We start from the raw sequence: 54,333 nt of genomic DNA, 5'->3' as shown, positions 1-54,333 counted from the left end.
TTCCGCACGAACGGCTCGAACACCTCCGCCGCGAACGCCTCCAACTCACCACGCACAGCAGCAATCTCGTCCGGAGTCACACCCCCATCAACGCACACCAAACCCGAAAGACACGCCACACCCCAACCAACCTGACCAAGCACTACTAGACGCGCAGCCAGCTGTGGCGGTCCCGCGCCGTCGCGTACAGGGACTCGATGTCCGCCGGTTTCAGTACGCCCCCGAGCGACGCCAGCGCCGGGATCTCGGTGTCGCGCAGGATCCGTACGCCCGAGGGCATCGGCAGGGCGTCCAGGCGCGCGGGCTCGACCACGGCGAGTACGGGGCGTACGTCGGCCGCCAGCGCGCGCGAGGCGCGTTCCGCGGCGCGGCGGGCCCAGCGGAGATGGGGTGCGGGTGCGGCGCGCCCCACGCGGACCTGCGGGTCGGCGACGCCGACCCGGCGCTTCCGGGCCGGGAGCGTCCGTACGGCCAGGACCCCGGCCGGGCCGATCGCCAGATGGTCGATACGGGCGGCGCCGGGGAGCGGTATCGAGTGCAGTACTCGCCAGCCCGCGCCCTCCAGCCGGTCGAGCCGGTCGCCGATGTTCTCCTGAGCGAGCAGTTCCGCCTGCCGGGGGTCCTGACGCCACCGCCGCCACAGGAGAGACCCGGGCGACGCGGAGGACGGGGCGGAGTCGGCGGCTCGCAGCGCGTCCAGTTCCGCGTGGAGCGCCTCGCCCGGACGGTTCGGGGCCAGATCGTCATCGGGGTGGAGCGAGAGCCGGTCGAGATCGGCGGGGGTCGGCACCCGGGGTGGCCCTACGGTCACCTCGCCGGTGAGATACGGCGCCAGCGCGGAGAGCACCTCGTCGCGCCCGGCCCCGGAAAGCACGCTCACCCGGCCGGTGTCCTTGTCGTACCAGGCGACGGTAGTACCGTCCCGCAGGCTGACGTACAGCCGGTCCCGGCCCTGCCCGCGCGCCGGTGTGACGCGTAATCGGCTCATACCCCACCACCCCCACGACCATGGGAACAGCACCCGGACCACGGGGGCAATAGTCCTCGGTCCCCGGACGGGCCGCCCTCCCTGACCATTCCGTCCCGTAACGCGGGCCAGTTGTCACCGCCGTGCGGCAGACTCTCCCTGAGCACGCGACACCTCAACAGCACTTCCTCAGCACCCGCCGGTCCCCCTAAGGAATCCCACCCATGATCATCTTCGGCACCAAGGGCTACCTCTACCAGCTGGCGATACTGACGCTGATCTGCGGCCAGTGCGGCAATCCGTCGGCGCACACGCTCCGCAAGCGCGTCACCAAATTCACGCTGTTCTTCGTGCCGCTGTTCCCGTTCTCGACCAAGTTCGCGACCCAGTGCACGTTCTGCGGCGCGGAGCGGCAGGTGACCAAGGAGCAGGCCGACCAGCTCATGGCCCAGGGCACCGGCCAGCCGAGCGGACAGGGGTACGGCCAGGGTTACGGCCCCGGAAACGCGCAGGGGTACGGGCAGGGCGGCGGTCAGCCGTACGGACAGCCGGGGCAGCCGGGGCAGCCGGGGCAGCCGGGGCAGCCGGGGCAGCCGCAGCAGGGGAACCCCTACCAGCAGTGAGCGACCGCGAGAGGCACGGCAGAGTCGACTGAAAGCGCTCATACGGAACGACCGGCCGATGACTCATCGAACCGAAAGCCCCGCCAGATGAGTCCGGCATGCCTGACGTCCCCACATAACCGGACATAAGCCATGCCGCCTTGCTACGTTGCGACGCATGACCGCAACGACGGCGGACGCTCCCCCACCCGGGATTCGCCACCCCAAGCGCCGGGGTGTCGAACTCTCGCTCCTCGTCTGCGCCGTCCTCATCTCCGTCTTCGGCTACATCGGCGTCGGTCTCGGCAGGAACCACGTCGTACCGCACGACGCCGGCGGATACGGCGCCGGTCTGGGCATGCTCGCCCTCCTCGCGCATATCGCCGTCCGGCTGCGCGCGCCGTACGCGGACCCCCTGCTGCTGCCCATCGCGGTGCTGCTCAACGGCCTCGGTCTGGTGCTGATCTACCGCCTCGACCTGGAGACTCCGGGCGACAAGGCCGCGCCCACCCAGCTGGTCTGGTCCACGTTCGGTGTCGCGCTGTTCATCGCCGTCGTCGTGTTCCTGCGCGACCACCGGCTGCTCCAGCGGTACGCCTATCTGTCGGTCGCCACCGCGCTGGCGCTGATGATCGTGCCGATCTTCTTTCCCGCCGTGAACGGGGCCAAGATCTGGATCCGGGTCGGCGGACTTTCCTTCCAGCCCGGTGAGTTCGCCAAGATCCTGCTCGCGGTCTTCTTCGCCGCGTACCTCGCCGCCAACCGCAACGCGCTCGCCTACACCGGCCGCAAGGTCTGGCGGCTCCAACTGCCCACCGGCCGCGTGCTCGGTCCGATCGTGGCGATCTGGCTGCTCAGTGTCTTCGTCCTCGTCATCGAACGGGACCTGGGCACCTCGCTGCTCTTCTTCGGGCTCTTCGTGATCCTGCTGTACGTCGCGACCGGACGCACCGGCTGGATCGCCGTCGGGCTGCTGCTCGCCGCGGTCGGCGCGTTCGCCGTCGGCTCGCTGGAACCGCATGTCCACAGCCGCGTACAGGACTGGCTCGACCCTTTCGCCTCCATCGCCGCAGGCCGCGGACCCGGCCAGCTCGCCCAGTCCCTCTTCGCGTTCGCCGCGGGCGGGATGCTCGGCACCGGGCTCGGGCTCGGCCGGTCGATCCTGATCGGTTTCGCCGCCAAGTCCGACTTCATCCTGGCCACGGCGGGCGAGGAACTGGGCCTGGTCGGCCTGACCGCCCTCTTCATGCTGTACGCCCTGCTGGTCGCCCGCGGTTACCGCGCCGCCCTCGCCCTGCTCGACCCCTTCGGCCGGCTGCTCGCCGTCGGCCTCTCCGCGATCCTCGCCCTCCAGGTCTTCGTCATCGCGGGCGGGGTGACGGGGCTGATCCCGCTGACCGGCATGGCGATGCCCTTCCTCGCCCAGGGCGGCTCGTCCGTCGTCACCAACTGGGTGATGGTCGCGCTGCTCATCCGGCTGAGCGACTCGGCCCGCAGCCCGCGCCCGGAGAGCGCGGAGCCGGGCGTCATCGCGCCGGCCGACGAGAACGGGAACGCCTGGAGGGACCAGCGATGACCCGCCACATCCGAGGCAGGGAGCAGCCGTGACCCGCTTCATCCCGTGGAGGGAGCAGCCGTGACCCGCTTCATCCCGTGGAGGGAGCAGCCGTGACCCGCTACATCCGGCGGACCGCCGTCTTCTCTCTCCTCCTGCTGGTCGCCCTGCTGGTCAACTCCGCCAGGATCCAGGTCATCGACGCGGAATCCCTCGATCACAACCCCGCCAACCGCCGTGACACCGTGGCCCGTTACTCGCAGCCGCGCGGCAACATCCTCGTCGGCGGCAGGGCGGTCACCGGCTCCAGGGACAGCGGACAGCAGCTGCGTTACGAACGCACCTACACCCAGGGCCCGCTGTACGCGCCCGTCACCGGCTACGCCTCCCAGACGTACGGCACGACCCTGCTGGAGAACGCCGAGGACGCCACCCTCTCCGGTACGGACCCGATGCTCGCCCCGTTCCCCTTCTGGAACGAGATCACCCGCGGCCGGCGCCCCGGCGGCCAGGTCGCCACCACGATCAAGGAGTCGATGCAGCGGGCCGCATACGAGGGACTGGCCGGCAGACGCGGCGCGGTGGCTGCCGTCGAGCCGTTCAGCGGGAGGATCCTGGCGCTGGTCAGCAGCCCGTCGTACGACCCCGGGCAGCTGTCGGGCACCGGCGGGGCCGTCAACGACGCATGGGCCCGGCTGACCGGCGTGGACGCGCAGCCCCTGCTCAACCGGGCCATCCGGCAGACCTACCCACCCGGTTCCGCCTTCAAGATCGTGACGGCGGCGGCAGCGCTGGACTCCCGGACGGTCACCGATGTCCACGCCCCGACCGGCATCGCCGAGCCGTATGTCCTGCCGGGCACACGGACCGCGCTGCCCAATGAGGCGGACGGCTGCGACAAGGCGTCACTGGACTACGCGATCAGATGGTCCTGCAATACGGTGATGGCCGGGCTCGGGGTGAAGACGGGGCTGTCCGCGATGGTGGAGACGGCGCGGAAGTTCGGCTTCAACGACACCGGGATCACGATCCCTTCGGGGGTCGCCGCGTCCCATTTCGACACCAGCATGAGCGACGATCAGCTGGCGCTGTCCTCGATCGGGCAGTTCGACACGCGGGCCACCCCGCTCCAGATGGCGATGGTCGCGTCGGCGGTCGCGAACGGCGGGGAGCTCAAGTACCCCTTCCTGGTGGACCGGACCATGGACGCGAACGGCGACATCGTCTCCCGTACCGGCGAGCGCTCCTACCGGCGGGCGGTGAACCCGGCCACGGCGCAGCGGTTGCGGCAGCTGATGATCGGGGTCGTCGAGGACGGTACGGGAGCGAACGCGGGGATCGACGGGGCGACGGTCGGCGGGAAGACGGGGACGGCGCAGCACGGGGTGGGCAACACCGGGGCGCCGTACGCCTGGTTCATCGCCTGGGCGCAGGCGGGCAATTCGAGCCGGCCGGCGGTCGCGGTGGCGGTGGTCGGAGGGTCTCCCCAGTACTGGACGTACTGGGGTGATCCCGACAACGCGGCGAGCGTGCGTGCCAGGCGTCGCGGGCCCGCGAAGATCGGCCGGACAGGGCCTAGAGCGGAGCAACGGAGGGGCGCGGTGCAGGAAGGGGGCGCGGTGGAGGACAGGGTCGCCGAGGCGTTGGCGCGGATCGAGCGGCTCGATCCCGCTCTGTGCGCCTTCATCGAGGTGTGGGACACGGAAGCCAGGGATCGGGCGCGGACGGTGGACCGCCGACTGCCGCTCGCCGGGCTGCCGTTCGCGGTGAAGGGACCGTCCGGCATCCGGTCGTACGCGGCGGGGCGGCTGATCGAGGCGGGCGCGGTGCCGGTCGGGTCGACGGCGGTGCCGGGGCCGGGCACGTACTGGCAGACCTGGGGGCGGGGCAGGCACGGCCGTACGGTCAACCCGTACCGCGCGGACCGTACACCCGGCGGGTCCTCCGCCGGGTCGGCGGTGGCGGTCGCGGCAGGGATGGTGCCGCTGGCGACCGGCAGCGACGGGGCCGGTTCGGTCCGGATCCCGGCGGCCTGGTGCGGGGTGTTCGGGCTGAAGACGACCAACGGGCTGCTGCCGTCCCCGGACCGTACCGGTCTGGCCTCGGCGGGTGTGCTGGCGCGATCGGCGGCGGAGGTGCGGGCGTATCTGCGGTGTGTGCTGGACGGATACGAGGCGCCGAAGCCGGCCTTCCCCGTGCCCGCCGTCTTCTCCCCCGATCTGGGGTACGCGCGGCCGGACCCGGAGGTGGCGGCGGTGGTGCGGGCGGCGGTGGACCGGCTGGTGGCGGCGGGGGTCGTACGACTCGCTCCGGCGCGGCGGCCGTTCACGCTGCTGGACCCGCGGGAGGCCTGGACGGCGATACGGAGCGGCGGCGGCTCGGAAGCATCGGAGGCGGTCGTGCGGGCATCAGGGGTACGGGCGGAGAACGACCGGCGGCTCGACGCGCTCTTCGCCCGTACACCGCTGCTGCTCACCCCGGTCACCCCCAACAGACCGCATGGCCACGAGGGTCCGGGCGAGCTCTACTCCACCGCGCTGACCTGGGCGTTCAATCTGAGCGGGCATCCCGCGGCGAGCATTCCGGCCGGTTTCACGGCGGACGGATGCCCGGTGGGGCTGCAACTGGTGGCGGCGCGCGGCGCGGACGCCTCGCTCCCGGAGATCGCCCTCGCGGCCCCGCCCCCGCCCCCGGCCCCGGCCCCAGCTCCCCGGGCGCGACCCGGGCAGCCCGCGCCGGCTACGTCAGCGCCTCCCGGCGCTGCCGCCACTCCGTAGGGACCGAGCCCGTTCCGGTGCGGGCCGCGACGATGCCCGCCGTGATCGCGCAGGTCGTGTCGACGTCGCCGAATCCCTCCGCCGTCGACCAGAGCGCGGCGGCCAGATCGTCGCGGTGGCGGGCCGCCGTCCATACCGCGAACGGCACGGTGTCGTCAGCCCGGATCCGCTGGCCGTTGCCGAGCAGATCCGCCGCCTTCCACGGCTCGGTGGTGAACGGCAGCTCCGCCGCCCGCGCCAGGCCGTCCCGTACCGGCCCCACGGGGGTGGCCTCCGCCACCGCCGCCACGGAGAGTTCGGACCGTACCGACAGGGCCGCCGCCACCGCGATCGCCACCGCGCCCGCGATGCCCTGCGGGTGGGCGTGGGTCACCTCGGCGGACAGCACCGCCTGTTCGGTCACGCGGTCCAGGTCGGCCGCGAACCAGGCGCCCAGCGGGGCCACCCGCATCGCCGCGCCGTTGCCCAGACTGCCGCCCTCGAACAGCCCGGGGGCCAGGGTGCGCCAGCTTTCCGGCTCCGCCAGCAGGGCCGGCAGCAGCATGTGCATACCGTGCCCGTAACCGCGGGCCGGATCGGCGTCGTACGTGAGGGCGAAGCACAGGGCGAGCCGGTCCTGGTCGATGGCGCCGCGTTCGTCCAGGACACGTTGTATCGCGAGGGCCATCGCGGTGTCGTCCGTCCAGTGCCACTCCAGTTCCGGCGGCGTGATCCTGGCCCTGATCTCCGCGTACGCGCGCTGACGCTCGCGGAAGAGAGGGAACCAGCGTTCGCCGAAGGCGTCGCCCAGGGCGAGCCCTTCGAGACTGCGGCGGGCGGCTGCGCGGTCGGCACCGGGGTGTGGGGCGGTCATACGCGCCATCGTGCCGTGCGACGCGGTGTTACGCGGTGGGTTCGGGCGTATATCCATCATGAGTCCGCGGAAGGCCGGATTTCGCCCCTCCCTGGACACACAAGTACCTGCGTCGGCGCGGAGGTTGGCAGGCACTTACGTTGGTAGACGCGGAGTCAACAAGTCGCGCGCAAGGGATTGACGCCCTTGTTGACGAGCGGTCTCATAAGGGGTGACCGCCGGTAACCCAGCCATGAGGTGCGCTCAGCCATGACGACAGTGACCGAACGCGACGTGCAGCTGCTCCGCGACGCACTCGGCCCGCTCCGGGACCGTGAGAAGGTCGCCGAGCGGCTGCTCGAATCCTCCGCCAAGCACTCCTTCGACCCCGACAAGGAACTCGACTGGGACGCCCCGGTCGAGGACGGCAAGTGGTTCTGGCCGCCCGAGCTGGTCTCGCTCTACGACACCCCGCTCTGGCGGACGATGTCCGAGGAGCAGCGGATGGAGCTGGCCAGGCACGAGGCCGCGTCGCTCGCCTCGCTCGGAATCTGGTTCGAGATCATCCTGATGCAGCTGCTGGTCCGGCACATCTACGACAAGCCCGTGACCAGCAACCACGTCCGCTACGCCCTCACCGAGATCGCGGACGAGTGCCGGCACTCGATGATGTTCGCGCGGCTGATCCACAAGGGCGGCGGGCCGGAGTATCCCGTGCCGCGCTTCTACCACAATCTCGCGCGCATCCTGAAGACCGTCTCCACCACCCCCGGTTCCTTCGCCGCCACGCTCCTCGGCGAGGAGATCCTCGACTGGATGCAGCGGCTGACCTTCCCGGACGAGCGCGTCCAGCCCCTCGTGCGCGGAGTGACCCGTATCCATGTCATCGAAGAGGCGCGTCATGTCCGGTACGCCCGCGAGGAGCTGCGCCGCCAGATGGTGACCGCGCCGCGCTGGGAGCGGGAGTTCACCCGGCTCAGCTGCGGTGAGGCCGCCCGGGTCTTCTCGGTCTGCTTCATCAACCCGCGGGTGTACGAGAACGTCGGCCTCGACCGCCGGCAGGCCGTCGCGCAGGTGCGGGAGAGCGGCCACCGCCGGGAGGTGATGCAGTCGGGCGCCAAGCGGCTCACCGACTTCCTGGACGACATCGGTGTGCTGCGCGGGGCGGGGCGCAGGCTCTGGAAGTCCTCCGGCCTCCTCGCCTGACCGCCGTCCCCGCCGCCGGCATCGTTCCGGCGGCTGTCCCGGTCCGCCCGCTCACCCGGCCGCCCGGCGGTTACGCTGCGGACATGACCGCGCCCGCAACGCCCGCGTACCGAAGGCTCAGCGTCGAGGAGCGCCGTACGCAACTCCTGGACGCGGCCCTCGGCCTCTTCGCGCACCGGGCGCCCGAGGATGTCTCGCTCGACGATGTCGCCGCGGCGGCCGGGGTGTCCCGGCCGCTCGTCTACCGCTATTTCAGCGGCGGCAAGCAGCAGTTGTACGAGGACGCGCTGCGCTCCGCCGCCGACGAGCTGGAACTCTGCTTCACCGAACCGCCGGTGGGGCCGCCGACCGAACGGCTGGGGCGCGTCCTCGACCGCTATCTCGCCTTCGTCGACCAGCACGACACCGGGTTCAGCGCGCTGCTGCGGGGCGGCAGCGTCTGTGAGACGTCCCGGACGACGGCGATCGTCGACGAGGTACGGCGGGCCGCGGCCGAACAGATCCTGCTGCACCTCGGTACGAGCGGCACCGGAGGCACGGACGGCACGACCGGTACGGGCGACGCGGACCGTACGAGCGCCCCCGCCGCGTCCGGCGCGCGGCTGCGGATGCTGGTGCGCACCTGGATCGCGGCCGTCGAATCCGCCTCGCTCATATGGCTGGACGAGGAGAAGCGCCCGCCCGCCGGTGAGCTGCGCGACTGGCTGGTCGACCATCTGATCGCGCTGCTGGTCGTCACGGCCGCCACCGACGAGGAGACCGCGGCGGCCGTCGGCGCGCTCGTGGCGTACGAACACCCGGACGGCCCCGTGGGAACGCTGGCCCGCCGGGTGCTGCCCCTGGTGAACGCGGCGGCGCACCTCCCGTAGGTGAGACTGGGGGCGTGAGAAGCGAAGACACTCCCTTTGTCGGCGGGCCGCTGGACGGGCGCGTACTGCCCGTACTGACCGGACCGACCGGGCAGCCGCCCAAGTGGTACGAGGTCCCGGTGCCGGACGCGGCCGGCGGGCCGCCCACCGTCCTCACCTACCGTCGCGCCCCGGCCGGCTACACCAAGCGGCTCGGCATCCAGCGCGGCTGGAAGTACGAGTACGTGGCCGAGGGCCGCGAGCGGCGCACGCTGAAGTGGCCCTGGTCGAAGCCCGGTGGCGGTACGGAGCGGGGCGGCGGTACGGAGCACGGCGACCGTCCCTCACAAGGATGATACTGATGCGCCACTGAGCCCATTAATGCGCTCTTCACATCCCATATCACCTCATCATCACCTAGGGCTTGACTGCCCGTCCCGCAACCGGAGGTGATGACGTGTCAGGCAGAGTGTCGCTATCCGTCTGTACGGCGGCGCTGGCCGCCGCGACGGTCTTCGCCGCGGTGCCGATCGCGTCGGCGTCGCCGACTCCCTCCCCCGCCGCCTCCCCCTCCCCCTCGGCTTCCGCCGGACCCGGCGGGCCCGGCGAACCCGGCGTCACCGACGACGCCCCGCCCCGTACCGTCGCCGAGATGCTGACCCGGCTCCAACAGCTCTACCGCGAGGCAGAGAAGGCCACCGAGGCGTACAACACCACCGCCGCCGAGCTGACCCGGCAGCGCGCCGAGACCAAGAGGGTGGACGCCGAACTCGCGCGGGCCCGCTCCGCGCTGGCCCTCAGCCGCGTCAACGCCGGCCGGCTGGCCCGCGAGCAGTACCAGGGGCAGTCCGGCCTCTCCGGCTATCTGCGGCTGTTGCTCGCGCGCGATCCGCAGAGCGCCCTGGACGAGACGTATCTGCTGGCACGCGCGGCACGCGGCAGGGCGGAGACGCTGAACCGGCTGACGGGCGGCGAGCAGCGCGCGCGGGCCCTCGCCACGGCGTCCCGCGAGGCCCTCGCCCGTCAGCAGGCACTCGCCACGAAGCAGAAGAGACAGCGCGACATGGTCAGATCCCGGCTCCAGGAGGTCGAGAAGCTGCTCGCCTCCCTCAGCCGTGCTCAGATCACGGCACTGACCGATCTGGAACGGGCCGGTACGGACAAGGCCCAGCGCGAACTGCTCGCCTCCGGCGCCCTCGGCGAAGGCACGGCCCCGGGCGCGGGCGGACCCCAGGGAGCGGGCGGTCCGGCCGGTACGTCGGTCCGCAAGGCGCCCTCACGGGCGGGCCAGGCGGCCCTGGAGTACGCCGTCGAGCAGATCGGCAAGCCGTACGAGTGGGGCGCCGAGGGGCCCGATTCGTTCGACTGTTCCGGGCTGACCTCGCGGGCCTGGGCGCGCGCCGGTCTCGCCATCCCCCGTACCAGCCAGGAGCAGTGGAACGAACTCCCCAAGGTCTCCCTGCGCGAGCTGCGCCCCGGCGATCTGGTGATCTACTTCCCGGGGGCCACGCATGTGGCGATCTATCTGGGCGACGGGATGGTGATCCAGGCGCCGCGCCCCGGGACCAACGTCAAGGTCTCCCCCATCGCGGCGAATCCCCTGCTGGGCGCGGTACGTCCGGACCCGGAGGCCGGGGCGATGGACCCGGGGGCGTACGCGCCACCCGCACTGCCCCCGGGCGCCCTGGACGGCTCGGACTCCGGTTACGGCGAGGAGGCGGCACCGGAAGTCTGAACGGGCCAGGGGCCGGACCGCTGATGAGGGCCGGGCGTCAGGCCGCGCCCGCCGCCTCCGCCAGAAACGCGTGCGTCTTCTCCGGCTCGTAGAAGAAGTTCTCAAGGTCCGACGGGTCGTTGAAGCCGTTCACGAACCGGTCGGCGACTCGCGGCAGCTGGCCCGCCGCACCGATCAACTGCAGGACATGCTCCGGCGGGGCAGCCAGCATCGCGTTCGTCCACTTGGTGACATGCCGCGCGGTGTCCCAGTAACGGTCGAACGCCGACCGCATCCACGCCTCGTCGAACGGCTGGTCGCCATGGCTCACGATCGAGTCCAGATACGAGGCGGCGCACTTGGACGCCGAGTTGGAGCCCTGTCCGGTGATCGGGTCGTTGGCGACGACGACATCCGCGACACCGAGCACGCGACCGCCGCCCGGCAGCCGCCCGATCGGGTTGCGTACGGTCGGCGCGTACCGCCCGGACAGCGTCCCGTTGGCGTCCGTCAGCTCGACCTTCGTGGCGCGCGCGTACTCCCAGGGCGTGAAGCGCTCCATCAGCTCCAGCGTCAGCGCGAGATGCTCGGCGGGGTCCTTGATGCCCTGGAAGACATCGAGCGGGCCGCCCGGGATGCCCTCCCAGAAGAGGATGTCCGCGCGGCCGGAGGTGGTGAAGGTGGGCATGATGAAAAGCTCGCCGACGCCCGGCACCAGATTGCAGCGGACCGCGTCGAACTCCGGGTGCTCGGGGCGCGGCCCCAGACCGTGTACGTACGCGACGGCGAGCGCGCGCTGCGGCGCGTCGTACGGGGAGCGCGAGGCGTCGCGGCCGAACATCGAGACCAGTTCGCCCTTGCCCGCCGAGACCAGGACCAGGTCGTACGTACGGGAGAAGAAGTCCAGGTCGGAGACTGCCGCGCCATGGATCACCAGCTGGCCGCCGCGCTGCGCGAAGGTCTCCATCCAGCCGGCCATCTTGACCCGCTGGTCGACGGACTGGGCGTAGCCGTCCAGCTTGCCGACCCAGTCCACGGCCCGGGTGGAGTCGGGGGCGGCGACCGACATGCCGACGCCTTCGATCCTCGGCGCCTGGGACTCCCAGAAGCCCAGCTTCAGATCGCGCTCGTGCTGGAGCGCCGTATGGAACATGCACTGCGTGGACATGACCCGGCCTGACCGGATCTCGTCCGCCGTGCGGTTGGACATCAGGGTGATCTCGTACCCCTGCGACTGGAGTCCAAGGGCGAGCTGGAGCCCGGACTGGCCTGCTCCGACGATGAGTATCTTCCGCATGGCGGGGTTCTCCGTTTGCGCGCGTAGCGACGACTGACGTGGCCTGACATGGCCGATAACTGACGTCGGCTCAGGTTACCGGCAACGTCCTGTCCGGTCGGACGGACCTACTCCGGAGAGGTCTCAAGCGCATGCCGCACCAGCGTGAGCAGCGACTCGACGGCCGTGATCCGTTTGCGTGCGTCCATGATCAGTACAGGCACGCTCGGCGGAATCGTCAAGGCATCACGCACATCCGCCGGCTCGAACGCCTGTGTTCCCTCGAAGTGGTTGACGGCGACGACATACGGCAGTCCGCAGCTCTCGAAGTAGTCGAGCGCCGGGAAGCAGTCGGGCAGCCGTCGGGTATCGGCCAGCACGACGGCGCCGATCGCACCGCGCACCAGGTCGTCCCACATGAACCAGAAGCGCTTCTGGCCCGGCGTACCGAAGAGGTACAGAACGAGGTCGTCGTCGAGGGTGATACGCCCGTAGTCCATCGCCACGGTCGTGGTGAGCTTGTCGGGCGTCGCGCTGAGGTCGTCGACCTCCGCGCTGGCCTGGGTCATCAGCGCCTCGGTCTGGAGCGGCGGAATCTCCGAGACCGCCCCGACGAAGGTCGTCTTGCCGACACCGAAGCCACCCGCGACCACGATCTTGGTGGCGATCGGCGCGCGCGTGCGGTCCAGCTGCCAGGGCTGGAGATCCTCTTCACGTTCGGGCTCGACGGCGGTCGGCGACGAGCCGACGACGCCGAACGCGGCGATGACGTCAGAGGCGGCGGAGTCCACTCAGCACCCTTTCCAGCAGTGCGTGGTCGGGCTGGCCGGTGTCGTGCCCGGTCCCGTACACACGGATCTTTCCCTGGTCGGCGAGGTCGCTGAGCAGCACCCTCACCACGCCCAGCGGCATCTTGAGCAGCGCCGAGACCTCGGCGACGGTTCGCATGCGCCGGCACAGCTCGACAATGGCCAGCATCTCCGGCATGACGCGCGACGCGCCTCCACCGTCCGTCAGTTCCCTGCGCTCGTCGGCCGCTTCGAGCGCGGCGACAAAGGTCTCGACCAGCAGGACATGGCCGAACCGGGTACGTCCGCCGGTGAGCGAGTACGGACGGACCCGGGCGGGCCTGTGGTCGGAGCCGCGCACGGGCAGCCCCCTGGCGGAATCAGCGGACGGCGTCATTTGGCGCTCTCCATCGACTTGCGCAGTTCGTCGCGGAGTTCGGGCGTCAGTACGTGTCCGGCGCGGCCGACGAAGAGCGCCATGTGGTAGGCCACCACGCTCATGTCGCAGTCGGGGGTGGCGTGCACCCCGAGCAGCGAGCCGTCGCTGATGGCCATGACGAAGACGCTGCCCTCCTCCATGGCGACCATGGTCTGTTTGACCCCGCCGCCGTCCATCAGCTTCGCCGCTCCGATGGTGAGGCTGCCGATGCCCGAGACGATGGTGGCCAGATCGGCGCTGGAGCCGCGGGGGCCCTCCCTGCGCACGGGGGCCGCCGCCTCGGTGTTCAGCCCCGGGTCGGAGGAGAGCAACAGGAGTCCGTCGGACGAGACGACGGCGACGGAGTGCACCCCTGGCACCTCCTCGACGAGGTTGCTCAACAGCCAGTGCAGGTTGCGGGCTTCGCTGCTCAGTCCGAATGTGCCGGTCGCAGTCAACTGCGTGCCTCCTCGACTGTCTCCCCCGTCTCTCCGGTATGTACCTCGGTCCGTGCCGCGGAGGCCGGGGGCTCCGCGTGCTCAGCCCGGTCAGACTGCTCCGACTGCTCCGTCAGTTCGGCCTCGACATCGCGCCGGCCTTCCTTGGCCCCCTGGTGGAAGCCGCCGAGCCTGCGGCGCAGCGCGTCCGCGTCCACACTGCCGGCACGCCCGGTGGGCGCGGTGGCAGGCTTGACGATCTTGGGGGTGCGCTTGGGCAGCCCCTTGTCGGTGACGCGTTCCGCTCCGTCCGTGCCGGTCGGCGCGGCCGGCTCCGCCTCGGCGGATCCGGGCTGCCGGGGCAGCCGCATCGTGAACGTGTCCTGGTCGGGGCCGGTGGTCGGCGGCTCACCGTCATGGACACGCTCGTGGGAGTCGGGGCCGATGGCGTACGGGCCGACGGCCGTGTCCGGGGTGGTCGCCCCGTACGCGGCGACGGCGCCGGTGTCGGTCGTACGTTCGCGCTCGGTCGTACGTTCCCGCTCCGGCGTACGTTCCCGCTCGGCCGCGCTCGCTCCTTGGGCCTCTTCGGCCTCGGCCCGGCGGATCGCCGCCTCGGCGGCCACGACCAGCGGGTCGACTTCGGGGGCCGCGGCTTCGGCGGGACCCGCGGCTTCCGCGGCCTCGGCTGTCGGCCGGCTCAGCTCCGAACGGCCGTGCAGGGTATTGGAGTTGGCCTCCGCCGTCGAGCCCGGCAGCTGAACCGCGGGGGCCGCGCCGGCCGTCCGTGCCCGGTGCGGCGAGCCGGCCGGCGGGGACGTCGGCAGCAGCGCCTGCGGCAGTACGACGACCGCGGCCACGCCGCCCTGCTGGTGCTCGCGCAGCTCGACCCGTACGCCATGGCGCGCCGCGAGCAGCCCGGCGACGCGCAGGCCGAGACCCTCGCCCTCCGGCTCGCTCACGAACGGCTTGCGCGGAGCGCCGTCGAGCCCCTCGGGGCCCTCCGGTTCGGCGAGCCGCGCGTTGAGCGCGGTGAGCCGGTCCGCCGACATGCCGATGCCCTGGTCCTGTACGGAGAGCATCACCTCACCGGTCTCCAGCAGCCAGCCGGAGAGCTGGACCTCGGCGTCCGGCGGCGAGAAGGCGGTGGCGTTCTCCAGCAGCTCGGCGACGAGATGACTGAGATCGTCCGCGGCGAAGCCGGCCACCTGCGCGTGCGGCGGCAGGGACTGGATCGTGATCCGCTCGTACCGCTCGATCTCACTGACGGCCGCGCGCAGTACGTCCACGAGCGGTACGGGCCCGGTCGAGCCGTGGCCGTGATCATGGCCGGCGAGCACGAGCAGATTCTCGCTGTGCCGGCGCATGACCGTGGCCATGTGGTCGAGCTTGAAGAGGGTGGCGAGCTGCTCGGGGTCCTGCTCGCGCTCCTCCAGGCCCTCGATGACGGCGAGCTGACGCTCCACCAGACCGAGGTTGCGCAGCGAGAGATTGACGAAGGTGTGGTGCACGGTATGGCGCAGCCGCTGGAGCTGGGCGGCGAGTTCGGCCGTACGTTCCTGGAGCTCGGCGCGCTGGGCGACGATCTTCTCGCGCGCGCCGATCAGGCCGAGCCGGTCCCTGTCCAGCTCCCCGGCGCGGGTGGAGAGGTCGAGCAGCTTGCTGTGCAGGCTGTTGAGGGACCGTACGACCTGCGCGAACTCGTCGTTGCGGCCGGTGAACCGGACAGGCTCCTCGGTCTCCGGCGCCGCCGACAGCCGGGCCGCTCCGATCCGTACGACCGCGAGCGGGCGGGTGAGCGTACGGGCGACGGCGGTGGAGACCCCGACGGCGATCAGCAGACAGCCGCCGAGCAGCGCGATCCGCAGTTCGAGGCCGGTGACGGCGTCGTCGCGGAGCTCTTCGAGCCGCTCCACCTGGCTGGTGCCGAGGCCGGACTCGACGCCGCGCATCTGGTCGATCCGGGCGGAGAGCGCGGATTCGACCTTCTCCTGGTCGGCCTCGCGGTCGGAGTCGGAGAGTTCGGGCCGGTCGGTGAGCCGGGTCAGATACCCCTCGGCGGTCTTGATCTCGGGCCCGGTGACGGTGCCGGTGAGGGACTCGCGCGCTTCGGTGTCCGCGCTCTGGTCGAAGTCGGCGAGCGCGCCGAGTTCGCGTACGCGCGCCTTCTGGGCGTCGGCGCTGAGGTCGTCCCGGAGCTGGTCGTTCTTCTTGCTGTCCGCGTCGGCCTGGGACTCGACGGGGAGGCCGGTGATCGGGTCGTACTGCGGCGTGGTGTCGGTGGGGCTGGGTACGGCGAGCGCGGCCAGCAGCAGTCCGCGGCTGGCGGAGGCCTGTTCGACGGCGCGGGAGAGCGCGGCGGGGGCGCGGGTGCCGTCGGCGGCCTCGGCCGGGGTTTGCTCGGCCAGCTCGTCGGCGAGGGCCTGGAGCTTGGCGATGACCTCGGAGTACGCGCGGTACGCCTCCAGCGCCGAGCCCTTGCCGGTAAGGGCGGTGCGGCGGATGGAGGGGACGGTGGAGAGGTCGCGCAGCAGGCCGGGAGAGGCGGACGCGGTGGCCCGCATCTCGTCGATCTGCCGGTCGACCCGGGTGCTGCGGGTGTCCGAGATCGTGTGCTTGCCCTTGTCGCCCTTGCCACCGGACCCGCCGGGCTGCTCGTCGCGGCCGGCGGCGATATAGACGATGACCTCGTCGCGCTCGTCCGCGAGGGAGTGGCTGAGGATCACGGCCTGCCGGTTCAACTCGGCGAGGACGACCAGGTTCTGGGCATCGTTCAGCTCGGCGGAGGCGGTGAGTACGGCGGGGGTGCCTGCCGCGATGACGGTGACCCCCAGGACCGCGACACCGGCTACCAGCCGGTTGCGTACCCGCACTCGGCGTCCTTCCTGAGCCTTGCCGGCATCGGTCGTGATACTCCCGGCCGTGGCGTTTCCGGCCTTGACGCTTCCGGACTTCTTCTTACCGGCCTTCTTCTTTCCGGTGGCCGAAGTGGCCGAACCGGTCCCGGACGTGGTGACCGAGGTGGCCTCGTCCCGCCCGACACCGTTACCCCGAGGCCGCTTCTTCTGCACCGGTGCTCGCATTCTTGACTCGTCCGCCCATGAAGCAGAGGTGACGACCCGTCACTACGTGAGAACCCCACCCCTGGCACGGCTGTCGACCATTCCAGCGCCCTTGGGAGGAAGGCGCGCATCGGCCGCTCCGCCACCTGAACGAGTGAACATCAAGAGTGAGTTGACGAACAACTCTTCCCGCCCGTGGCCCGTCGTGAACATGGCGTGCCGGGTGGACCTTCCGCGCGGGCTTTGGCAGGATGCGCGCCCGCAGCTTCCCCGGCCCCCTCAATCCGGCCCCCTTCCCGCGTCCGACCGCCTTCGTCCGGGACTCATTCTGACCGAATGAGAGTGGTTGACCTGCCGGAACGGACCGATCAGCACGACGTGCAGACACCGTGAAGAGTTCATGCGGATAGCCGGGAGAGTCATGCACACTGGTGCGCATGCGTATCGAACTCGCCACCACGCCCGGCGCCGCCGTACGGCCCAATGAGGACTGGACTTCCGTGGCCCTGCCCGCCGAGGGCGAGGGCGGCGTGCTGGTCGTGCTGGACGGAGTGACACCCCCGGCGGGGGACGACGGATGTGTACACGGTGTGCCCTGGTTCACCGCCAGGCTGGGCGGCGCGCTCGCCGAACTGTCCGGTTCACGACGGGATATGCCACTGGCAGAGATCCTCGCGGCATCGATCGCGCGTACGGCGGACGCCCACCGCGAAACCTGTGACCTTTCTCACGTACGTACGCCTCAGGCGACCGTTGTCCTCGCGCGCTGGGGTTCGGACACCGTCGAACATCTGGTGCTCTCCGACTCCACGCTGCTGCTGGAGTCGCCGGACGGCGAGGTACGCGCCGTGCTCGACGACCGTCTGGACCGCGTCCCGCGCGAGGCGCTGCGCTCGGTCGCCACGGCGGACGCGCTGCGCAACGCGGAGGGCGGCTTCTTCACCGCGGCGGCGGACCCGGCGGTCGCGGCGAAGGCGGTGACGGGCCGTACGCCGGCGGCGGAGGTACGCACCCTGCTGGCGCTGACGGACGGCGCGGCCCGCTGGGTGGAGGTCTTCCGCGAGGGCGGCTGGGCGGACTGTCTGGCGCTGGTGCGCAAGAACGGCGCGCAGGAGCTGATCGACCGCGTGAGGGCGTCGGAGTCGGCGGACCCGGACGGGGTGGCGTTCCGGCGGGGGAAGGCGAGCGATGACGCGACGGTGACGTACGTGGAGCTGTAGGGGCGGGCCGGGCGGGCCCGCCCCTGGAGCCGCGGTCAGCTCTCGGCGCGGGCGTTCAGATGGTGGAGCAGCCGGGCCAGTTCGGCGACCTCGGCGCGGTCCCAGTCGGCCAGCTTCTGTACGTACCGCTCGCGGCGCGCGTCACGCACCCGCCGGAACCGGGCGCGGCCCTCGTCGGTGATCCGGACGAGCGAGGCGCGTCCGTCGGCCGGATCGGGCTCGCGCGTCACCAGCCCCAGTTCCTCCAGGGCGCGCAGCTGACGGCTTATCGTCGCCTTGCCGACCCCGAAATAGGCGGCGAGTTCGGTGGCCCGCTGGCAGTTGTTCTCGTCCAGCCGGACGAGCAGTCCGTACGCGGCGGGCTCCAGCTCGGGGTGGACCTCGCGCGCCATTTCGCCGGAGCTGGCGCGAGCGCGGCGCAGAAACACCGCCAGTTCCCGTTCCAGTGCCAGGAATTCGTGGTCCACACCACTGCCTCCGGCGGGTCCGGGATCTTTCGCCGTACCATTTCCGTGCACGTCAGCACCCATCGCGCGCTTTTCCGCTCCTGAAAGTTTCTTTCGCCGACGACCGTTGCCGCAGCTCCGCCAGTATTTCGCAGGTTTATACCAACGGAAGCAGCGTGGCGCTCTTCCGTCACAAGGGTCTACGTGCGTAGCTTCAATGCTGGCATGTCCATTGCACTACATGTCGACGTGTCAGTCCCGTCATGAGATCCCCCCACCGAGGTCTTCGGAGGCACGCAATGCCCGTGCACAGATCCGGAACGACCGGCCGTTCGTTCGCCGCCGCGGCCGGCGCTCTCCTCGCAAGTCTCGCGCTCCTCCTCACCCTCCCGGGTGCAGCGGGCGCCACCACCACCCCGGCCGACCCACCGGCCGGCACACCCGTACGCGGCTCGGCCCACATGGGTATGGGCGTCATCGAGCACGACGGCCAGGGCGGTCTGCCCCGCACAGACCGCGTCGTCCAGACGGAGGGCGTGGACGTCTCCGGCCATCAGGGGAACGTCGACTGGGCGTCCCTGTGGAACAGCGGCGTGAAGTGGGCCTACGTCAAGGCCACCGAGGGGAACTACTACAAGAACCCCTACTTCGCGCAGCAGTACAACGGCTCGTACAACATCGGCATGATCCGGGGCGCGTACCACTTCGGTACGCCGAACGACTCCAGCGGCGCCAACCAGGCCAACTACTTCGTGGACGGCGGCGGCGGCTGGTCGCGCGACGGCAAGACCCTGCCCGGCGTGCTGGACATCGAGTGGAACCCGTACGGCGCGCAGTGCTACGGCAAGACGCAGGCCCAGATGGTCGCCTGGATCCGCGAGTTCCTGAACACGTACAAGTCCCGCACCGGCCGCGACGCCGTGATCTACACGGCCACGAGCTGGTGGAAGGACTGCACCGGCAACTACGCGGGCTTCGGCGCCACGAACCCGCTCTGGATCGCCCGCTACAACACCACGGTCGGCGAGCTGCCGGCGGGCTGGGGCTTCCAGACGATCTGGCAGTACACCTCGACGGGCCCCATCGTCGGCGACCACAACAGGTTCAACGGCGCCCTGGACCGCGTCCAGGCCCTGGCGAACGGCTGATCGCACCGCGACGCCACGCGGTCCCGACCGGAACTGAGGGCCGGTCGGGACCGCGTTGTCATACGGGGCCGCTGGGCTGCCGGGGCAGGTCCGTCAGGCCGCCCGTGTTCGTCAGGCCGCCGCCGAGACCAGGACCTCCGCCGGGGCCAGGGCGATTTCCAGGACCTGGCGGACATCCGTCACCGGGTGGACCTCCAGCTTGTCGAGGATCTCGGCCGGGACGTCGTCCAGGTCCGGTTCGTTGCGCTTCGGGATCACGACCGTCGTGATGCCCGCGCGGTGCGCGGCCAGCAGCTTCTGCTTGAGGCCGCCGATGGGCAGGACGCGTCCGGTCAGCGAGACCTCGCCGGTCATGGCGACGTCCGTGCGGACCAGCCGGCCGCTGAGCAGCGAGGCCAGGGCCGTCGTCATCGTGATGCCCGCGCTCGGGCCGTCCTTCGGCACCGCGCCCGCCGGGAAGTGGATGTGCACGCCCCGGTCCTTCAGATCCGCCACCGGCAGCTCCAGTTCGGCGCCGCGCGAGCGGAGGAAGGAGAGCGCGATCTGTGCCGACTCCTTCATCACGTCACCGAGCTGTCCGGTCAGGGTCAGGCCGGAGCCGCCCGTCTCCGGGTCGGCCAGCGACGCCTCGACGTAGAGGACGTCACCGCCCGCGCCCGTGACCGCGAGGCCCGTGGCCACGCCCGGCACCGCCGTGCGGCGCTCGGCCGGGTCCTGGGCGGACTCGGGGACGTGGTGCGGCCGGCCGATCAGCTTGCGCAGGTGCTCGGCGCCGAGCGTGAACGGCAGCTCCCGCTCGCCCAGTTCGTGCTCGGCCGCGACCTTGCGGAGCAGCCGCGCGATGGCACGTTCCAGGTTTCGTACGCCCGCCTCGCGGGTGTACTCGCCAGCCAGCCTGCGCAGCGCGTCGTCCTCCAGCGTGACCTCGCCGGACTCCAGGCCCGCGCGCTCCAGCTGCCTGGGCAGCAGGTGGTCCCTGGCGATGACGACCTTCTCGTCCTCCGTGTAGCCGTCGAGCCTGACCAGCTCCATACGGTCGAGCAGCGCCTCCGGGATCGCTTCCAGGACGTTCGCCGTGGCGAGGAACACCACGTCGGACAGGTCGAGTTCGACCTCCAGGTAGTGGTCGCGGAAGGTGTGGTTCTGCGCCGGGTCCAGGACTTCGAGCAGCGCCGCGGCCGGGTCGCCGCGGAAGTCGGAGCCGACCTTGTCGATCTCGTCGAGCAGGACGACCGGGTTCATCGAACCGGCCTCCTTGATGGCCCGGACGATACGGCCAGGCAGGGCGCCGACGTACGTACGCCGGTGGCCGCGGATCTCCGCCTCGTCCCGTACGCCGCCCAGCGCGACCCGGACGAACTTCCGGCCCATGGCGTGCGCGACGCTCTCGCCGAGCGAGGTCTTTCCGACGCCGGGAGGGCCGACCAGGGCCAGTACGGCGCCGCCGCGACGGCCGCCGACCACCCCGAGACCGCGGTCTGCGCGCCGCTTGCGCACGGCCAGGTATTCGGTGATGCGTTCCTTCACGTCCTCCAGGCCGGAGTGCTCGGCGTCGAGCACGGCCTGGGCGCCGCTGATGTCGTACTCGTCCTCCGTGCGCTCGTTCCAGGGCAGTTCGAGGACGGTGTCCAGCCAGGTGCGGATCCAGGAGCCCTCGGGGCTCTGGTCGGACGAGCGCTCCAGCTTGTCGACCTCCTTCAGCGCGGCCTCCCGCACCTTCTCGGGGAGGTCGGCGTTCTCGACACGGGTCCGGTAGTCCGCGGACTCGTCGTCGTCGCCCTCGCCGTTGATCTCGCGCAGCTCCTTGCGTACGGCTTCGAGCTGGCGCCGGAGCAGGAACTCGCGCTGCTGCTTGTCGACGCCCTCCTGGACGTCCTTCGCGATGGACTCGGCGACATCCTGTTCGGCGAGGTGTTCGCGCAGCTGCTCGGTGGCGAGCTTGAGCCGGGCCACCGGGTCGGTGGTCTCCAGCAGCGCCACCTTCTGCGCGGTGGTCAGGAACGGTGAGTAACCGGAATTGTCGGCGAGTGTGGACACGTCATCGATCTGCTGGACGCGGTCCACCACCTGCCAGGCGCCGCGCTTCTTCAGCCAGTCGGTGGCGAGCGCCTTGTATTCCTTGATCAGCTCGGTCACGGACCCCGGCAGCGGATCGGGCGCCGTCTCGTCGACGGCGATGCCCTCGATCCAGAGGGCCGCGCCGGGCCCGGTCGTACCGGCACCGATGCGCACGCGGCCCCGGCCGCGGATCAGCGCGCCCGGATCCCCGTCGGAGAGCCGGCCGACCTGCTCGACGGTCCCCAGCACACCCGTCCCGGCGTACGTCCCGTCGACGCGCGGCACGAGCAGCACCTTGGGCTTGCCGCCGCCGTCGCCCCCGTCACGGGCAGCCGCCTGCGCGGCCTCCACCGCGGCGCGGACCTCGGCGTCGGACAGATCCAGAGGCACCACCATGCCGGGCAGGACGACCTCGTCGTCGAGCGGCAGCACGGGAAGCGTGAGCGGTGTGGAGGTGTCAGCCATGATCTCCCCTTCGGCAGTCAAGTTGAGCTATACCGGCTCAATGCTTGTGAGTCCCCGGATGTTCCCCGGGCTCCGTTCGCTCTGAGCGATCACCGGCGTGTTCATCGGCGTGGGGTCGCTGACCAGCGCCGATCCTTCGGCCGGCGCCGAAGCGTCCGCGTCCTAGCGTCGGCGGTATGAACAACTCGACGGACACCCTGACGGATTCCCTGACGGATTCCCTGACCGATTCCCTGGCGGATTCCCCGGCGATGGCACCCACCCGCCATGTGGTCATCGAACCGAGCATTCTCTACTTCGGGACCCCCGTCGTCCTGCTCACCACCGAGAACGACGACGGCTCGTTCAATCTCGCCCCGATCTCCTCGGCCTGGGCGCTCGGGCAGGTGGTCGTGCTGGGGCTCGGTGCCGACGGGCAGACCGCGCACAATCTCACCGCCGGGCCGGGCCCCCGCCGCGAGCTGGTGATCAGCCTGCCCGCTCCGGATCAGTGGCCCGCGGTGGAACGGCTGGCTCCGCTCACCGGACGCGATCCCGTCCCGGCGAGCAAGCCGCCCGCGTGCCGCTTCGAACCGGACAAGTTCGCCGCGTCCGGTTTCAGCCCCGCGCCCTCCCATCTGGTCGGGCCGCCGCGCGTCGCCGAGTGCCCGCTCCAACTGGAGGCGTATGCCGACCGGGTACGGCTCGATGTCTCGGGAGGCTTCCTGATCGTCGAGGCGGCCGTACGGAAGGTGCACGCGGCCCCGAACATCGTCGTGCCCGGCACCGACCACGTCGATCCCGCGGCGTGGAGTCCACTCATCTACAACTTCCGCCACTACTTCGGCCTCGGTCCGGAACGCGGCCACACCTACCGGAGCGAGACGGCGGCGATGACGGCGGGGCCGACGACACCCGCACCCCGATAACCCGGTTGTCGGGGCCGTTCCCCGCGGCCGATACTCCCGCGATGAACGCCACCGACGCCCGGCTGACCTCGGCCCAGCTCGCCGCGCTCCGCTATGTACGTACGACCGGGGCGGCCGGCTCCGAAGCCGCGCGCTCCAGGATCGGCGGCCGGGACGCCGCCGCGCTCATCTCCCTGATCCGCGCGCACGCGCGCATCACGCTCAACTTCCACCCCGACCGGCTCCTCGCCGACGGCGCGACGGTGGCCGAGTCCATGGCGCGGGACGGGCGCTACCGGAGTCAGTACGAGACCGGGCTCTCCAACGGCAGCCGTACCGCCGTCCCCGGCGGGGACCGGGACCGCTGGGAGGAGCGGTTCTTCGGCGGGGCGTACCACCTCCCCGGGGTACGGGCCGCCGACCGGCCCAAGTACGGGGCCGTCAACCTGTACGGCCACCCCGACGGCGCCTCCCCGCGCTTCGGTTCCTGCCATGTGCGGCTGCGCCCCGAGGTCAACGACCGGGCGACGTACTCGCACGGCGACAGCCACGCGGCCCCCGGCGACGTGGGCACGATCGACACGCTCAGCTGTGTGCTCGCGGGGCTGCTGGAGGAGCGTCCGGACGCGGCCGGGGCGATCGCGGGGCTCCCGTACGGCACGACCGCGAGCGGGCCTCCGGGCCGCAAGCTCGACGAGTACGTCGAGGCCCAGGTCCACGGCGGCATCGACCTCGCGACCGACGCCGAGGCGCTGGTCCTGGACCCCTCCTTCCGCGGTACGCGGACCGCCCGGCTGCTGACGGACCTCGCGCGGCGGTCCCGGATCGCGGTCGAATGGCACGGCGGTTTCGTGCTGGCGCCGGAGGAGGTGAACGCGGAGTTCCGGGGCCCGGTGATGGTCCCGCTCGCCGCCCGCGTCTGCCGCGCGTACGCCAGGACGGGCACGCTCGACGCCCAAGTACTGGGCCACGCGGCCGCCTCGGCCGTCCGGGAGCCGGGGGCCTGGGCCGCGTGGGGCACTCAGGACGAGGTGCTCCAGTACGTCAAGCAGCTCTGGCACGTCCTGGTGCGGTACGGACGGTACGGACGGTACGGGCACGGGGACGCCGCGCCGCCCGTGGACCGGTGACCCCGGCGCCGTCGATAGAGAGAGCGTGAGACTGTTCCGCCCCGCAAGTAAGAAAGGAAGGCGACCGAGACCGTACGGGAAGTCAGTCCTCCAGGACACCTTCATGGCCGTGCGGCGCTGGGGCGCGACTCATCGCGGCGGGGAGGCCGGTGGCCGGCTGTGGGTGATCGCCACGCGGCGGCTGGTCGACGCGCGGCGGGTACGAGCGCGGACCGAGCGCGCGGAACGCGTGGAATACGGGCCCCCGGGGGCTGTTGCCGGAAACAACAGTTCACACCGGGGAAGGCGTGAGCGAGCAGTTCGTCAGCCGCTCCCACGCGGCCGACAGATGTGTGTTGGTGAACATGCGCTGTTTACGGGGTGTCCACTCCTTGACGTACTCGGCGACGGTGCTGAAGGCCACCTGTCCAGGCGCGAGTTCTTCCGAGGCGAAAAGCAGGGTGCCGAGCAGCTCCATGCCATATGCATGCTCATAGCCGTCAACAAGTCGGTCAAGGCGTTGGATCGCGGCGCCGAATTCCGCGTCGGCGCCAAGGAAGTCGGCAGCACGGGCCACCGCCTCCGGCACGGGGGACAGGGGGGCGGAGGATCCTCTCGTACCGTCACCGTAACCACTGACGAAATGGCCCTCCAGTGCCGCGACGGCACCGTCCAGGGCGAGCGAATACGGTCCGTAGTGGCCCTTGGTGAAGCGCAGACCGAAGTCGAATCCGACATGCTGGAGCAGGTATACGAGTTTGTGCACCTCCAGCAGCGTCGTCTGCCGCTCGATGATGAACCCTCCGGCGAGTCCACGCTTGATGTACCGGTCGAGGGCGACCAGGAAAGCCGCTCGCTCGCGGTTGAGCGCCGGAGGCAGCTGGTTGTTCGGCATGGCACTCGCAGGCGGGGCTCCCTGCGGGGGGTAGACGCGTACCTCGACGTCCGGCAGATCTCCCAGGGCAGCTGTAATGAGCGGGTGAACGTCGTCCCAGGGCAGTCCTCCGTTGCCACATCCCAGTGGGGGGACCGCGATATCGTGGATCTTGAGCTCCACAATGACGCGCCGCAGATCCTGGAGGCCTTCCCGTACGTCCTCCAGCCGGGACCGCGAGCGCCAGTGTCCTTTGGTCGGGAAGTTGATGACGTACCGGGGCTTGGTCAGGGTGCCGCGGTCATGCACGTGCATGCGTCCGAGCTGAACCTCGCCAGCCGCGCACGCCCTCTCGTACGCCGCGAAATTGTCCGGGTAGGCCCGCTTGAACTGCAAAGCGATGCCTTTGCCCATCACCCCGACCGTGTTGACGGTGTTGACCAAGGCATCCACTTCCGCAGTCAGAAGGTTACCCTCCGCGTAGATGATCACGTTGCCTTCCCTCCTTCTCGCTGCTCGACAACATGCGTACTCAGTAATACCAAGCAGGTCTGACAACGACGTCAAGCCGACAGCCGTGCCTGTGCAGGAGCTCCCGCACGGCGTCCGCGCGTAACCGCGTCCGCGTTGCCAACTGGGTGAAAGCGCTAACGGGAACACGCTCGTGTACGAGGAACTCCGCCATGCGCCGCCGCATCCGGTCCGGGTCCTCGGGAGTATTGTTCCACCGCTCCTGTTCCATCACCGGCCAGTCCACATGAGCTTCCAGCTGGGTGGGATCGCTCTCGATCGCGGTGATGTCCGCCGCACAATTCCCGTCGCTGAAGACACTGGTGCAGCCGGCCGCCGCCAGTTCCCGGGGAGTCGTCACCAGGTAGACCAGCGGGTCCTGCCCGTCGGTGTAGGTGGGCACCGCCCCTGAAGTGATAAACGGGACGATCCTCTGCGGGCAGCACAGCCCGAGACTATCTGGTCACCACTCCTGTTATTCAGGCAATAAGCCTTATTGGGTGGGTAGTTGAGCTTCAGTACGGACGCGCTGCCAACCCAGGAGTCTCCGTGCCTCGGACGCGCCATCCTGGATACGGACATACCCGTCCGGCGTCAGTAGCTCAACGGAAAGGCCCCAGCATGCCCGTACCCGCACCTCATCTCGAACCCGTCACGCTCGACCGACGTGACGGACCCTACGGCGAGGTCGTGCTGCGGCAGCGCGGCGAACGGCTGGAAATCATCGCCAACGGATGCTTCCTGATGGACACCTCGGACGGCCGCTCCGAGCGGCTGCTCATCGACGCCGCCCTGGCGGCGCTCCCCGGGGATCGGCGTCGGCCGGCCGTTCTGGTCGGTGGTCTCGGGGTGGGGTTCTCGCTCGCGCACGCCGCCGCCGAACCCCGCTGGGGCCGGATCGTGGTGGTCGAGCGGGAGCGGGCCGTCATCGACTGGCATGAGGACGGGCCGCTCCGGCGGATCTCCGGGGCGGCGCTGGCCGATCCGCGTGCTGTGATCCTGCACACCGACCTGGTGGAGTATCTGCGGACGACCACGGACCGTTACGACGCCCTGTGTCTGGACATCGACAACGGACCCGAGTGGACCGTCACCGAGGACAACGAAAACCTGTACTCGCCGGACGGACTGGCCGCCTGCCGGGCGCGGCTGAATCCGGGCGGTGTCCTCGCCGTATGGTCGGCGAATCCCTCTCCCGCCTTTGCCGAAGCGTTGGGGAATGCCGGATTCAGCGGGGTAAGGGCGGAAGAGATCCAAGTTGCCCGAGGCGTACCCGACGTGGTCCATCTCGCTGTTCGCACTGCGTAGCCGGAAGGCTCCCGCTGCCTCTACGCTGCTCCACACACACGGATCTGCATACTTCATGCAGATCGCCGATCAAGGATCGCGGAACGCGTACCAGGGGCGGGGCGATGGAGCAGACACACACCAGCCACAACGGAGTCGCGGCGACGCCCGGCGCCCAGCGCCGGGTCCTGGTGGTCGAGGACGATGCGACGATCGTCGACGCCATCGCCGCACGGCTGCGGGCCGAGGGATTTCTGGTGCAGACGGCGCTGGACGGACCGGCGGCCGTGGACGCGGCCGAGGCCTGGCAGCCGGACCTGATGGTCCTCGACGTCATGCTGCCGGGCTTCGACGGCCTGGAGGTCTGCCGTCGTGTCCAGGCGCAGCGCCCGGTGCCGGTGCTGATGCTGACGGCGCGCGACGACGAGACCGACATGCTGGTCGGCCTCGGGGTCGGCGCCGACGACTACATGACCAAGCCGTTCTCGATGCGGGAACTGGCCGCGCGGGTGCATGTGCTGCTGCGCCGGGTGGAGCGGGCGGCGCTCGCCGCGGTGACCCCGCGCAGCGGCATCCTCCGGCTGGGCGAGCTGGAAATCGACCACGCGCAGCGCCGGGTGCGGGTGCGCGGTGACGATGTCCATCTGACGCCCACGGAGTTCGATCTGCTGGTCTGTCTGGCGAACACCCCGCGCGCGGTGCTCTCCCGGGAGCAGCTGCTCGCCGAGGTGTGGGACTGGGCGGACGCCTCGGGGACCCGTACGGTCGACAGCCACATCAAGGCGCTGCGCCGGAAGATCGGCGCCGAGCGGATCCGTACCGTCCATGGCGTCGGCTACGCGCTGGAGACCCCGGCGCCATGACCGGGCCGGGTGACGGCCACGCCGCCGACGGAGAAAGAGCTGGAAGCCGGGCCGACGGCGGGAGCGCCCGGCCGGCCCCCGCCCCATCCGGCTCCCCGCGGAAGCCCGGCTCCGGCGGGGCCTCCCGCGGCACCCGCTCCACCGGGACCGGCGACCGTCGCGACAGCCGTGGTGCCCGCGACAGCCGCGGCGCCCGACGCCCTCCGCCCCTGGAATTCCGGCCAGGACCCCGCCCCGACGGCACCGGGCTGCGGCCCTTCTCCATCAAGGCCAAGCTCGGCACCCTCGTCGTCATCTCCGTCTTCATCACCACCGGGCTGCTGATGGTGGCGCTGCGCACCGAGACCGAGCTGCGCTTCATCACCGTCTTCTCGATGATCGCCACGCTGCTCATCACCCAGTTCGTGGCGCACGGCCTGACCGCGCCCCTCGACGAGATGAACACGGTCGCGAAGGGCATCTCGCACGGCGACTACACCCGCCGGGTCAGCGGCGCGGACCGCCGCGACGAGCTGGGCGACCTCGCCTCCACGATCAATCGCATGGCCGACGACCTGGAGGCCGAGGACCGGCACCGCAAGGAGCTGATCGCCAACGTCTCGCACGAGCTGCGCACGCCCATCGCGGCCCTGCGCGCCGTGCTGGAGAACGTCGTGGACGGGGTCTCGCCCGCCGACCCCGAGACGATGCTCACGGCCCTGCGGCAGACCGAGCGGCTGGGCCGGCTGACGGAGACGCTGCTCGATCTGTCCCGGTTGGACAACGGGGTCGTACCGCTTCGGTCACGGCGCTTCGAGGTCTGGCCGTATCTCTCCGGGGTGCTGAAGGAGGCCAATCTGGCGTCCTCACAGCGCGGACCGATCTCCGGCTCCGGCCATCACACCCGTACGGACGTACATCTCCACCTGGACGTCTCACCGCCCGAGCTGACCGCGCACGCGGACGCGGAGCGGCTGCACCAGGTCGTCGCCAACCTCATCGACAACGCGGTCAAGCACAGCCCGCCGCACGGCCGGGTCACCGTACGGGCCCGGCGCGGCACCGGCCCCGAGTCGCTGGAGCTGGAGGTGCAGGACGAGGGGCCCGGCATCCCGGAGCAGGAGCGGCACCGCGTCTTCGAGAGGTTCAACCGGGGCACCGCGCAGTACCCGCACGGGCCCGGCAGCGACGGCGGCACGGGCCTGGGCCTGGCGATCGCCCGCTGGGCGGTGGATCTGCACGGCGGGCGGATAGGAGTGGCCGAATCGGCCCGTGGCTGCCTGATACGGGTCACTCTGCCGGGAGCACCGCGACCCCGCCATTGACGTAGAGTTCGAAGCGAAAGCGCACGATCTCCGGACACGGAGTCGGGGACGGGCGAGCAACAGGCCGTGTACCGGCCGTTCCCGGAGCGTCACGCGTTCCCGGCACAACGGAACCTGGCTTGTTTCCCGCCAATTGTTACGCTGAAACTCGCCGTCCGATGTGACTTGCACGACGATGGCACGCCCGGCCTCCACCTGCTGGCCTGGTAGGCGTAGCCTTGATTCCCGCTGTCCATCACCTTGTGAAGCGGAAGAGGGCGGTTCACGCCGTGTCGTCTCAGTCCCCCAGTAACGCGAGCATCTCGACCGACGAAGACGGGCAGGGCAAGAACCCTGCCGCGGCCTTCGGTGCCAATGAGTGGCTTGTCGACGAGATCTACCAGCAGTACCTCCAGGATCCGAATTCGGTTGACCGTGCCTGGTGGGACTTCTTCGCCGACTACAAGCCGGGCACTCCCGGTACGGCGGACAGGTCCGATGAGGCCAAGGCGACCGCAGCCGCGGGGGCTGCGGTGCCCACGACCACGACCCAGGCGACCGCCCCTGCCCCCTCGGCGCCCGCCGCCCCGGCGCGGCCCGCGGCTCCGGCCCAGGCGCAGGCTCCCGCTCCGGCACAGCCCGCCGCCCCGGCCGCGGCCCCGGCCGCTCCGGCGAAGCCCGCCGCAGCCGCCCCGGCGCCCGTGCGGCCCGCCGCTCCCGTGAAGCCCCCGGCGGCCCCCGCCCCGGTGAAGGCCAAGCCCGCCGGCGAGGCCACCGCGGCTCCCGAGGGCCCGGAGTACGTGACGCTGCGTGGCCCGTCCGCCGCCGTCGCGAAGAACATGAACGCCTCGCTGGAGATGCCCACGGCCACGTCCGTGCGCGCGGTCCCGGTGAAGCTCCTCTTCGACAACCGCATCGTCATCAACAACCACCTGAAGCGCGCGCGTGGCGGCAAGATTTCCTTCACGCACCTCATCGGGTACGCGATGGTGCAGGCCATCAAGGCCATGCCGTCAATGAACCACTCGTACGCGGAGAAGGACGGCAAGCCGACCCTCGTCAAGCCGGAGCACATCAACTTCGGTCTGGCCATCGACCTGGTGAAGCCGAACGGCGACCGCCAGCTCGTCGTCGCCGGCATCAAGAAGGCCGAGACGCTCAACTTCTTCGAGTTCTGGCAGGCGTACGAGGACATCGTCCGCCGCGCCCGCAACAACAAGCTGACGATGGACGACTTCACCGGCGTCACCGTCTCGCTGACCAACCCGGGCGGTCTCGGCACGGTCCACTCCGTACCGCGTCTGATGCCCGGTCAGTCGGTCATCATGGGCGTCGGATCCATGGACTACCCGGCCGAGTTCCAGGGCACGTCCCAGGACACCCTGAACAAGCTGGGCATCTCCAAGGTCATGACGCTGACCTCGACGTACGACCACCGCGTCATCCAGGGCGCCGCGTCCGGCGAGTTCCTGCGGATCGTCAGCCAACTGCTGCTCGGCGAGAACGAGTTCTACGACGAGATCTTCCAGGCGCTGCGCATCCCGTACGAGCCGGTGCGCTGGCTCAAGGACATCGACGCCTCGCACGACGAGGACGTCACCAAGCCCGCCCGGGTCTTCGAGCTGATCCACTCCTACCGGGTCCGCGGCCATGTCATGGCCGACACCGACCCGTTGGACTACCTCCAGCGCAAGCACCCCGACCTGGACATCACCGAGCACGGGCTCACGCTGTGGGACCTGGAGCGGGAGTTCGCGGTCGGTGGCTTCGCCGGCAAGTCCATGATGAAGCTGCGCGACATCCTGGGCGTGCTGCGTGAGTCGTACTGCCGCACCACCGGCATCGAGTTCATGCACATCCAGGACCCGAAGCAGCGCAAGTGGCTCCAGGACCGGGTCGAGCGTCCGCGCGCCAAGCCGGAGCGCGAGGAGCAGCTGCGGATCCTGCGCAGGCTCAACGCGGCCGAGGCGTTCGAGACCTTCCTGCAGACGAAGTACGTCGGCCAGAAGCGGTTCTCGCTGGAGGGCGGCGAGTCCGTCATCCCGCTGCTCGACGCGGTCATCGACTCCGCCGCCGAGTCGCGGCTCGACGAGGTCGTCATCGGCATGGCCCACCGCGGCCGGCTGAACGTCCTCGCCAACATCGTGGGCAAGTCGTACGCGCAGATCTTCCGGGAGTTCGAGGGCAACCTCGACCCGAAGTCGATGCACGGCTCCGGCGATGTGAAGTACCACCTGGGCGCCGAGGGCACCTTCACCGGTCTGGACGGCGAGCAGATCAAGGTCTCGCTGACCGCCAACCCCTCGCACCTGGAGGCGGTGGACCCGGTCCTGGAGGGCGTCGTCCGCGCCAAGCAGGACATCATCAACAAGGGCGGTACGGACTTCACGGTCCTGCCGCTCGCGCTGCACGGCGACGCGGCCTTCGCGGGCCAGGGTGTGGTCGCCGAGACGCTTAACATGTCGCAGCTGCGCGGCTACCGCACCGGCGGCACGGTCCACATCGTGATCAACAACCAGGTCGGCTTCACCGCCGCCCCCGAGGCGTCGCGCTCCTCCATGTACGCCACGGACGTGGCCCGCATGATCGAGGCGCCGATCATCCATGTGAACGGTGACGACCCGGAGGCCGTGGTCCGCGTCGGACGGCTCGCCTTCGAGTTCCGCCAGACGTTCAACAAGGATGTCGTGATCGACCTCATCTGCTACCGCCGCCGCGGTCACAACGAGGGCGACAACCCGCAGTTCACCAATCCGCAGATGGTCCGGCTGATCGACAAGAAGCGCTCGGTGCGCAAGCTCTACACCGAGTCGCTGATCGGCCGCGGCGACATCACGCTGGAAGAGGCGGAGCAGGCGCTCCAGGACTTCCAGGGCCAGCTGGAGAAGGTCTTCGCGGAGGTCCGCGAGGCCACCTCGCACCCGGGCACGGCCCAGGTGCCGGACGCCCAGGCGGAGTTCCCGGTGGCCGTCACCACCGCGGTCTCCCAGGAGGTCGTCAAGCGGATCGCCGAGTCGCAGGTCAACATCCCCGACACGGTCACCGTCCACCCGCGCCTGATGCCGCAGATGCAGCGCCGGGCGGCCTCGGTGGAGGACGGCACGATCGACTGGGGCATGGGTGAGACCCTCGCCATCGGCTCGCTGCTGATGGAGGGCACGCCGGTCCGGCTCTCCGGACAGGACACCCGCCGCGGTACGTTCGGCCAGCGCCACGCGGTCCTGGTCGACCAGGGCACGGGCGAGGACTACACCCCGCTCCAGTACCTGACCGACGAGCAGGCCCGCTACAACGTCTACGACTCGCTGCTCAGTGAGTACGCGGCGATGGGCTTCGAGTACGGCTACTCGCTGGCCAGGCCGGACGCGCTGGTCATGTGGGAGGCCCAGTTCGGTGACTTCGTCAACGGCGCGCAGACCGTCGTGGACGAGTTCATCTCGTCGGCCGAGCAGAAGTGGGGCCAGACCTCCGGCGTCACGCTGCTGCTGCCGCACGGCTACGAGGGCCAGGGCCCGGACCACTCGTCCGCCCGCCCGGAGCGCTTCCTCCAGATGTGCGCGCAGAACAACATGACGGTCGCCATGCCGACCCTGCCGTCGAACTACTTCCACCTGCTGCGCTGGCAGGTCCACAACCCGCACCACAAGCCGCTGGTCGTCTTCACCCCGAAGTCGATGCTGCGTCTGAAGGCCGCGGCGTCCAAGGCGGAGGAGTTCACCACCGGCGGCTTCCGCCCGGTGATCGGCGACACGAGCGTGGACCCGAACGCCGTGCGCAAGGTCGTCTTCACCGCCGGCAAGGTCTACTACGACCTCGACGCCGAGCGGCAGAAGCGTGGCGTGACGGACACCGCGATCCTGCGTCTGGAGCGCCTGTACCCGCTGCCGGGTGCGGAACTCCAGGCCGAGATCGCCAAGTTCCCGAACGCCGAGAAGTACCTGTGGGCCCAGGAGGAGCCGGCGAACCAGGGTGCCTGGCCGTTCATCGCGCTCAACCTGATCGACCACCTGGACCTGGCGGTCGGCGCGGATGTGCCGCACGGCGAGCGGCTGCGCCGTATCTCGCGTCCGCACTCCTCGTCCCCGGCGGTCGGCTCGGCCAAGCGCCACCAGGCCGAGCAGCAGCAGCTGGTCAACGAGGTCTTCGACGCCTGACGGACCCGCCGTACGTACCGGAGGGCCCGGCCCCGCGATCTTCGCGGGACCGGGCCCTCCGGCTTTGCCCGGCTTCCCCGGCGTCAGACGATCGGCGGCTCGAAGTCCCAGTAGGGGCGGTTACGGGACCGGGCCGCGATGGTGTGGACATGCTGCGCGCCCAGCGTCGACGCCAGGTCGTCCAGCGCCTCCCCCTCGGCCTTCTCCGCCCGCTGCCCCTCCCGCAGGGCCCGCAGATCCGCCGCGTGCGCGATCCGGGCCGAGAGCGTCAGCGGATGGGTCCTGCCGAGTGTCTCGGTGGCGCGGGTGATGGTGTCGCCGGTCAGCACGGCGGCGCCCTCCGGGTCGCCCACGAGATTCCGCAGAGCCGAGGCGTTGATGGCGCAGCCCAGCGTCCAGGGATGCCGCTCGCCGACGGCCCGGGTCATATCGGCGAGGGAGTCCTCGATCAGTGCGTGCGCCTGCTCCCGCTCCCCCACATTGCGCAGGATCAGGGCGTGGTTGGCGCGGGCTCCCGCGACGAACGGATGGCCTTCCCCGAGCATCGCCAGATAGCCGTGGACGACCTTGTCACTTATGTCCATGGCCTGGTCGATGTCGCCGTGCTCGCGGGCGAAGCAGCTCTGGCCGGCCGCGAACATCATGGTCAGCGGGTCGTGTTCGCCGAGGACCCGCTCGCAGTTCTCCAGGACCTGGGTGAACAGCACGGCCGCCTTGCCGCGTTCGCCCGAGCGGTACAGGCACAGCGCGAGATTGTGCTCGGCGAGCAGTGTCTGGGGGTTGTCCCGGCCCATCACCATCCGGTGGACGCGCACGCTCTGCGACTGGAGCGATTCCGCCTCGTTGTACCGGCCGAGCAGCCGCAGGTCGGTGGCGTAGTTGATCTCTGAGACGAGGGTCCAGTTGTGCCGCAGGCGCAGCGTCTGCCGACGGGCCTCCAGCGTCCGCCGGTTGAGGTCGAGGGACTCCTCGTACCGGCCGAGCAGCCGCAGCGAGACGGCCAGGTTGTTCTGGGCATTGAGGGTACGGGAGTCCTGTTCGCCCAGGAGCTCGCGGTAGCAGATCAGCATCCAGGAGCAGATCTCCAGGGACTCCTCATACCGGCCGAGGCCGCGCAGATCGGCGGCGAGCCCTCCGGAGGCCCGCAGATGCTCCAGGTCCTTCGGGCCGCGCTCGGTGCGCAGATGCTCGACGGCGGCGCGCTCGATGGCTTCGGTGCCCGCGTAGTCGCCCACCGCGCGCATCAGGTTGGCGTAGTGGTAGCTCACGTCCCAGATCCTCGGGTGCGTCTCGCCGAGGAGCTGCCGCCAGGCCGCCAGCGCGCGCCGGCCGAGCTTGATGCCCGCGCGGTACTCCCCCGAGAGATACATGTAGCGCAGGCAGTTGAGGATGAGGCCGTGCACCGCCGGGTCGGTGCTCTTCAGGACATCGGCCCACTTGAGGTGCGGGGTGATCTCCGCGTACCGGGGCCAGAGCCGGGTGTCGGTCGCCCGGCCCGGGTCGGCCGCCACCAGCGCCCGGCGCACCACCTCGATGAAGTCCTTGTGGTCCTGCTCGGGCATGTCCTGGTGGACGATCTGGTGGACCATACGGTGCATGTACAGGGTGTCGCCGGTGACACCGACGAGTCCGGCGTCGTGCACCGAGTCATGGACCTCGCGCTCGCCGACCCCGGCGGCCCGTACGACGGCGTACTGCCGCAGCTTGTTGATCGCCCGCGCCCAGCGCACCGGATCGTCGACCAGTCCGCGCAGCTTCTCCGGGAGCGTGTCCACGGGCAGGTCGCGCACCAGCCGTACGGGGATGGCGCCCGGCGCGAAGAAGGTGCACAGCCGGAGCAGATCGACGGATTCGGGGACGGTCTCGCGGAGTTTGTTGAGCAGTATCGACCAGCCGGTCTGGAAGGCGAGCGGGAAGTCGGCGGAGACCCGTACGACATCCTGGTCGATGCCGTCCTCCAGCAGCTCGATGTACTGGTCGACCGACATGTCCGAGTCATTGAGCCAGCCCGCGGTCTGGTCCAGCAGCAGCGGCAGGTCTTCGAGGGCCTCCGCGAGCTGGTCGGCCTCCGCGTGAGTCAGTCGCGGGGCGCGGCGCCGGATGAACGCGACCGACTCCTCGCGCTCGTAGACCGGCACCTCCACCAGACCGCTGTTGTGCTCGCCCCACTCCGGGTTGCGCGCCGTGATCAGCACATGGCCGGGACCGGTCGGCACCAGGTCCCAGATCTGGTCGGGTTCGTCGGCCCCGTCCAGGATCAGCAGCCAGCGCCGGTACGGATCGCCGCGGCGCAGCGCGTCCCGGGCGGCGCGCAGCCGCTCGCCGTACTCCACACCGGTGGACAGGCCGAGCGCCGGGGCGAGTTCGGCGAGTTTCTGCCGGCAGGTGACCCGCTTGTCGGCGGAGACCCACCACACCACGTCGTACTCGGCGCCGAAGCGGTACACGTACTCGGCGGCCAGCTGGGTCTTGCCCACGCCCGACATGCCGTGCAGCGTCACCACACCGGCGCCGCCGCCGGCTTCCTGGAGCGCCTGGTACGCGTTGTTGAGCAGCGTCTCGCGCCCGGTGAAGCGGGTGTTGCGGCGCGGGACCCCGCCCCACACGTCGGGGGTGTCGGCGGGATAGCGCGGGCCGTACCGCGCCTCGCCGAGATCGGGCAGCGGGTCGGTGGGCAGTCCGAGGCGGACCAGGACGCGCCGCTCGGCCTCCGACTCACCGACGGTGGTCAGATCGGCGGCGGCGAAGACGGTGGTGGCGCCGGGCAGCGCGGACGTGGTGACCGTGACGGCCGCGAACCGGTCGGGCTGGGCCGCGACCACCTGGCGCAGCGCGCGGTTCCACTCGTCGTGGCTGCGCGGGCCGAGCTGGAAGTACCAGTCGCTGAGGATCACGAGAATGGGCCCCGGCGCCAGCAGCAGGTCTTCTAAAGACTCCTCCAGCGATGTCTCCACCGGCGGGTCCCACCGCTGGTAGACGACCGAGAGCCCGCGGCGCTGGAGCCGGTCCCCGATCCAGGCCGCCCAGGCTCGGTTGAAACCGGCGAAACTGATGGTGACAGCCTGCGTCCCGGTTGCTCCAACTGACTTACGCGCTCCGGGCATTCGACCGTCTCCCTGCTTCGTCATACGCCCTTTTAACATACCCCTGTGCCCGCGGAATCCATCCAGGTGCGCGCCGCATTAACTTGCGTTCCTTTGGCGCCAGATCATGCGTGCGGTGCGTACATACGCCACCGCTCGGGCGAGATGTCCGGGCGGTGGGGGTGCGTCGGCAAGACGGTGGTACATGGAGATCATCTCGTTGACGAGCACGCGGCCCGCCGGGGTCAGCGCGCCGGAGGCCGCCAGCACCGGCAGGACCGCGCCGACCTGCTGCTGGCAGCGGGCGTGCTCGGCCCAGGCCAGATCGCGGGCGGAGGGGCGGTCCGTACCCAGGGCGCAGCGCTGCCAGTAGTCGGCGAGCGCGATATGCGAGTAGGCGCCCTGGAGGAGTCCGTCGAAGGGCCTGGCGTCGGGGCGCCAGGGCGCGAAGTGCCGTGGTGTCGCGTCCTCGTGGTGCAGTGGGGTGAGGGCGGCGAGCGCCGCGAGTTTGGTGTGCTGGAGTTCGTGGACGAGGGTCGACGCGAAGTGGGCGGCGGTGGCGGGCCTGCTGCTGAGGATCGCGCCGAACGCCTCGCGCCGGGTCCCGCTGCACTGCGCCGCGCCCTCGCGGGTGGACGGGGAGCCGGTGGCGGTGAGGACCCCGGAGGTGGAGCCGGGCGGCGGGGAGAGCGGGACCAGACAGCGCAGCAGGGCCGCCGTCTCGGCGGTGCGGTGGGCGCCGCCGATCCGGAGCATGGGCGCCACCCCGGCCCACAGCTCCCGCCAGGCCGCGCGTTCGCTTTCGTCGAGGCCGGCGACGGAGGAGAGCCCGAACCGCTGGAGCCCGCTGCCGGCGGTGCGGTACGGATCGAGGTCGTCCAGCGGTACGGGCGCGGTGCCGGGCAGTACGGCGGGGAGCGTGAGCACGGGCAGCCAGCGTGGGTCGTCGGAGTGTGTGCCGTCGTCGCCGAGTCGTACGGTGACGGCTCCGGCGCCCTCCTGACGGAGCGTCACCTTCCCTTCGGCCTGGGCGATACCGACCACCGTGCGCACCCCCGGGCCGGTGCGCAGCGCGCCCAGTGTGGGCAGGACGAGCAGTCCGTCGGGGGCGGTGAGGCGCGCCTCGAAGGACAGCCCGGCGCGGATCGCCGCCGCCGCCGCGAGGGCGCTGAAGTGGGCCAGATCGGCGGCGAGTTCGCGGGTCGGCGCGGCGGCGGTGAGGCCGCGCAGACAGCGCTGCGCCCAGGGGCCCGCCAGCGGATGGAGCAGGACGGAGCGCGCGGCGGCCCGGTCGGCGCGTTCGGCGGTCTCCAGCAGCGCCCAGTCCTGGCGCAGCCGGTCGAGCCGGCCGGGCGGGCAGACGGCGGCGGGGGCGGCGGACGCCGCGTCGAGCAGGGCCCGCAGCAGCACGAGCCGGCGCGTGTGCTGATCGCGCACGAGCAGCCCGAGGGCTTCGGATCCGCCCTCGGTGCGGCCGAGTTCACGCAGCAGCGGCTCCGGTACGACGGGGCTCACCGGGGGCCTCCCGGGCTCGCCGACCGGGGCGTCGTCGCTTCGGTGAGCCTGGCCGCCGCATGGCGGATCAGCCGCTGGAGGTCCGCGCAGTAGACGGAGGGGTGGGTGAAGCCGTGTCCCGCGCGGTAGCGGTGGGCGTAGTGGCCGCCGCCGCAGACGGTGAGCAGCGGACACGCGCGGCACCCGGCGGCGAGGGACGCGGCGCCCGACTGGCGCGCGGCGATCGCGGGATGGCGGGTGGCGTCGTCGAAGGTGTGCCGGAAGATGTCGAGTCCGGTGGCGGCGGCCGTGTCGTAGGCGGACTTCAGGGAGTCGACCTGCTCGATGGCGCCGTCCGTCTCGATCACGATGGCGTTGACGGGGTCGAGTCCCAGGGACTCGGTGGCCCCGGGCAGGCCGAGCAGCAGGGCGAGACACTCCTCGAAGAGCCGGATCCGGGTCTCCCTGCGCCCGGCGGACCACCAGCGGTCGAAGACGGCGCTCAGCCAGTCGCCGTACGGGGTGGGCCGGTCGGGGCGGCCGGAGTCGCCGGGGCCGCCGGGGCGGCTGGGATCTGTGGGATCGGCGAGATCCGTGGGATCGGCGGCGGGCAGACCGGGCGGCGGGGCGGACCAATTGCCGTGCGGGAGCAGCAGATCGAGGGCGGGCGGGCGCAGCGCCAGCAGCGACGCGTACACCTCGACGGGGTCGGTGCGCGGGTCGACGACCGTGAGGATGCCCGCGTACGCCTCGGGGTGGTGCTCGGCGAGCAGCCGGGCGCCGCGCGCGGCGGCGGGCCAGGAGGGGCGGCCCGCGTGGTCGACGCGCAGGGTGTTGTGGGCGGCCAGACCGCCGTCGAGGCTGATGCCGACGCGTATCCCGTGCCGGGCGAGGGTGGCGATCCGGTCCTCGGTGAGCAGGGTGGCGTTGGTCTGCACGGTGGTGCGGACGGCGCAGCCGGGCGGTACCCGTTCGCATACGAGCCCGGCGAAGGCGGCCAGCCGGCCGGCGCCCGCGAGCAGCGGCTCACCGCCGTGCAGGACGAGCGAGAGGTCCCGCAGCGCGTGGGTGGCGGCGTGCTCGGCGATACGGGACGCCGCGCGGTCCAGGACGGCGGGCGCGGCGGCGGCCGGGCGGTCGCGCCAGGTGCGGTCGGGGCCCTCGTACAGATAGCAGTAGCGGCAGGCGAGGTTGCAGCGGCCGTGCACCTTGACGATGAACTGCCCGAAGGGAACGGGCGAGTGGGCGGGGACGGAGGCCGGGTCGGGTACGGGGGCGGCGGCGGACGCCCCTCGGACCACCGGTGCCGCCACGGGCGTCGGCCCGCGCGGCATCGCCTGTCGAGACACTCCACACCCCCGATGCGGTACGGCGTCCGGGACGGCCGGGGATCGCCCTGCCGATGGGACACCGAGCCTGGTTCCCTGGATGACCGGGCGGGCAAACGCGTGGTGCGACAGGTTGTCCTGTTCAAAAGGGCCCCGGGCCGAAAACCCTTGCGGGGCCCGGCGCCGGGGCCGGGGCCGGGATCAGGATTTGTCAGAACGCGTTGGTGAAGCCCCACAGCATCTCGCGCGGCTGCTCGGCCCGGCCGCGCAGATCCGCCACCACCTCGGCGAGGACCGGATGGTCGAGCGTACGCAGCGCCTCCAGGTCCAGCGCCAGCAGATCCGGCAGACCGCCGGGACCGTCCGGTGCGCCCGCGTCCGTCGTGTGCGTCGTGTGCGCCGTTCGCGTCGTCCGTGCCAACTCGTCCATCACGCCTCCCCGTTGCCGTGCCGGTGCTGTCGTATCGGTCGTATCCCTTCCCGTACCCCGTACGCGCCCGGTCCTCACCGCTCCAGTTCGGCCAGCCGGTCCAGCGTCGCCCGCGCCCGGTCGCCGCCGCCGTCCGGCAGCTTGCCCCACTCCGTACGCGCCGCGCGGTACGCCTCGCGCGCGGCCCGGGGCCTTGCGGCCTCCTCGTACGTCATTCCCCGCCAGTGATTGGCCTCGGCGCGCAGTGCCACGGCTTCCAGCCGCTGTTGCGGATTGTCCAGCTCCGCTTCCGCGGTCCTGGCCGAGTCCGCCGCGTCCCGGAACGCCTCGGCCGCCTCGTCGAGCCGGGCCGGCCGGTGCAGGATCCGGTGCGCGTCGAAGTGCGAGCGGCCCAGTTCCAGCCAGCAGCGGGCGGCGGTCAGCGGATCGCGCGCCTCCTGGGCCGCGAGCCCGAAGAGATGCTCGGCCTCCCGCAGATCCACCCGGTCGCCGCCCAGCCGGTGGCGCAGCATCAGGGCCTTTCCCAGCATCAGCAGCCGGTCGGCCTGCCGGATGCCGGGCACCGTTTCCGTACGGCAGTCGCGCAGCACCCGTACCGCCGCGCCGATGTACCGGCTGCCGTCCGGCAGTTCCGCGCGCCTCAGCAGGGTCCTGCCCCACTCGGCGAGCAGATCCGCGTGGGCCCGGGAGTCGCGGGGGATTCCGCGCGAGGCACGGGCGAAGTACTCCGCGGCCTCCTCCAGATCGCCCGGGTCACCGGAGCGTTCGTACCTGGCGCCCCGCACCCGGCCGGCCCTGGTCCTGAGCGAGGCGAGCAGCCGCTCGTCCCGTACGGTCACCAGCGACTGGTCGACGAGCGTCCCCGCCTCGTCCAGGCCGTCGCCGGACCGCAGCAGCGCGTCCACCAGATCGAGCAGGATCCGGGCCTGCGTGCCGACGGTGTGGCCGCCGGGGGCGAGCGCCCTGCGCAGCGAGCGCGCCGCCTGGCCCGCGTACACCTGGGACTGTTCGAGATCGCTGGTCGCGCCGGACAGCCTCAGCAGCGTCCGTCCATGGGCCAGCGGCAGGCCGGGCGGCCGGTTCTCCTGGTCGGGCCAGACGTCGGCGAACGCCTCCAGCATGCCGATCGCGCCCTGGAGCAGCGCGCTGTCGCCGCCCAGCCTCCACTGCGCCTCCAGGGCGCGCACCCGCTCCAGGGTGAGCCGCAGGGCCTCGCCGGGCTCCAGTCCGGGCGCCGCGCAGGCGACGGTGTACTCGCGGTCGGCGCGGCGCAGCAGCTCCAGGGCGCCGCGCCGGTCACCGCGCCGGCGCCGGTCGTCGGCCGCGGCGTGCAACACCTTGGCGAGCACGGCCCGTTCACGTACCGCCCGGGGGTGCGCGGCGGCCTTCTCGGCGGCGCGCTCGGCCTCGCGCAGCAGTCCGCCGCCGCCCTGGACCTCCCACAGCCGCAGCAGACAGCGGGCGAACTCCGCCCACAGCTCGGGGTCGGAGCCGGACGCCGGCTCCTCGCGCTCGGTGGCGCCGCGCAGCAGTTGTACGGCGTCGATCAGATACTGCACCATGCTGTCCGAATCGAACTGGCGCAGCAGCCCGCGGGCGCTCTCCACCGCGTCGTTGGTGGGCGGGTCGAGGACCTGACCGCCGCCGTACGGCGCGAACTGGTCGGGCAGCGGCATGAACCGCTCCAGCACCCGGGCCGCGACCTCGGCGAAGGGGTCCGGGGCGCGCCGGGCGCCGCCCTCCGGTCCGCCGTTCTCCCCGGCGTCGCCGTTCTCGCCGTCCCCCTCGATCTCCGACTCGCCCTCGCCGCGGAACCTGCCGTCCTCGTCGAGACCGCCGCGCGGGAGGTACGGGCCGCGGCTGCCGTCGCCCAGCTGGGCCAGGGCCAGCGCCGGGAAGTTGGGGCCGCCCCTGCCGAATCTCTGCTCTATGTACTCCGAGCAGTGTTTCAGTACGAGCAGCGCCTCGTCCCGTCCCAGCGGTCCGAGCAGCGCGTCCTGGACGCCCGGCGCGAACTCGTACCACTGCCCGTCGTCCGCGCCGTCGCCCTTGCTCCGCGAGAGCAGCCCGCTGAGCAGCACCTCGGCCAGTTCGGACGGGCCCGAGTCGGGCAGCATCGTGCGCTGCACCAGCTGCATCACCGGCAGATAGAGCGGGGCGGCGGCGAGATAGACGGCCAGTTGCCCGGCGGCCGGCGAGGCGGCCGAGCGGAACCGGCTGACCAGCTGGAGCGAGGACATCCGGTCGCCGTGGCGCGGCGCGGGCGCCGCGGGGTGATCGGCGCGCACCCAGCCGACCGCGCCGGAGATCCGGCCCGCGCCGGTGCCCGACAGCAGCCGCGCCCAGGCGTCGAGCGCGCCCGCGACCGGGGGCAGTACGGGGATCGCGAGGGCTCCCGGCCGCGCGGCGGGCGCCGTGGCGCCGTCGCCGCCGACCTTCAGCACGGCCGCACCGCCCAGCCCCTCGCCCCGGGACAGCACTCCGTAGGTGACGGGCAGCCGGGTGCGGTTCCACATGCGCTGCGGCAGCGGTTGCAGTACGGCGGTGGGCGCCTGGCGGGCGAGCTGGTGCAGCAGCCGGTGGGCGCGTCCGCTGTGCCAGAGCGGGCCCGCGCAGTCGCTGACGACGACGGTGACGCGGCGTCCGGTCGGGTCGCTCAGCCGGTCGGCGGAGCTGAGCGGCGCGGCGGCCGGGTCGGGGCTTCTGCTGACGGCGGGCGCGCCGTCGGGCCCTTGGTGCAGATAGCGCACCTGCACATCGCGGAAGGCGCCCAGCTGGCCGAATATCTGCTGGAGTTCGGCGAAGAGCCGCTCCCAGACGCGCATCGACGACGAGGCGTCCATGACGAACTGGAGCAGTGCGTCCGCCCGCGAAACCCCGCGGAATACCGGGATGATCAGCCCGCCGGCCCGGGCGCTCAGTTCCACTGTCGCCACTTCGTCAAGGGTACGGCGCAACGGCGGGGCGGCGGGCCGGTAGCGCTGAAGTGGCCGTAACGCGCGCTGGAGTTCGAGGGGGGCGGGCAGCGCGGGGGCGGCGGGCACCCCGAGGGTGAGCGCGGTGGCGCCGCGCCCGTACCTCGTGCGCGGTACGCCATGGCTCGGTACGGGATAGAGCGAGATCCGGCGGTCGTCCTCCTCGCCGGGGGCCGGTCGCGGCTCCGGCCCGTCCTCCGGTTCGGTCTCCTGGACGGGATCGGTGAGGACCGCCGGCGCGCCGGCGGCCGTACCGATGACGGCCGGCCGCTCACCACTGCCCGCCGCCTCCTCGCCGTCCTCACCGGGTCCCTGCCGCGTCCGGCCGCGGCCGGTCTGCTCGGCCAGCCAGAGGGCGTCACAGAGCTGTTCGGCGTCGGGGTCGAGACCGGCCTCACGCAGCCGGGCGACGAGCGCGGTCAGCAGAGCGCCGTCGTACGGCGCCCGCCCGCCGGCCGGACCGTCCGTCGTAGGGTCCGCCGTACCGCCCGCCATCAGCGCATCACCTCGGCCGGTCGAGTCGCTGGATGAGCAGGTCGGCGAGGCGGTCCCGGCCCGCCGGGGCGGCGGCGTCGGTGAGATAGATGGCGTTCAGCAGCTGGTCGGTGGAGATGAGTTCGCTGCGCGAGCGCTCCAGGAAGTGGCTGATCAGATCGTCGCCGGCGCGCGCTGCCTCGTCGCCGAGGTGCGCCCGGACGAACGTGGCGAGCCGCTGGTGGTCGGGGCGGCCCAGCTCCAGATGGATACAGCGGCGCATCAGGGGCGCCGGGAAGTCGCGTTCGCCGTTGCTGGTGAGGACGACGAACGGGAAGGCCCGGCACTGCACCCGGCCGCCCTTGATCTTCACCTTCTTGCCGTCGTCGGTGAGGACCTCGGCCTCGCCGTCGGGCAGCCGGTCGGCGATCCGCTCCAGCTCCGGAATGCCGAACTCCCCTTCCTCCAGCACATTGAGGAGGTCGTTCGGGAGATCGATGTCGCTCTTGTCCAGTTCATCGATGAGCAGTACGCGGGGCTGCTCCGAGGGCAGCAGCGCGGTGCCCAGCGGGCCGAGCCGGATATAGCTGCCGATGTCCGCCGACGGGTCCTGGCGGTCCGTACCGTCCGCGCCGTCCGGACCCGCCGCGCTGTGCGCGGCCAGCTGCACGTCCTGGAGCCGGGCGATCGCGTCGTAGTGGTACAGCCCGTCCTGGAGGGCGGACCTGCTGACGATGGGCCAGCGCAGCACCCTGCCGAGCCCCAGTTCGTGCGCGACGGAGTGGGCCAGGGTGCTCTTGCCCGCGCCGGGGCTTCCCGTGACCAGCAGCGGACGCCTCAAGTAGAGGGCCGCGTTGATCATTTCGAGCTCCTCGGCGCCCGGCCGGTGCAGCTCCGCCTCGTGCCGGTAGCCGCCGAGCCGCCGGTCGGCCGAGCCGTCGCCGTCCCTGCCGTCGCCCGTACCGCCCGCGCCCTCCGGGGAGTTGTCGCCGCGGCCCGCGAAGTCCCGCCAGGGAGGCGGCGGAGGCAGTTGCGTGATGCCTCCGTGCGGCTCGCCGGCCCCTCGGTAGATGAGCCACTCGCTCGGTTCACTCATTGCGTGTTCCTCGTCATCACTCGTCCGCCAGGGGCAGCAACCGCCGAACGTGCCACACGGTAGCGATCCGCCGCCGACCCCGTAAGAGGCCGATGGCCGGGGCGGTTCACGGCGCCTCCAGCAACTGGCCGGAACCGGGCAGCGGGTGGTGCGGATCGTCGTAGAAGAGCGCGACGCCGTCCGACCAGTACATCTCCGTACGGCCCGCGCGCACTCCCTGTCTCAATTCCTGGATCTTCCACGGCAGCCGGTCGGCGGTGCCCGCCTCCGCGACCGTGGCCACCGCGCCCCGGTGGAAGTCCGCGCAGACCACGTCGGGACGGTCCATGCCGCGTCGCAGCAGGGCGACATGGAAGCCGCCGCCCACCACCCGCGCCAGGCCGGCGGCGGTCTCCCCGTCGGGCCGGTCGCCGTAGCGGCAGAGCACGGGCACGGTCTCGTACGCCAGAGAGCGCAGTGCCTCCTCCGTCGGAACGGGTACCCGCAATCCGTCCTCGCAGTCGATGATCTCGGCCTGCATCGCCGCGCTCCACGTACGGTTCCAGCGCGCCCTGCGCTCGCGGGCCTCGTCCTCCGAGAGCGGTGGCTCCTGGTCCGAACAGCGCACGACCACCGGACGCGTGACCCCGAGGGGTGGCTCGTCGGGCGACAGCTGCCAGCAGTCCACCTCAAGGCCGAGCAGGGCCTGTACGACGGCGACCTGGAGCATGGCGGGGCTGTCCGGCTCGTCGCAGCGGCGGAACGCCTCGGTCAGCGCGGCGGTGAGGCGCGTGCGCAGGGAGTGGCCGGGGGTGCCGCGGCTGTCCTCGGCGACCGGCACCACCTCGCCGCTGTGCCGGGCGACCCCGACCCGCCAGTCGTAGCTGTCCCGCTCCCAGCCGCGCGGCTCCAGCTCCAGCAGGACGAAGGGGCGCTCGCCCTCCCGGGGCCGCTCCCCGTAGGCGGGGGACGCGCGCCGCTGTTCGCGGTCCGTACGGTGGCGTCCGGCCGACCACAGCCGGGTGATCTCGTTGCGGAACTCCCGCGAGAGCCGCTCGTCGGCGATCAGCTTCACCCAGCCCCAGAGCGCTTCCTCGGCCGCCGCGGTGGTGTGCGTGACATAGGGGCGCTCGGCGGAGATGACGCTCATGCAGTAGCGCAGGACGAGTTCGAGCGCGGCCTCCCCGCCGCGGGTCTCGTAGAGCGCGCCGAGCCCGTCCCGCCAGCTGCGCGGCGCCGGATAGCGGTCCACGGAGTGCACATTGGGCAGCCGGAAGAGCAGATCGAGCAGGCTGTGGGTGGAGACCGGCGGCGGCAGCTCGGCGAGCCTGCCGAGCAGCATGACGCGCTGCTGCGGCGTCAGCACGCGGTCGGCGCCGGTGGCGGCGCCAGTGGCGAGGGAGCTCTGCACATCGGTCCACGTACGGCCCGTGCCCACCCGGCTGATGTGCCGGTCGGCGTGGTAGCGGTCATGGGCGTGGAACACCGCCTGGTAGTCGTCGTCCGACTCGGCCCCGGCCATGGCGGCGGGCACCGGCAGTGAACGCAGCCGGTCGACGGCGATGGACGTCCCGCCCATGGCGCCGAGGAGCTGCGACTTCAGCACCCCGACCACTTCGCCGCGGTGCAGATCGACGGCGGGCCCGCCGGAGACACCGGGCGGCAGCACATCCCCGCCGAGCCGCATCTGCTCGTCGGAGTCGGCCCAGCCGCCGACCGTGCCCTGTACGGCGCACTGCCCGCTGAGCCGCTTGAGCCGGCCGCCCACCTCGGTCCAGCCCGAGTAGAGCACCTGCTCGCCGCCGAAGAACTTCGCGGGCCGCTCGCTGACGTACACACAGGCGTGGTCGACGGGCCTGCTGAGCCGGACGAGCGCGAGATCGGGCGCCGGCCACCCCGCGCCGGGGCCGGCACCGCCCGGGGGCGCCTCGGGAAGCGCCGCCACGACGGCCCCCGCGACCGCCGTCTCGCCGCTTCGGGGACCGGTTTCGAAGACCACGGTCACGTCCCGCCCCTCCCCCTGCAACGCCACATGCGCACATGTGAGAACCCAGCTCGGGGCGATGAAGAAGCCGCTCCCCAGGAAGCTTCCGCTTGGCCCATCAGGGTCATACCCGCCCTCCGGGCCATGGATGCGCACAGTGGCGGCCATGACGAGGTCGCGGAGGGCGAGTCCGCCGTCGCCGAAGGCTCCGGGCATGCCCCGGCCGGGCCCGTCGATCATGCTCCGCTCCCGGCCGGGGGTGTGTCCCCGTCGGGATGCGCCGGTGCGCCGGGGGATGCGTCGGGCGTGCCACCGGCGGGCGTGCCACTGGCAGGCGGGACGGCGGGCGGGGCAGCGGGCGGGACGGCAGGCGGCTCGGCGGGCCGTGGCGGTGGCGCGGTCTGCGGCGGTACCAGCGGGCGCGGCGCGGCGAGATCGGCGGGCGGACCGCCGTCGTTCCAGGTGAGGGTGACTTTGATGCCCCCCTTGGCCTCACCGTCCGCGAGCAGTCCGACGATCTTGCCGGACTTGGCCGTGAGTTCGATGCCGAACTCGACACTCACCTCGTCGGGACGCACCGCGCGTAGAGGCCCGGCAAGAGACCGCGCGACGCTCGTCACGACGGATTGCAGACTCTCCACCCGCGCCTGCACCTGGTCGGCGAATCCGGTGTCCGCGTACGTCAGCCCCCCGGAAGGGCGGCGCAGTTCCTCGGCCCCGGAGATCCGGGCCCATACGGGCGTGCCGTCCGGCATTTCGATGCGCGTGACATTGGCCTCGTCATCACCCATGACTTCCCCCGTTCCCCCAATTCCCCGCAGGTTAACGGCAGTAGAGAGCCTGCGCGAGGGTCACGGGAAAGGACGGCGGCGCGCACCCGGATGGTTCTCGGCGGCGGCGGGGACCTCGCTCCCGGTCCTCCCACCCCTCTCACCAGGCATTAGGCTGATTCCATGTACTTCACCGACCGTGGGATCGAGGAACTGGAGAAACGGCGCGGCGAGGAGGAGGTCACTTTCGAGTGGCTGGCCGAACAGCTGCGTACGTTCGTCGACCTCAATCCCGATTTCGAGGTCCCGGTCGAACGTCTCGCGACATGGCTGGCGCGGCTGGACGACGAGGACGAGGACGACGAATAGCCCGTACGGCGGCCCTATACCCGGCCCCGCACGACCCCGGCCTCATTCCTGGGCGCGGAACCGGTCGTACGCGAGTCCCAGCACGCCGTGCGTGACGAGCAGCGCGCCCGCGAAGGCCCAGCCGGCGCTCCGGCGGCGGGCCGCCCAGAGGACCAGCGGCACGCCCGTCGTGAGTTGGGCGGCGGCGAGCAGCCGGGCCTTGGGGCCGCGCAGCCAGGGGCCGAGCGGCCCGTCCTCCACCACATCCAGCTCGGCCCGTACGGTGTCGCGCCAGCCCGCCCATTCGAGCTGCTCGGCGCCCGGCTGGATGCGCGCGACCTCGCGCAGCCGGTCGGCCGGCTCGCCCGGGGTGAGACCGGCCGGAAGCACGAGGCCGGTACGGGTGAGGAACGCGGCCAGCTCGCGGAGCCTGCCCCGGGAGTCGGCCTCCGGGTCCTGGCGGGTCAGCGGCTCCAGGGCCTGGAGATCCAGTACGGGATCGAGGCCGAGGCGGGCCGCGAACGTACGCATCGCCTCGTCCTCCCCGGCGGGCGTGCCGTCCTCAAGCCAGACATAGCCGACGGTGCGCCGGAAGCCGGCCGCCAGGGTGTAGCCGGCCCGGCCCGCGTCCCACCACAGGGCGAGAACCGGCCAGTTGGAGCCGACGGCGAGCGCGGTGGCCCAGCTGACGACCACCCGGTCGACCGGGTGGTCGCCGTGCAGCCAGGGCTTGCCCTCGGGGACCAGCACGGTCCAGCCCTCGCCCGCCGGGGCGAGCAGCAGCCGTTCGCGGAGCAGATGGGCAGCGGGCCGTACCACCGCCGGCTCGGCCCGGCAGAGCAGCAGAGCCCCCACGGAAGTCGCGTTCATAGCCTTACGCTAGGGCACTTTGCCCTGATATGGGCACCGTGACCGCCGGGTGGCCACAGTTGCGCCCGGCGGGTTCGGCCACCCGGCCTTGACTTCCGTTAACCGCGATATATCGTGTTCATCAAGAGACGCGATATGTTGCGTTCCGCCGGGGCCTCAGGAGGTCAGCACCATGGCAGAGTCGACGTGGGAAGTCGCCGAGCCGAGAAAGCTCACCTTCGACGACCCGGTGACCGCGCTCAATGTCCGGGTGGTCAACGGGACCGTGAACGTCGTCGGCATGGACGAGGCCGTACTGAACGAACAGGGCGGCGCCCATCTGGAGATCTCCGCGATCGAGGGCCCGCCGCTGATCGTGACCAGAAGCGGTTCCACGCTCACGGTCGCCTACGAGGACCTGCCCTGGAAGGACTTCCTCAAGTGGCTGGACGGCAAGCGAAGGCACCGCAGCGCGGTCGTCTCCGTCGCGGTCCCCGCCGGGACGGAGGTCGAGGTCGGCGTGGTCGGCGCGGGGGCCGTGGTCTCGGGGGTACGGGGACGTACGGACGTCCGGGGCGTCAGCGGCGACACCGCGCTCGTGGGCCTGTCCGGCCAGGTACGCGCCAACACGGTCTCCGGCAATGTGGAGGCCCAGGCGGTGACCGGCGGCCTCCGCTTCCAGTCCGTCTCGGGGGATCTGACGGTCATCGAGGGCGCGGGATCGTCCGTACGGGCCGACTCGGTCAGCGGCGACATGGTCGTCGACCTCGACCCGGCGGGCGAGCCCACCGACATCAAGCTGACCACGGTCTCGGGCGAGATCGCGATCCGGCTGCCGCACCCCACGGACGCGCGGGTCGAGGTGAACACGGCGAGCGGCGCCGTCTCCAACGCGTTCGACGATCTGCGGGTCAGCGGCCAGTGGGGCGCGCACAAGATCACCGGCACGCTGGGGGCGGGCACGGGCACGCTCAAGGCGACCACGGTGTCCGGCTCGATCGCGCTGCTCAGAAGGCCGCCGGCGGAGGACGACCCGTACGACTCCCCCGCCCCCTCCCCGGCCGGCACGGTGCCGTCCGACACGAAGGAGCTCTGACCATGCCTCCGGTCTTCGCCCACGGCCGACTCCGCCTCTATCTGCTCAAGCTCCTCGACGAGGCGCCGCGCCACGGCTACGAAGTGATCCGCCTCCTGGAGGAACGCTTCCAGGGCCTGTACGCGCCGTCCGCCGGCACGGTCTACCCGCGGCTGGCCAAGCTGGAGGCCGAGGGCCTCGTCACGCATGCCACCGAGGGCGGCCGCAAGGTCTACTCGATCACCGACGCGGGCCGCGCCGAACTGGCCGGACGCGGCGGCGAGCTGGCCGACCTGGAGCTGGAGATCCGCGAGTCCGTGGCCGAGCTGGCCGCGGAGATACGTGACGACGTACGGGGCGCGGCGGGCCAGCTGCGCAGCGAGATGCGCGCGGCGGCCTCCGAGACCCGCAAGGGCGAGAGCCGCAAGACCGGCGCGCGGACGGACTGGGAGTCGGCCTTCGGGGACAACGACTCCTGGCGCGCGGCCAAGGAGGAGCTCAAGCGCGCGAAGCAGGAGTGGAAGGAGCAGGCGCGCCGGGCGAAGGACGAGTCCCGCCGGGCCCGCGAGGACGCGCAGCAGACCCGCGAGACGGTGCAGCGCATCGCGAAGCAGGTCCAGGACCAGGTCCAGGACCACTTCGTACGGGGCGACTGGCCGACCGGCGTACGCGAAGGCATGTCCGAACTGGCCGACCAGCTGAGCGGCCTGGCGGGCACGGCCTGGTCCACCCGCAAACCGCCACCCGCCCCACAGACGGAGCCCGACCCGGCCTGGGCGGAGGACACCCCCCGAACGGGCGACCCGGCACGCGACCTGGACCGTCTGCTGGACCGCTTCCGCGACGACATCCGCGACGCGGCGCGGGACAACGGAGTGACGGAGGCGCAACTGACGGAGGCGAGGCGGCACTTGTCCGCGGCGGCGACGCGAATTGGAGAGGTGTTGCGCGCGCGCAACGAGTGACGGGGCGGTGTCCGGGGTGCGTTTCGGCGGGGGCCGGTGGTCGGGTGCGGTGCGCCTCCGGCGGGGGGCGTTGACCGGGGTGCGTTGCGGCCGGGGCCGGTGGTCGAGTGCGGTGCGCCTCCGGCGGGGGGCGTTGACCGGGGTGCGTTGCGGCCGGGGCCGGTGGTCGAGTGCGGGTTGTCGCCGGGGTGCGCTTCGGGGCTCGCGCCCGGGACGGCATGCTGTGCTTTCCCGGGGGGACACCCCCGGACCCCCGTACGGCGCGCAGCTGCCCACAGTCAGAAGACGGGCGGTCGTGCGCCACACATCACGCTTCAGTGTCCCGGACACGACCCCTGCGCGCCCCCCTTCACCGCCCGCACAAGCGACGTTGTCGTCAGCTCGCCTGCGACAGGCCGCCGCCGAACATCGCGCGTTCCACCGTCGCGTACGTCGCTCCGTGGTCCGCCAGGACCTCCGACACCAGCCCCGGCCGGGCCGTCAGCGCGAGCAGGAGGTGTTCGTCGCCGATGTGGCGGTCGCCGCGGCCCAGTGCGATCCGCAGTGACTTCTCCAGCGTGGCCTTCGCCGCCGGAGTGAAGCCCCGGTGCCCCGACCACCATCGCCGCAGCCTCTTGCCGACCTGCATCGCGCCTTCCCCGTGGGCCTCCTCGACCTTCGAGACGATCTCCCCCACGTCGATCCCGATCCCGGCCAGCGCGTCCGCGTCCGCCTTCGTCAGTCCGCCCCGCCTGCGCGCCTGGGCGAACGCGTCTTCCAGGGACTCCCGCCGGTCGGTGATACCGAGCGCGGTCAGCGCGAAGGACGCGCGGGTGCCCTGCTGGTCGAGGAGCGCCAGCAGCAGGTGCTCGTCAGTGACCGTGTCCGCGCCCTTGCGCTCGGAGTGCCTGACGGCGCCGGCGACCACACCGCGGGCGCCCTGGGTGAACCGTTCGAACATCACTGCCTCCCGTGCTTCTTGTGCGCGGCCTGCCGGCTGACGCCCAGCTCGTCCGCGATCTCCTGCCACGACCAGCCCTGGTTGCGGGCGCTGCGCACCTGTACCGCTTCGAGCTGCTCCAACAGCCGCCGCAGCGCGGCGACCGCCCTCAGCCCGACCCGGGGGTCGCGGTCACCCGCCCGTTCGGCGAGATCCGTTGCTTCGGTCATGACGTCAACGTACGTTGACATGGGAGGCGTTGTCAACAAAGGTTGACGGCGTCAGGGGGTCAGTACGACCTTGCCGAACAGCTCGCCCGCCGCCATCCGCTCGAAGCCCTCCCGCGCCCGCTCCAGCGGCAGCACCTCGTCGATCACCGGCCGTACGCCCTTCACCGCGCAGAAGGCGAGCAGGTCCTCCAGCTCGTCCCTCGACCCCATCGTCGAGCCGATGACCCTCAGTTCGAGGAAGAAGATCCGGGTCAGCTCGGCGTGGGCCGGGCGGTCGCCGCTCGTCGCGCCCGAGATCACCAGCGTGCCGCCGCGCCGGAGGCACTTGATGGAGTGCGACCACGTCGCGGCGCCCACCGTCTCGATGACGGCGTCCACCCGGTGCGGCAGCCGCGCGCCCGGCTCGTACGCCTCCTGCGCGCCCAGTTCGACCGCGCGCGCCCGCTTGGCCTCGTCGCGGCTGGTCGCGTACACCCGTAGTCCCGCTGCGCTGCCGAGGACAATGGCCGCCGTGGCGACCCCGCCGCCCGCGCCCTGGACCAGGACCGAATCCCCGGGCCGTACACCGGCGTTGGTGAACAGCATGCGGTACGCGGTCAGCCAGGCGGTCGGCAGACAGGCGGCCTGTTCGAACGTGAGCTCCGGCGGCTTGGGCAGTACGTTCCCGGCCGGCACGGTGACCTGCTCGGCGAACGTGCCCTGGTAGTGCTCGGTGAGGATCGACCGGGGCTCGGCGCCGTGGTCGCCCCCGCCGATCACGGAGTGCACGACGACCTCGTTGCCGTCCGGGTCGAGACCGGCGGCGTCACAGCCGAGGATCATCGGCAGCTTGCCCTCGGGCAGGCCGACCCCGCGCAGCGACCACAGATCGTGGTGGTTGAGCGAGGCGGCCTTCACCGTGACGGTGGTCCAGCCGGGGCGCGCCTCGGGCGCCGGGCGTTCGCCCAGCTCAAGGCCGTCGAGGGGGTGGTCGCGGTCAATACGGGCTGCGTAGGCGGCGAACATGACCTTGACGATAGGGCGGACGCGGGACGCGGAGGAACCGTACGCGCGTGTGACACGCGTCCCGCGCCCCGGATCAGTCCCTGCGGTACTGCGCGGGCGAGTTCCTCGTCGCCGGGTCCTCGTACGCGCCCGCCGTCCCCCGGTCCACATGGAAGGTGGTCAGCGTCGAGACGGGCGAGGCCGGATCCCGGCGGTCCTCGATCACCCGCATATGGGTGGTGAAGCGCTCCGGTGTCACCTCGTACACGTCGTAGCCGTAACGGTTCCCCTCGAAGTACTGGAGGTGCGGATTGGCCCGGCCCATGAGCGGGCCGTTGGTCGCGTTCCACCCCGGGTCGTACGCGCTGGAGGTCACCGAGTGCGCCGTGAACTCCGTACCGATGACGGGCGATTCGGTGTTGTCGTAGTCCGGCCTGATGTCGTCGACGAACGCCGAGTGCCAGTCCCCCGTGAGGACGACGAGGTCCTCAAGACCGCTCGTACGGACATGTTCGAGCACCTCCTTGCGCTCGGCGAGGAAGCCGTCCCACTGGTCGGTGAACATGTACCGACCGCCGGGCGAGCCGCGCAGCTGGCTGAGCATGATCGAGTTGGCCCAGATGTGCCAGGAGTCGGGGGCGCGGTCGACGGTCCGCTTGAGCCATGCCTTCTGGCCGGCGCCGAGGATCGTGCCGTCCGGGAGGTTCTGCGCGGAGCGGTACTGCCGCAGATCCAGCACGGCCAGCTCCAGCAGATCGCCCCAGCGGCGTACCCGGTGGATGTCCGGGTCGGGCAGGGCGGAGTCACCGGCGTCGCGGTGCGGCAGATGCTCGTACCACGCCTGGTAGGCGGCGGCCCGGCGCTGGAGGAACGGCGCGCCGCCGCCCGTACCGCTGTAGTCGTTGGCGACCTCGTGGTCGTCCCAGGTCAGGAACCACGGGTGGGCGGCGTGGGCCTCGCGCAGCGAGGGATCGCCCTTGTAGAGCGCGTGGCGCTTGCGGTAGTCGGCGAGCGTGTAGATCATCGGGCCGTTGTTGTCGCGGACGACATCGCCGCCCTCGGGCCCGTACTCGTAGATGTAGTCGCCGAGATGGATGACGAAGTCCAGCCGCTCGCGGGCGATCCCGCGCAGCGCCGCGTAGTAACCCTGCGGGTAGTTCTGGCAGTTGGCCGAGGCGAAGCGGACGCTCCGCACGTGTCCCGAGGGCGCGGTCCTGGTCCTGCCGAGCCTGCTCGTACGGCCCAGCGCGGTGAACGCGTACCAGTACTCGCGGCCGGGTCGCAGGCCATGGACCGGTACGTGCACGCTGTGCCCGAGCGTCGCGGACGCGGGCGCCGTGCCCCGGGCCACGACCCGGCGCAGCGCCCGGTCCTCGGCCACGACCCAGCGCACCTCGACGACCTCCGCCAGCGGCTGCTCGCCGGGCTCGGCGAACGGCTCCGGCGCGAGGCGTGTCCACAGCACGACGCTCGTGGGCCCCGGATCGCCCGAGGCGACGCCGAGCGTGAACGGCGCGGCGTCGTACGTCGAGCCGAGCGCCTCGGCGGCCTCGCGGGCCCGCGCGGGCGAGAGCCCGGCGCTCAGCGGCCAGACCACGTTGAGCGCTCCGGCGGCCCCGGCCGCCTTGAGCAGATCGCGTCGGTTCAGTTTCATGCCCGTCCCCCCGAAGCCGTCAGAGTCAGCGATATCGCGTCGGCGTAACCGTCGTTGGAGACCCCGGAGCCGGCCCGGGTGAAGACGAGCAGCACCCGCGCGGAGCGCGCGCCGGGCGGCACGGCGGCCTCGGCGGTCCGCTCGACCAGCGCGGTACGGCCGCCCCGTTCGGCCGCGGTGACCGGGCCGAGCACGGACAGCGCGACGGGTGTGCCCCTGCCGTCGCGGAACTCGACCGACAGCCTGGCGCCGTCCTCCTGCGTGGCGTACCCGCCGAGCCACCCGGACACGGCGTACCGCACGCGCCCGGCATCCACGGCGGCGCGGCCGACCGTCCCGGCGACGGGCAGCGCGACGTCCTGGACGAGCGCGGTGCGGGGGCTGTTCCCCCCGGAGAAGAACCGGCTACCACGGCGCGCGGGGGCGGGGCCCGGGTCGGCGGGGGTGGGGTAGCCGTTCCCGACGTCATACCCGACGAGCGCGGGCGCGCCTTCCCGTACGACCCATCCGTCGACAACCGTTACGGGCTCGACGCTCCCTCCGGGCCCACGCTCGGCGTCACCGTTGACGAGCAGGTTCACAAGCGCCTCCTGTGTCGTTAGCTGACGCAGGGAATCACAGCAGAAGGCTGTGAACCGTGGGCGGCCCGCGACCAAACTTCCCGGAGGGACGGTGCGCCGTCCGGCGGGGGTACGGGTGCGCCGTCCGGCGGGGGTGCGGGGTGCGGTGCGCCGTCCGGCGGGGTTCGGGGTGCGGTGCGCCGTCCGGCGGGGGTGCGGGTGCGGTGCGCCGTCCGGCGGGGGTGCGGGGTGCGGTGTCTGGTGCCGGGTGCCGGGGCCTCCGGAGGTGCGTGTCCGGACTGCTTTCCTCACCGCGCTTCGCGCGAGCTGCGACGCTTTACGTCCGGACA

The 54,333-nt window shown here is 71.6% G+C and carries 43 protein-coding genes and 1 pseudogene; 19 read left to right on the top strand and 25 right to left on the bottom strand.

Annotated features, from left to right (window positions below; genetic code table 11):
• Window positions 1-145: 145 nt before the first annotated feature.
• On the bottom strand, window positions 146-988 hold the full coding sequence (locus IF11_RS0134120; protein ID WP_030355685.1) for a nuclease-related domain-containing protein: 843 nt from the start codon (window positions 986-988) through the stop codon (window positions 146-148).
• Between the two features lie 203 nt (window positions 989-1,191).
• Between IF11_RS0134120 and IF11_RS0134115 the strand changes: the two genes are divergently transcribed.
• The 4 genes and pseudogenes from IF11_RS0134115 (at window position 1,192) to IF11_RS42825 (ending at window position 5,901) form a co-directional block, all read left to right on the top strand.
• The gene (locus IF11_RS0134115; protein WP_030355684.1) at window positions 1,192-1,590 is read left to right on the top strand and encodes a zinc ribbon domain-containing protein; all 399 of its coding nucleotides are present in this window, start codon (window positions 1,192-1,194) and stop codon (window positions 1,588-1,590) included.
• Window positions 1,591-1,747: 157 nt separating this feature from the next.
• Complete coding sequence (locus tag IF11_RS0134110) at window positions 1,748-3,145, top strand: FtsW/RodA/SpoVE family cell cycle protein (protein WP_030355683.1); 1,398 nt, start codon at window positions 1,748-1,750, stop codon at window positions 3,143-3,145.
• 92 nt (window positions 3,146-3,237) lie between these two features.
• A pseudogene (locus IF11_RS40560) lies at window positions 3,238-4,614 on the top strand (penicillin-binding transpeptidase domain-containing protein); the annotation flags it as partial.
• Window positions 4,588-5,901, top strand: coding sequence for an amidase family protein (locus IF11_RS42825; RefSeq protein WP_280521095.1), 1,314 nt, complete (start codon window positions 4,588-4,590; stop codon window positions 5,899-5,901). The pseudogene IF11_RS40560 and the gene IF11_RS42825, both read left to right, overlap by 27 nt.
• Here IF11_RS42825 and IF11_RS0134100 read toward each other — a convergent pair.
• A complete protein-coding gene (locus IF11_RS0134100; protein ID WP_420894597.1) occupies window positions 5,864-6,763 on the bottom strand; it encodes an ADP-ribosylglycohydrolase family protein in 900 nt (299 codons plus the stop codon). The genes IF11_RS42825 and IF11_RS0134100 overlap by 38 nt on opposite strands.
• Window positions 6,764-7,003: 240 nt before the next feature.
• On the opposite strand from IF11_RS0134100, the gene IF11_RS0134095 reads away from it, so the two are divergent.
• The 4 genes from IF11_RS0134095 (at window position 7,004) to IF11_RS0134080 (ending at window position 10,522) form a co-directional block, all read left to right on the top strand.
• Window positions 7,004-7,939 carry an AurF N-oxygenase family protein gene (locus IF11_RS0134095; RefSeq protein WP_030355680.1) on the top strand — a complete coding sequence of 312 codons (936 nt, stop codon included), beginning with the start codon at window positions 7,004-7,006 and terminating at the stop codon, window positions 7,937-7,939.
• A gap of 83 nt (window positions 7,940-8,022) precedes the next feature.
• Complete coding sequence (locus IF11_RS0134090; protein ID WP_030355679.1) at window positions 8,023-8,808, top strand: TetR/AcrR family transcriptional regulator; 786 nt, start codon at window positions 8,023-8,025, stop codon at window positions 8,806-8,808.
• A gap of 14 nt (window positions 8,809-8,822) precedes the next feature.
• Window positions 8,823-9,143, top strand: coding sequence for a hypothetical protein (locus tag IF11_RS0134085; RefSeq protein WP_030355678.1), 321 nt, complete (start codon window positions 8,823-8,825; stop codon window positions 9,141-9,143).
• A 101-nt stretch (window positions 9,144-9,244) separates the two neighbouring features.
• Window positions 9,245-10,522 (top strand): C40 family peptidase, encoded by a 1,278-nt coding sequence (locus IF11_RS0134080; RefSeq protein ID WP_030355677.1) that lies wholly within the window; start codon window positions 9,245-9,247, stop codon window positions 10,520-10,522.
• Window positions 10,523-10,559: 37 nt separating this feature from the next.
• Here the strand turns inward: IF11_RS0134080 and IF11_RS0134075 are convergent, their stop codons facing one another.
• The 5 genes from IF11_RS0134075 to IF11_RS0134055 all read right to left on the bottom strand — a co-directional run bounded on the left by IF11_RS0134075 (window position 10,560) and on the right by IF11_RS0134055 (window position 16,503).
• Window positions 10,560-11,798 (bottom strand): styrene monooxygenase/indole monooxygenase family protein, encoded by a 1,239-nt coding sequence (locus IF11_RS0134075; RefSeq protein ID WP_030355676.1) that lies wholly within the window; start codon window positions 11,796-11,798, stop codon window positions 10,560-10,562.
• Between the two features lie 107 nt (window positions 11,799-11,905).
• On the bottom strand, window positions 11,906-12,568 hold the full coding sequence (locus IF11_RS0134070; RefSeq protein WP_030355675.1) for a GTP-binding protein: 663 nt from the start codon (window positions 12,566-12,568) through the stop codon (window positions 11,906-11,908).
• A complete protein-coding gene (locus tag IF11_RS0134065; protein WP_030355674.1) occupies window positions 12,549-12,962 on the bottom strand; it encodes a DUF742 domain-containing protein in 414 nt (137 codons plus the stop codon). Before IF11_RS0134065 ends, IF11_RS0134070 begins: the two co-directional genes overlap by 20 nt.
• Window positions 12,959-13,441: a roadblock/LC7 domain-containing protein gene (locus IF11_RS0134060; protein ID WP_030355673.1), complete on the bottom strand. Its 483-nt coding sequence runs from the start codon at window positions 13,439-13,441 to the stop codon at window positions 12,959-12,961. Before IF11_RS0134060 ends, IF11_RS0134065 begins: the two co-directional genes overlap by 4 nt.
• A complete protein-coding gene (locus IF11_RS0134055; protein WP_078491060.1) occupies window positions 13,438-16,503 on the bottom strand; it encodes a sensor histidine kinase in 3,066 nt (1,021 codons plus the stop codon). Before IF11_RS0134055 ends, IF11_RS0134060 begins: the two co-directional genes overlap by 4 nt.
• 416 nt (window positions 16,504-16,919) lie before the next feature.
• Here IF11_RS0134055 and IF11_RS0134050 point away from each other — a divergent pair, with 416 nt between their 5' ends.
• Entirely contained in the window at window positions 16,920-17,702 is a 783-nt protein-coding gene (locus IF11_RS0134050; protein ID WP_030355671.1) for a protein phosphatase 2C domain-containing protein, read from the top strand.
• 35 nt (window positions 17,703-17,737) lie between these two features.
• Here IF11_RS0134050 and IF11_RS0134045 read toward each other — a convergent pair whose 3' ends face one another.
• A complete protein-coding gene (locus IF11_RS0134045) occupies window positions 17,738-18,232 on the bottom strand; it encodes a MarR family winged helix-turn-helix transcriptional regulator (protein WP_206300653.1) in 495 nt (164 codons plus the stop codon).
• 215 nt (window positions 18,233-18,447) lie between these two features.
• Between IF11_RS0134045 and IF11_RS0134040 the strand changes: the two genes are divergently transcribed.
• Complete coding sequence (locus IF11_RS0134040) at window positions 18,448-19,296, top strand: lysozyme (RefSeq protein WP_030355669.1); 849 nt, start codon at window positions 18,448-18,450, stop codon at window positions 19,294-19,296.
• Window positions 19,297-19,407: 111 nt separating this feature from the next.
• On the opposite strand, the gene lon is transcribed toward IF11_RS0134040, so the two are convergent.
• Window positions 19,408-21,819, bottom strand: a complete 2,412-nt coding sequence (lon, locus tag IF11_RS0134035; RefSeq protein ID WP_030355668.1) for an endopeptidase La — start codon at window positions 21,817-21,819, stop codon at window positions 19,408-19,410.
• A 251-nt stretch (window positions 21,820-22,070) separates the two neighbouring features.
• Here lon and IF11_RS0134030 point away from each other — a divergent pair, with 251 nt between their 5' ends.
• Together IF11_RS0134030 and IF11_RS0134025 are read left to right on the top strand one after the other, a co-directional pair.
• The gene (locus IF11_RS0134030) at window positions 22,071-22,727 is read left to right on the top strand and encodes a flavin reductase family protein (protein WP_030355667.1); all 657 of its coding nucleotides are present in this window, start codon (window positions 22,071-22,073) and stop codon (window positions 22,725-22,727) included.
• Between the two features lie 41 nt (window positions 22,728-22,768).
• The gene (locus IF11_RS0134025; protein WP_030355666.1) at window positions 22,769-23,836 is read left to right on the top strand and encodes a DUF3626 domain-containing protein; all 1,068 of its coding nucleotides are present in this window, start codon (window positions 22,769-22,771) and stop codon (window positions 23,834-23,836) included.
• A gap of 271 nt (window positions 23,837-24,107) precedes the next feature.
• On the opposite strand, the gene darG is transcribed toward IF11_RS0134025, so the two are convergent.
• Together darG and IF11_RS37225 are read right to left on the bottom strand one after the other, a co-directional pair.
• Complete coding sequence (gene darG, locus IF11_RS0134020; RefSeq protein ID WP_030355665.1) at window positions 24,108-25,181, bottom strand: type II toxin-antitoxin system antitoxin DNA ADP-ribosyl glycohydrolase DarG; 1,074 nt, start codon at window positions 25,179-25,181, stop codon at window positions 24,108-24,110.
• Window positions 25,182-25,221: 40 nt separating this feature from the next.
• Window positions 25,222-25,602, bottom strand: coding sequence for a DUF4433 domain-containing protein (locus tag IF11_RS37225; RefSeq protein ID WP_051746443.1), 381 nt, complete (start codon window positions 25,600-25,602; stop codon window positions 25,222-25,224).
• Between the two features lie 218 nt (window positions 25,603-25,820).
• Between IF11_RS37225 and IF11_RS0134010 the strand changes: the two genes are divergently transcribed.
• The 4 genes from IF11_RS0134010 (at window position 25,821) to IF11_RS0133995 (ending at window position 32,786) form a co-directional block, all read left to right on the top strand.
• Entirely contained in the window at window positions 25,821-26,507 is a 687-nt protein-coding gene (locus IF11_RS0134010) for a spermidine synthase family protein (RefSeq protein WP_030355663.1), read from the top strand.
• 104 nt (window positions 26,508-26,611) lie between these two features.
• Window positions 26,612-27,349, top strand: a complete 738-nt coding sequence (locus IF11_RS0134005) for a response regulator transcription factor (protein WP_030355662.1) — start codon at window positions 26,612-26,614, stop codon at window positions 27,347-27,349.
• Window positions 27,350-27,597: 248 nt separating this feature from the next.
• The gene (locus IF11_RS0134000) at window positions 27,598-28,653 is read left to right on the top strand and encodes a HAMP domain-containing sensor histidine kinase (RefSeq protein WP_030355661.1); all 1,056 of its coding nucleotides are present in this window, start codon (window positions 27,598-27,600) and stop codon (window positions 28,651-28,653) included.
• 269 nt (window positions 28,654-28,922) lie between these two features.
• Window positions 28,923-32,786 carry a multifunctional oxoglutarate decarboxylase/oxoglutarate dehydrogenase thiamine pyrophosphate-binding subunit/dihydrolipoyllysine-residue succinyltransferase subunit gene (locus IF11_RS0133995; RefSeq protein WP_030355660.1) on the top strand — a complete coding sequence of 1,288 codons (3,864 nt, stop codon included), beginning with the start codon at window positions 28,923-28,925 and terminating at the stop codon, window positions 32,784-32,786.
• 83 nt (window positions 32,787-32,869) lie between these two features.
• On the opposite strand, the gene fxsT is transcribed toward IF11_RS0133995, so the two are convergent.
• The 8 genes from fxsT to IF11_RS0133955 all read right to left on the bottom strand — a co-directional run bounded on the left by fxsT (window position 32,870) and on the right by IF11_RS0133955 (window position 46,420).
• Window positions 32,870-35,890: an FxSxx-COOH system tetratricopeptide repeat protein gene (gene fxsT / locus IF11_RS0133990; RefSeq protein WP_030355659.1), complete on the bottom strand. Its 3,021-nt coding sequence runs from the start codon at window positions 35,888-35,890 to the stop codon at window positions 32,870-32,872.
• Between the two features lie 78 nt (window positions 35,891-35,968).
• Complete coding sequence (locus IF11_RS0133985) at window positions 35,969-37,384, bottom strand: aKG-HExxH-type peptide beta-hydroxylase (protein WP_030355658.1); 1,416 nt, start codon at window positions 37,382-37,384, stop codon at window positions 35,969-35,971.
• Complete coding sequence (locus tag IF11_RS0133980) at window positions 37,381-38,697, bottom strand: FxsB family cyclophane-forming radical SAM/SPASM peptide maturase (RefSeq protein ID WP_078491058.1); 1,317 nt, start codon at window positions 38,695-38,697, stop codon at window positions 37,381-37,383. Before IF11_RS0133980 ends, IF11_RS0133985 begins: the two co-directional genes overlap by 4 nt.
• 205 nt (window positions 38,698-38,902) lie before the next feature.
• Complete coding sequence (gene fxsA, locus IF11_RS0133975) at window positions 38,903-39,121, bottom strand: FxSxx-COOH cyclophane-containing RiPP peptide (protein WP_051746442.1); 219 nt, start codon at window positions 39,119-39,121, stop codon at window positions 38,903-38,905.
• A 74-nt stretch (window positions 39,122-39,195) separates the two neighbouring features.
• Complete coding sequence (locus IF11_RS0133970; protein WP_030355655.1) at window positions 39,196-42,591, bottom strand: SAV_2336 N-terminal domain-related protein; 3,396 nt, start codon at window positions 42,589-42,591, stop codon at window positions 39,196-39,198.
• 7 nt (window positions 42,592-42,598) lie between these two features.
• The gene (locus IF11_RS0133965) at window positions 42,599-43,666 is read right to left on the bottom strand and encodes an AAA family ATPase (RefSeq protein WP_030355654.1); all 1,068 of its coding nucleotides are present in this window, start codon (window positions 43,664-43,666) and stop codon (window positions 42,599-42,601) included.
• Window positions 43,667-43,772: 106 nt separating this feature from the next.
• A complete protein-coding gene (locus IF11_RS0133960) occupies window positions 43,773-45,869 on the bottom strand; it encodes a VMAP-C domain-containing protein (protein WP_030355653.1) in 2,097 nt (698 codons plus the stop codon).
• Window positions 45,866-46,420 (bottom strand): CU044_2847 family protein, encoded by a 555-nt coding sequence (locus IF11_RS0133955; RefSeq protein WP_030355652.1) that lies wholly within the window; start codon window positions 46,418-46,420, stop codon window positions 45,866-45,868. Before IF11_RS0133955 ends, IF11_RS0133960 begins: the two co-directional genes overlap by 4 nt.
• A 162-nt stretch (window positions 46,421-46,582) precedes the next feature.
• On the opposite strand from IF11_RS0133955, the gene IF11_RS0133950 reads away from it, so the two are divergent.
• Window positions 46,583-46,768, top strand: coding sequence for a DUF6104 family protein (locus IF11_RS0133950; protein ID WP_007266501.1), 186 nt, complete (start codon window positions 46,583-46,585; stop codon window positions 46,766-46,768).
• A gap of 42 nt (window positions 46,769-46,810) precedes the next feature.
• Here IF11_RS0133950 and IF11_RS0133945 read toward each other — a convergent pair whose 3' ends face one another.
• Window positions 46,811-47,617: a hypothetical protein gene (locus IF11_RS0133945; protein WP_030355651.1), complete on the bottom strand. Its 807-nt coding sequence runs from the start codon at window positions 47,615-47,617 to the stop codon at window positions 46,811-46,813.
• Between the two features lie 172 nt (window positions 47,618-47,789).
• Between IF11_RS0133945 and IF11_RS0133940 the strand changes: the two genes are divergently transcribed.
• Both IF11_RS0133940 and IF11_RS0133935 read left to right on the top strand, forming a co-directional pair.
• Window positions 47,790-48,692: a DUF4097 family beta strand repeat-containing protein gene (locus tag IF11_RS0133940; RefSeq protein WP_030355650.1), complete on the top strand. Its 903-nt coding sequence runs from the start codon at window positions 47,790-47,792 to the stop codon at window positions 48,690-48,692.
• Window positions 48,693-48,694: 2 nt separating this feature from the next.
• Complete coding sequence (locus IF11_RS0133935) at window positions 48,695-49,636, top strand: PadR family transcriptional regulator (protein WP_030355649.1); 942 nt, start codon at window positions 48,695-48,697, stop codon at window positions 49,634-49,636.
• A gap of 376 nt (window positions 49,637-50,012) precedes the next feature.
• On the opposite strand, the gene IF11_RS0133930 is transcribed toward IF11_RS0133935, so the two are convergent.
• From IF11_RS0133930 to IF11_RS0133910, 5 genes are all read right to left on the bottom strand, one after another.
• A complete protein-coding gene (locus tag IF11_RS0133930) occupies window positions 50,013-50,576 on the bottom strand; it encodes a Clp protease N-terminal domain-containing protein (protein ID WP_030355648.1) in 564 nt (187 codons plus the stop codon).
• A complete protein-coding gene (locus tag IF11_RS0133925) occupies window positions 50,576-50,785 on the bottom strand; it encodes an HTH domain-containing protein (RefSeq protein WP_030355647.1) in 210 nt (69 codons plus the stop codon). The genes IF11_RS0133930 and IF11_RS0133925 overlap by 1 nt, the downstream gene beginning before the upstream one ends.
• A gap of 51 nt (window positions 50,786-50,836) precedes the next feature.
• Window positions 50,837-51,790, bottom strand: a complete 954-nt coding sequence (locus tag IF11_RS0133920; protein WP_030355646.1) for a zinc-binding dehydrogenase — start codon at window positions 51,788-51,790, stop codon at window positions 50,837-50,839.
• 73 nt (window positions 51,791-51,863) lie between these two features.
• Window positions 51,864-53,423 (bottom strand): alkaline phosphatase D family protein, encoded by a 1,560-nt coding sequence (locus IF11_RS0133915; protein ID WP_030355645.1) that lies wholly within the window; start codon window positions 53,421-53,423, stop codon window positions 51,864-51,866.
• Entirely contained in the window at window positions 53,420-54,004 is a 585-nt protein-coding gene (locus IF11_RS0133910; protein WP_030355644.1) for a hypothetical protein, read from the bottom strand. Before IF11_RS0133910 ends, IF11_RS0133915 begins: the two co-directional genes overlap by 4 nt.
• Window positions 54,005-54,333: the final 329 nt, after the last annotated feature.

Source organism: Streptomyces scopuliridis RB72 (assembly GCF_000718095.1).
Classification (GTDB): domain Bacteria; phylum Actinomycetota; class Actinomycetes; order Streptomycetales; family Streptomycetaceae; genus Streptomyces; species Streptomyces scopuliridis.
The sequence above is the reverse complement of the archived record's forward strand: the minus strand, read 5'-3'. Positions and strand labels throughout refer to the sequence as shown.

Coding starts and splice junctions, on each gene's coding strand:
- IF11_RS0134120 (WP_030355685.1), bottom strand. CDS start 988: ATGAGCCGATTACGCGTCACACCGGCGCGCGGGCAGGGCCGGGACCGG.
- IF11_RS0134115 (WP_030355684.1), top strand. CDS start 1,192: ATGATCATCTTCGGCACCAAGGGCTACCTCTACCAGCTGGCGATACTG.
- IF11_RS0134110 (WP_030355683.1), top strand. CDS start 1,748: ATGACCGCAACGACGGCGGACGCTCCCCCACCCGGGATTCGCCACCCC.
- IF11_RS0134100 (WP_420894597.1), bottom strand. CDS start 6,763: ATGGCGCGTATGACCGCCCCACACCCCGGTGCCGACCGCGCAGCCGCC.
- IF11_RS0134095 (WP_030355680.1), top strand. CDS start 7,004: ATGACGACAGTGACCGAACGCGACGTGCAGCTGCTCCGCGACGCACTC.
- IF11_RS0134090 (WP_030355679.1), top strand. CDS start 8,023: ATGACCGCGCCCGCAACGCCCGCGTACCGAAGGCTCAGCGTCGAGGAG.
- IF11_RS0134075 (WP_030355676.1), bottom strand. CDS start 11,798: ATGCGGAAGATACTCATCGTCGGAGCAGGCCAGTCCGGGCTCCAGCTC.
- IF11_RS0134065 (WP_030355674.1), bottom strand. CDS start 12,962: ATGACGCCGTCCGCTGATTCCGCCAGGGGGCTGCCCGTGCGCGGCTCC.
- IF11_RS0134055 (WP_078491060.1), bottom strand. CDS start 16,503: ATGCGAGCACCGGTGCAGAAGAAGCGGCCTCGGGGTAACGGTGTCGGG.
- IF11_RS0134050 (WP_030355671.1), top strand. CDS start 16,920: ATGCGTATCGAACTCGCCACCACGCCCGGCGCCGCCGTACGGCCCAAT.
- IF11_RS0134045 (WP_206300653.1), bottom strand. CDS start 18,232: ATGGGTGCTGACGTGCACGGAAATGGTACGGCGAAAGATCCCGGACCC.
- IF11_RS0134040 (WP_030355669.1), top strand. CDS start 18,448: ATGCCCGTGCACAGATCCGGAACGACCGGCCGTTCGTTCGCCGCCGCG.
- lon (WP_030355668.1), bottom strand. CDS start 21,819: ATGGCTGACACCTCCACACCGCTCACGCTTCCCGTGCTGCCGCTCGAC.
- IF11_RS0134030 (WP_030355667.1), top strand. CDS start 22,071: ATGGCACCCACCCGCCATGTGGTCATCGAACCGAGCATTCTCTACTTC.
- IF11_RS0134025 (WP_030355666.1), top strand. CDS start 22,769: ATGAACGCCACCGACGCCCGGCTGACCTCGGCCCAGCTCGCCGCGCTC.
- IF11_RS0134010 (WP_030355663.1), top strand. CDS start 25,821: ATGCCCGTACCCGCACCTCATCTCGAACCCGTCACGCTCGACCGACGT.
- IF11_RS0134005 (WP_030355662.1), top strand. CDS start 26,612: ATGGAGCAGACACACACCAGCCACAACGGAGTCGCGGCGACGCCCGGC.
- fxsT (WP_030355659.1), bottom strand. CDS start 35,890: ATGCCCGGAGCGCGTAAGTCAGTTGGAGCAACCGGGACGCAGGCTGTC.
- IF11_RS0133980 (WP_078491058.1), bottom strand. CDS start 38,697: ATGCCGCGCGGGCCGACGCCCGTGGCGGCACCGGTGGTCCGAGGGGCG.
- fxsA (WP_051746442.1), bottom strand. CDS start 39,121: ATGGACGAGTTGGCACGGACGACGCGAACGGCGCACACGACGCACACG.
- IF11_RS0133970 (WP_030355655.1), bottom strand. CDS start 42,591: ATGGCGGGCGGTACGGCGGACCCTACGACGGACGGTCCGGCCGGCGGG.
- IF11_RS0133965 (WP_030355654.1), bottom strand. CDS start 43,666: ATGAGTGAACCGAGCGAGTGGCTCATCTACCGAGGGGCCGGCGAGCCG.
- IF11_RS0133960 (WP_030355653.1), bottom strand. CDS start 45,869: ATGATCGACGGGCCCGGCCGGGGCATGCCCGGAGCCTTCGGCGACGGC.
- IF11_RS0133955 (WP_030355652.1), bottom strand. CDS start 46,420: ATGGGTGATGACGAGGCCAATGTCACGCGCATCGAAATGCCGGACGGC.
- IF11_RS0133950 (WP_007266501.1), top strand. CDS start 46,583: ATGTACTTCACCGACCGTGGGATCGAGGAACTGGAGAAACGGCGCGGC.
- IF11_RS0133945 (WP_030355651.1), bottom strand. CDS start 47,617: ATGAACGCGACTTCCGTGGGGGCTCTGCTGCTCTGCCGGGCCGAGCCG.
- IF11_RS0133940 (WP_030355650.1), top strand. CDS start 47,790: ATGGCAGAGTCGACGTGGGAAGTCGCCGAGCCGAGAAAGCTCACCTTC.
- IF11_RS0133935 (WP_030355649.1), top strand. CDS start 48,695: ATGCCTCCGGTCTTCGCCCACGGCCGACTCCGCCTCTATCTGCTCAAG.
- IF11_RS0133930 (WP_030355648.1), bottom strand. CDS start 50,576: ATGTTCGAACGGTTCACCCAGGGCGCCCGCGGTGTGGTCGCCGGCGCC.
- IF11_RS0133925 (WP_030355647.1), bottom strand. CDS start 50,785: ATGACCGAAGCAACGGATCTCGCCGAACGGGCGGGTGACCGCGACCCC.
- IF11_RS0133920 (WP_030355646.1), bottom strand. CDS start 51,790: ATGTTCGCCGCCTACGCAGCCCGTATTGACCGCGACCACCCCCTCGAC.
- IF11_RS0133915 (WP_030355645.1), bottom strand. CDS start 53,423: ATGAAACTGAACCGACGCGATCTGCTCAAGGCGGCCGGGGCCGCCGGA.